The sequence below is a fragment of the Neobacillus sp. DZ-9 genome, from assembly GCF_059587065.1.
This window is the reverse complement of record NZ_JCAIOL010000002.1, coordinates 1-57,671: the sequence shown is the minus strand read 5'-3', so window position 1 is coordinate 57,671 and position 57,671 is coordinate 1. Positions and strand designations below refer to the sequence as shown.

The 57,671-nt window shown below is 39.1% G+C and carries 49 protein-coding genes, 16 tRNA genes, 1 rRNA gene, 1 pseudogene and 1 riboswitch (1 of these 68 running past the window's edge); of the genes and pseudogenes, 12 read left to right on the top strand and 55 right to left on the bottom strand.

Features of this window, described 5'->3' with window-relative positions; genetic code table 11:
• Both AC59HZ_RS04645 and AC59HZ_RS04640 read left to right on the top strand, forming a co-directional pair.
• Positions 1-1,114, top strand: the 3' portion of a protein-coding gene (locus AC59HZ_RS04645; RefSeq protein ID WP_496544710.1) for an ArsB/NhaD family transporter. The gene continues 167 nt to the left of window position 1, outside the view; the window shows 1,114 of its 1,281 coding nt (coding positions 168-1,281); the start codon falls outside the window, past its left edge; its stop codon occupies positions 1,112-1,114.
• An 11-nt stretch (positions 1,115-1,125) separates the two neighbouring features.
• A complete protein-coding gene (locus AC59HZ_RS04640; RefSeq protein WP_496544709.1) occupies positions 1,126-1,404 on the top strand; it encodes a hypothetical protein in 279 nt (92 codons plus the stop codon).
• Positions 1,405-1,452: 48 nt separating this feature from the next.
• Here AC59HZ_RS04640 and gntK read toward each other — a convergent pair whose 3' ends face one another.
• Positions 1,453-2,994, bottom strand: coding sequence for a gluconokinase (gntK, locus tag AC59HZ_RS04635; RefSeq protein ID WP_496544708.1), 1,542 nt, complete (start codon positions 2,992-2,994; stop codon positions 1,453-1,455).
• Between the two features lie 129 nt (positions 2,995-3,123).
• Between gntK and AC59HZ_RS04630 the strand changes: the two genes are divergently transcribed.
• Positions 3,124-3,969, top strand: coding sequence for a MurR/RpiR family transcriptional regulator (locus tag AC59HZ_RS04630; RefSeq protein WP_496544707.1), 846 nt, complete (start codon positions 3,124-3,126; stop codon positions 3,967-3,969).
• Positions 3,970-4,028: 59 nt separating this feature from the next.
• Here AC59HZ_RS04630 and AC59HZ_RS04625 read toward each other — a convergent pair whose 3' ends face one another.
• From AC59HZ_RS04625 to AC59HZ_RS04605, 5 genes are all read right to left on the bottom strand, one after another.
• Positions 4,029-5,378, bottom strand: a complete 1,350-nt coding sequence (locus tag AC59HZ_RS04625) for a GntP family permease (RefSeq protein ID WP_496544706.1) — start codon at positions 5,376-5,378, stop codon at positions 4,029-4,031.
• A gap of 329 nt (positions 5,379-5,707) precedes the next feature.
• Positions 5,708-7,180, bottom strand: a complete 1,473-nt coding sequence (locus tag AC59HZ_RS04620) for a gluconokinase (protein ID WP_496544705.1) — start codon at positions 7,178-7,180, stop codon at positions 5,708-5,710.
• A 191-nt stretch (positions 7,181-7,371) separates the two neighbouring features.
• Positions 7,372-8,172 carry an ATP-dependent sacrificial sulfur transferase LarE gene (gene larE / locus AC59HZ_RS04615; protein WP_496544704.1) on the bottom strand — a complete coding sequence of 267 codons (801 nt, stop codon included), beginning with the start codon at positions 8,170-8,172 and terminating at the stop codon, positions 7,372-7,374.
• Between the two features lie 53 nt (positions 8,173-8,225).
• The gene (locus AC59HZ_RS04610) at positions 8,226-8,996 is read right to left on the bottom strand and encodes an SDR family oxidoreductase (RefSeq protein ID WP_496544703.1); all 771 of its coding nucleotides are present in this window, start codon (positions 8,994-8,996) and stop codon (positions 8,226-8,228) included.
• A 22-nt stretch (positions 8,997-9,018) separates the two neighbouring features.
• Complete coding sequence (locus AC59HZ_RS04605) at positions 9,019-10,287, bottom strand: nickel pincer cofactor-dependent isomerase, group 22 (RefSeq protein WP_496544702.1); 1,269 nt, start codon at positions 10,285-10,287, stop codon at positions 9,019-9,021.
• Between the two features lie 189 nt (positions 10,288-10,476).
• On the opposite strand from AC59HZ_RS04605, the gene AC59HZ_RS04600 reads away from it, so the two are divergent.
• From AC59HZ_RS04600 to AC59HZ_RS04590, 3 genes are all read left to right on the top strand, one after another.
• Positions 10,477-10,812, top strand: a complete 336-nt coding sequence (locus AC59HZ_RS04600; RefSeq protein WP_496544701.1) for a hypothetical protein — start codon at positions 10,477-10,479, stop codon at positions 10,810-10,812.
• Between the two features lie 24 nt (positions 10,813-10,836).
• On the top strand, positions 10,837-11,646 hold the full coding sequence (locus AC59HZ_RS04595; protein WP_496544700.1) for an ROK family protein: 810 nt from the start codon (positions 10,837-10,839) through the stop codon (positions 11,644-11,646).
• Positions 11,647-11,755: 109 nt separating this feature from the next.
• Positions 11,756-12,670 carry a nuclease-related domain-containing protein gene (locus AC59HZ_RS04590; RefSeq protein ID WP_496544699.1) on the top strand — a complete coding sequence of 305 codons (915 nt, stop codon included), beginning with the start codon at positions 11,756-11,758 and terminating at the stop codon, positions 12,668-12,670.
• Between the two features lie 580 nt (positions 12,671-13,250).
• On the opposite strand, the gene AC59HZ_RS04585 is transcribed toward AC59HZ_RS04590, so the two are convergent.
• The 7 genes from AC59HZ_RS04585 to uxaC form a co-directional block, all read right to left on the bottom strand.
• Positions 13,251-14,108, bottom strand: coding sequence for a sugar phosphate isomerase/epimerase family protein (locus AC59HZ_RS04585; RefSeq protein WP_496544698.1), 858 nt, complete (start codon positions 14,106-14,108; stop codon positions 13,251-13,253).
• Between the two features lie 3 nt (positions 14,109-14,111).
• A complete protein-coding gene (locus tag AC59HZ_RS04580) occupies positions 14,112-15,116 on the bottom strand; it encodes a Gfo/Idh/MocA family protein (protein ID WP_496544697.1) in 1,005 nt (334 codons plus the stop codon).
• Positions 15,117-15,180: 64 nt separating this feature from the next.
• Entirely contained in the window at positions 15,181-16,341 is a 1,161-nt protein-coding gene (locus AC59HZ_RS04575; protein ID WP_496544696.1) for a Gfo/Idh/MocA family protein, read from the bottom strand.
• A gap of 2 nt (positions 16,342-16,343) precedes the next feature.
• Positions 16,344-17,231: a sugar phosphate isomerase/epimerase family protein gene (locus AC59HZ_RS04570; RefSeq protein WP_496544695.1), complete on the bottom strand. Its 888-nt coding sequence runs from the start codon at positions 17,229-17,231 to the stop codon at positions 16,344-16,346.
• On the bottom strand, positions 17,224-18,126 hold the full coding sequence (locus tag AC59HZ_RS04565; protein ID WP_496544694.1) for an AraC family transcriptional regulator: 903 nt from the start codon (positions 18,124-18,126) through the stop codon (positions 17,224-17,226). Before AC59HZ_RS04565 ends, AC59HZ_RS04570 begins: the two co-directional genes overlap by 8 nt.
• A gap of 204 nt (positions 18,127-18,330) precedes the next feature.
• Positions 18,331-19,743 carry an NADP-dependent phosphogluconate dehydrogenase gene (gene gnd / locus AC59HZ_RS04560; protein ID WP_496544693.1) on the bottom strand — a complete coding sequence of 471 codons (1,413 nt, stop codon included), beginning with the start codon at positions 19,741-19,743 and terminating at the stop codon, positions 18,331-18,333.
• Between the two features lie 53 nt (positions 19,744-19,796).
• Positions 19,797-21,200, bottom strand: coding sequence for a glucuronate isomerase (gene uxaC / locus AC59HZ_RS04555; RefSeq protein WP_496544692.1), 1,404 nt, complete (start codon positions 21,198-21,200; stop codon positions 19,797-19,799).
• Between the two features lie 201 nt (positions 21,201-21,401).
• Between uxaC and AC59HZ_RS04550 the strand changes: the two genes are divergently transcribed.
• On the top strand, positions 21,402-22,595 hold the full coding sequence (locus AC59HZ_RS04550; RefSeq protein WP_496544691.1) for an ROK family protein: 1,194 nt from the start codon (positions 21,402-21,404) through the stop codon (positions 22,593-22,595).
• A 156-nt stretch (positions 22,596-22,751) separates the two neighbouring features.
• Here AC59HZ_RS04550 and AC59HZ_RS04545 read toward each other — a convergent pair whose 3' ends face one another.
• A complete protein-coding gene (locus AC59HZ_RS04545; RefSeq protein WP_496544690.1) occupies positions 22,752-24,161 on the bottom strand; it encodes an MFS transporter in 1,410 nt (469 codons plus the stop codon).
• Between the two features lie 214 nt (positions 24,162-24,375).
• Between AC59HZ_RS04545 and AC59HZ_RS04540 the strand changes: the two genes are divergently transcribed.
• Both AC59HZ_RS04540 and AC59HZ_RS04535 read left to right on the top strand, forming a co-directional pair.
• On the top strand, positions 24,376-24,636 hold the full coding sequence (locus AC59HZ_RS04540) for a diguanylate cyclase domain-containing protein (protein WP_496544689.1): 261 nt from the start codon (positions 24,376-24,378) through the stop codon (positions 24,634-24,636).
• A 115-nt stretch (positions 24,637-24,751) separates the two neighbouring features.
• A complete protein-coding gene (locus AC59HZ_RS04535; protein ID WP_496544688.1) occupies positions 24,752-26,011 on the top strand; it encodes an ATP-binding protein in 1,260 nt (419 codons plus the stop codon).
• A 44-nt stretch (positions 26,012-26,055) separates the two neighbouring features.
• On the opposite strand, the gene AC59HZ_RS04530 is transcribed toward AC59HZ_RS04535, so the two are convergent.
• The 4 genes from AC59HZ_RS04530 to nagA form a co-directional block, all read right to left on the bottom strand.
• Positions 26,056-27,090 (bottom strand): CAP domain-containing protein, encoded by a 1,035-nt coding sequence (locus AC59HZ_RS04530; protein ID WP_496544687.1) that lies wholly within the window; start codon positions 27,088-27,090, stop codon positions 26,056-26,058.
• A gap of 148 nt (positions 27,091-27,238) precedes the next feature.
• Positions 27,239-27,961: a GntR family transcriptional regulator gene (locus AC59HZ_RS04525; protein ID WP_496544686.1), complete on the bottom strand. Its 723-nt coding sequence runs from the start codon at positions 27,959-27,961 to the stop codon at positions 27,239-27,241.
• A 65-nt stretch (positions 27,962-28,026) separates the two neighbouring features.
• Entirely contained in the window at positions 28,027-28,764 is a 738-nt protein-coding gene (gene nagB, locus AC59HZ_RS04520) for a glucosamine-6-phosphate deaminase (RefSeq protein WP_496544685.1), read from the bottom strand.
• Positions 28,751-29,959: an N-acetylglucosamine-6-phosphate deacetylase gene (gene nagA / locus AC59HZ_RS04515; RefSeq protein WP_496544684.1), complete on the bottom strand. Its 1,209-nt coding sequence runs from the start codon at positions 29,957-29,959 to the stop codon at positions 28,751-28,753. The genes nagB and nagA overlap by 14 nt, the downstream gene beginning before the upstream one ends.
• Before the next feature lie 292 nt (positions 29,960-30,251).
• Between nagA and nagE the strand changes: the two are divergent.
• Both nagE and AC59HZ_RS04505 read left to right on the top strand, forming a co-directional pair.
• A pseudogene (nagE, locus tag AC59HZ_RS04510) lies at positions 30,252-31,691 on the top strand (N-acetylglucosamine-specific PTS transporter subunit IIBC); the annotation flags it as partial.
• Positions 31,692-31,706: 15 nt separating this feature from the next.
• A complete protein-coding gene (locus AC59HZ_RS04505) occupies positions 31,707-32,216 on the top strand; it encodes a PTS sugar transporter subunit IIA (RefSeq protein WP_496545338.1) in 510 nt (169 codons plus the stop codon).
• Positions 32,217-32,257: 41 nt separating this feature from the next.
• Here AC59HZ_RS04505 and yhbH read toward each other — a convergent pair whose 3' ends face one another.
• The 7 genes from yhbH to queG form a co-directional block, all read right to left on the bottom strand.
• On the bottom strand, positions 32,258-33,424 hold the full coding sequence (gene yhbH / locus AC59HZ_RS04500; protein WP_496544683.1) for a sporulation protein YhbH: 1,167 nt from the start codon (positions 33,422-33,424) through the stop codon (positions 32,258-32,260).
• Between the two features lie 240 nt (positions 33,425-33,664).
• Positions 33,665-35,560 (bottom strand): PrkA family serine protein kinase, encoded by a 1,896-nt coding sequence (locus tag AC59HZ_RS04495; RefSeq protein WP_496544682.1) that lies wholly within the window; start codon positions 35,558-35,560, stop codon positions 33,665-33,667.
• 329 nt (positions 35,561-35,889) lie between these two features.
• The gene (locus tag AC59HZ_RS04490; RefSeq protein ID WP_496544681.1) at positions 35,890-36,078 is read right to left on the bottom strand and encodes a hypothetical protein; all 189 of its coding nucleotides are present in this window, start codon (positions 36,076-36,078) and stop codon (positions 35,890-35,892) included.
• Positions 36,075-36,824, bottom strand: a complete 750-nt coding sequence (gene nfsA / locus AC59HZ_RS04485) for an oxygen-insensitive NADPH nitroreductase (protein WP_496544680.1) — start codon at positions 36,822-36,824, stop codon at positions 36,075-36,077. Before nfsA ends, AC59HZ_RS04490 begins: the two co-directional genes overlap by 4 nt.
• Positions 36,825-36,881: 57 nt before the next feature.
• Positions 36,882-37,355, bottom strand: a complete 474-nt coding sequence (gene trmL / locus AC59HZ_RS04480; RefSeq protein ID WP_496544679.1) for a tRNA (uridine(34)/cytosine(34)/5-carboxymethylaminomethyluridine(34)-2'-O)-methyltransferase TrmL — start codon at positions 37,353-37,355, stop codon at positions 36,882-36,884.
• Between the two features lie 71 nt (positions 37,356-37,426).
• Complete coding sequence (locus AC59HZ_RS04475) at positions 37,427-38,299, bottom strand: amidase domain-containing protein (protein WP_496544678.1); 873 nt, start codon at positions 38,297-38,299, stop codon at positions 37,427-37,429.
• Between the two features lie 78 nt (positions 38,300-38,377).
• Complete coding sequence (queG, locus tag AC59HZ_RS04470) at positions 38,378-39,508, bottom strand: tRNA epoxyqueuosine(34) reductase QueG (RefSeq protein WP_496544677.1); 1,131 nt, start codon at positions 39,506-39,508, stop codon at positions 38,378-38,380.
• Between the two features lie 110 nt (positions 39,509-39,618).
• Between queG and AC59HZ_RS04465 the strand changes: the two genes are divergently transcribed.
• Positions 39,619-40,296: a B3/B4 domain-containing protein gene (locus tag AC59HZ_RS04465; protein ID WP_496544676.1), complete on the top strand. Its 678-nt coding sequence runs from the start codon at positions 39,619-39,621 to the stop codon at positions 40,294-40,296.
• Positions 40,297-40,637: 341 nt separating this feature from the next.
• Here the strand turns inward: AC59HZ_RS04465 and AC59HZ_RS04460 are convergent.
• The 30 genes from AC59HZ_RS04460 to rrf form a co-directional block, all read right to left on the bottom strand.
• Positions 40,638-40,711 (bottom strand) — tRNA-Gly (locus AC59HZ_RS04460).
• Positions 40,712-40,877: 166 nt separating this feature from the next.
• A complete protein-coding gene (locus AC59HZ_RS04455) occupies positions 40,878-42,362 on the bottom strand; it encodes an amino acid permease (RefSeq protein ID WP_496544675.1) in 1,485 nt (494 codons plus the stop codon).
• 128 nt (positions 42,363-42,490) lie between these two features.
• Positions 42,491-42,769 carry a YokU family protein gene (locus AC59HZ_RS04450; protein WP_223593153.1) on the bottom strand — a complete coding sequence of 93 codons (279 nt, stop codon included), beginning with the start codon at positions 42,767-42,769 and terminating at the stop codon, positions 42,491-42,493.
• Positions 42,770-42,771: 2 nt separating this feature from the next.
• On the bottom strand, positions 42,772-44,181 hold the full coding sequence (kamA, locus tag AC59HZ_RS04445) for a lysine 2,3-aminomutase (protein WP_496544674.1): 1,410 nt from the start codon (positions 44,179-44,181) through the stop codon (positions 42,772-42,774).
• 74 nt (positions 44,182-44,255) lie between these two features.
• Positions 44,256-44,735 carry a GNAT family N-acetyltransferase gene (locus AC59HZ_RS04440; protein WP_496544673.1) on the bottom strand — a complete coding sequence of 160 codons (480 nt, stop codon included), beginning with the start codon at positions 44,733-44,735 and terminating at the stop codon, positions 44,256-44,258.
• Positions 44,723-46,249 carry a M81 family metallopeptidase gene (locus AC59HZ_RS04435; protein ID WP_496544672.1) on the bottom strand — a complete coding sequence of 509 codons (1,527 nt, stop codon included), beginning with the start codon at positions 46,247-46,249 and terminating at the stop codon, positions 44,723-44,725. The genes AC59HZ_RS04440 and AC59HZ_RS04435 overlap by 13 nt, the downstream gene beginning before the upstream one ends.
• Before the next feature lie 31 nt (positions 46,250-46,280).
• Positions 46,281-47,741 carry an aldehyde dehydrogenase family protein gene (locus AC59HZ_RS04430; protein ID WP_496544671.1) on the bottom strand — a complete coding sequence of 487 codons (1,461 nt, stop codon included), beginning with the start codon at positions 47,739-47,741 and terminating at the stop codon, positions 46,281-46,283.
• Positions 47,742-47,785: 44 nt separating this feature from the next.
• Positions 47,786-49,081 carry an aspartate aminotransferase family protein gene (locus AC59HZ_RS04425; RefSeq protein WP_496544670.1) on the bottom strand — a complete coding sequence of 432 codons (1,296 nt, stop codon included), beginning with the start codon at positions 49,079-49,081 and terminating at the stop codon, positions 47,786-47,788.
• Entirely contained in the window at positions 49,065-50,450 is a 1,386-nt protein-coding gene (locus AC59HZ_RS04420; protein ID WP_496544669.1) for an aminotransferase family protein, read from the bottom strand. Before AC59HZ_RS04420 ends, AC59HZ_RS04425 begins: the two co-directional genes overlap by 17 nt.
• On the bottom strand, positions 50,438-51,628 hold the full coding sequence (locus tag AC59HZ_RS04415; RefSeq protein ID WP_496544668.1) for a thiolase family protein: 1,191 nt from the start codon (positions 51,626-51,628) through the stop codon (positions 50,438-50,440). The genes AC59HZ_RS04420 and AC59HZ_RS04415 overlap by 13 nt, the downstream gene beginning before the upstream one ends.
• On the bottom strand, positions 51,628-52,290 hold the full coding sequence (locus AC59HZ_RS04410; RefSeq protein WP_496544667.1) for a 3-oxoacid CoA-transferase subunit B: 663 nt from the start codon (positions 52,288-52,290) through the stop codon (positions 51,628-51,630). The genes AC59HZ_RS04415 and AC59HZ_RS04410 overlap by 1 nt, the downstream gene beginning before the upstream one ends.
• Position 52,291: 1 nt before the next feature.
• Positions 52,292-52,948: a CoA transferase subunit A gene (locus AC59HZ_RS04405; protein ID WP_496544666.1), complete on the bottom strand. Its 657-nt coding sequence runs from the start codon at positions 52,946-52,948 to the stop codon at positions 52,292-52,294.
• A 192-nt stretch (positions 52,949-53,140) separates the two neighbouring features.
• Complete coding sequence (locus AC59HZ_RS04400; protein ID WP_496544665.1) at positions 53,141-53,470, bottom strand: DUF3870 domain-containing protein; 330 nt, start codon at positions 53,468-53,470, stop codon at positions 53,141-53,143.
• A gap of 161 nt (positions 53,471-53,631) precedes the next feature.
• Positions 53,632-53,804: riboswitch (Lysine riboswitch) on the bottom strand.
• Between the two features lie 281 nt (positions 53,805-54,085).
• On the bottom strand, positions 54,086-55,018 hold the full coding sequence (locus AC59HZ_RS04395; RefSeq protein ID WP_496544664.1) for an alpha/beta hydrolase: 933 nt from the start codon (positions 55,016-55,018) through the stop codon (positions 54,086-54,088).
• A gap of 581 nt (positions 55,019-55,599) precedes the next feature.
• Positions 55,600-55,680 (bottom strand) — tRNA-Leu (locus AC59HZ_RS04390).
• Positions 55,681-55,704: 24 nt separating this feature from the next.
• Positions 55,705-55,790, bottom strand: a tRNA-Leu gene (locus AC59HZ_RS04385).
• 45 nt (positions 55,791-55,835) lie between these two features.
• A tRNA-Cys gene (locus AC59HZ_RS04380) sits at positions 55,836-55,909 on the bottom strand.
• An 8-nt stretch (positions 55,910-55,917) separates the two neighbouring features.
• Positions 55,918-55,992, bottom strand: a tRNA-Gly gene (locus tag AC59HZ_RS04375).
• A gap of 4 nt (positions 55,993-55,996) precedes the next feature.
• Positions 55,997-56,071 (bottom strand) — tRNA-Gln (locus AC59HZ_RS04370).
• 40 nt (positions 56,072-56,111) lie between these two features.
• A tRNA-His gene (locus AC59HZ_RS04365) sits at positions 56,112-56,187 on the bottom strand.
• Between the two features lie 10 nt (positions 56,188-56,197).
• Positions 56,198-56,271 (bottom strand) — tRNA-Trp (locus AC59HZ_RS04360).
• Between the two features lie 5 nt (positions 56,272-56,276).
• Positions 56,277-56,361: transfer RNA gene (locus AC59HZ_RS04355), tRNA-Tyr, on the bottom strand.
• 24 nt (positions 56,362-56,385) lie between these two features.
• A tRNA-Phe gene (locus AC59HZ_RS04350) sits at positions 56,386-56,461 on the bottom strand.
• Positions 56,462-56,609: 148 nt separating this feature from the next.
• Positions 56,610-56,686, bottom strand: a tRNA-Asp gene (locus tag AC59HZ_RS04345).
• A gap of 3 nt (positions 56,687-56,689) precedes the next feature.
• Positions 56,690-56,763, bottom strand: a tRNA-Met gene (locus AC59HZ_RS04340).
• A 49-nt stretch (positions 56,764-56,812) separates the two neighbouring features.
• A tRNA-Val gene (locus AC59HZ_RS04335) sits at positions 56,813-56,888 on the bottom strand.
• A 38-nt stretch (positions 56,889-56,926) separates the two neighbouring features.
• Positions 56,927-57,001 (bottom strand) — tRNA-Glu (locus AC59HZ_RS04330).
• Between the two features lie 20 nt (positions 57,002-57,021).
• Positions 57,022-57,094, bottom strand: a tRNA-Thr gene (locus AC59HZ_RS04325).
• 28 nt (positions 57,095-57,122) lie between these two features.
• A tRNA-Asn gene (locus tag AC59HZ_RS04320) sits at positions 57,123-57,197 on the bottom strand.
• A 156-nt stretch (positions 57,198-57,353) separates the two neighbouring features.
• Positions 57,354-57,470, bottom strand: a 5S ribosomal RNA gene (gene rrf, locus AC59HZ_RS04315).
• Between the last annotated feature and the right edge of the window lie 201 nt (positions 57,471-57,671).

The following is a 57,671-nucleotide window of genomic DNA, read 5'->3' as shown; positions in this document are numbered from 1 at the left end:
ACTCGGGTTACTAACTGGGATGATGATTATTGTCGCGATAACCTCTGAAACGGGACTTTTTAAATACATTGCGATTTGGTCTGCAAAAAAAGTGAAAGGTGACCCGTTAAAAATCCTGCTTGTCCTAGGAGTCATTACCGCTTTAGGTTCGGCTTTTCTAGATAACGTTACGACAGTTCTATTGATGGTACCTGTCACTTTCAGTATCACCAGACAATTGCGTGTAAACCCGATTCCCTTTTTAATCACAGAAGTAATCGCTTCTAATATAGGCGGGACTTCGACGCTCATTGGCGACCCGCCTAATATTATGATTGGCAGCGCCGTCAAGGAGCTTACATTTATGGAGTTTATCTATAATTTAACAGCTATTTCATTTTTCATTTTATTAGTGAATATCGGAATTTTAGCATTTGTTTATCGCAAACAACTAAAAACGTCTGCCGAATTAAAATCGAATCTAATGGATTTAGATGAAAAGGAAGAAATCACAGACAAAACTCTTTTAATAAAGTCGTTAACTGCCTTAACATTAACTATTTTGGGATTCTTCCTGCATCAGCTTTTTCATGTAGAATCAGCGACAGTAGCTTTAGCAGGAGCTTTTCTTTTACTTTTATTAACAGGAGAAAGTTACTTGGATAAAGCTTTTGGCAAGGTAGAATGGACAACCATCTTTTTCTTTATCGGGCTTTTCGTCCTTGTATCCGGATTGATTGAGACAGGAGTGATATCGTTATTAGCGGACTATTCCGTTCATTTAACCGGAGGAGATGTTACCTCTACTTCAATTTTAATTCTTTGGGTGAGTGCAATTGCCTCTGCTTTTATTGATAATATTCCATTTGTCGCTACGATGATTCCAATGATTAAAGATATGGGTGACCTTGGAATCCAAAATTTAGAGCCGCTGTGGTGGAGCTTGTCTCTTGGAGCCTGTTTGGGCGGAAACGGAACTTTAATAGGGGCCAGTGCTAATGTCATTGTGGCTGGTCTTGCTGCAAAAGAGGGCTATTCGATAACGTTTGGAAAATTTCTGATCATTGCGTTTCCATTAATGATTCTTTCTATCATAATCTGTACTGCTTATATTTACCTGCGATATTTAATATAGGGGGAATTGGAATGAAGACAGAGTATAAATATAACGAGCAATTACTCGAGATATCGGAAACGGTTAACGGGGATGATATTGAAATTTCTATTGCTCTTATTGACAGTGAGTTAAAGAAAAATCTAAAAAAAGTTCGAGATTTTTTTGATGAAAATAAAGTAATTTCAGATATCTACTTTTACATTCATCCTAATAATAAATATCAAATTATCGTAAGAAAAGACTTCTACAATGAATTTATTATTCAATTATTCAGGCAGCAGTTATTGAAGGAAATTAAATGGATATAACAGAAAGAGGATGTCCTTGTAAGATGGACATCCTCTTTTGTCTATTCATTACTTAATCCACTTTTTCTGGAAGGCAGAAATGCTTGCGTACTCTTCTTTTAACAGCCGTGAGAGTCGAATATAGATTGGGATTAATTCCTGATAAATCTCAACATTTTCTGGAACAGGTTCATGATGATTGGTTGCCCCGACCATTTCGGAAACCACATTTAATGAATCTACTTCACCCAAACTATATAAGCCTAAGATGGCAGCACCAAGACATGAGCTTTCAAAGCTTTCTGGGATATTTACTTCTTGATTAAATATATCCGCCATCATTTGACGCCATAGCTCTGAGCGGGCAAACCCGCCAGTAGCCTGAATTTTTTTCGGTTCCCCGATTAATTCCTCTAAGGCCAAGAGTACTGTATACAAATTGTAGATAACTCCTTCTAAAACAGCCCGAATTAAGTGCTCTTTTTTATGATGCAATCCTAATCCGAAAAAGGAGCCACGGGCATTCGCATCCCAAATCGGCGCCCTTTCTCCGGCAAAATATGGGTGAAATAAAAGTCCGTCCGAACCAGGTGTAACACGTGAAGCAATCTCTGTTAACAATTCATAGGGATCCTTCCCCAACCGTTTTGCGGTTTCCACTTCGGCGGAACCAAGTTGATCCCGAACCCATCTAAAAAGCATGCCCCCATTATTAACCGGTCCCCCAATGACCCAATGATTTTCCGTCAGCGCATAACAGAAAATCCTTCCCTTTGGATCGGTGACAGGTTTATTGGTCACAGTCCGAATGGCTCCACTCGTTCCAATGGTAACGGCTACAACCCCTGGCTCAATCGCGTTTACACCTAAATTGGACAACACCCCGTCACTTGCACCGACAACAAATGGAATGTCCAAAGGAAGCGTCATCTCTTCCGCAAAGCTTTCATTTAAACCAGTAAGACTGAAGGTAGTAGAGACAGGCTTTGATAGCTTATCAGGAGAAATCCCTGCGACTTTTAGTGCTTCTTCATCCCATTGCAAGGAAGCTAAATTGAACATCCCAGTTGCAGATGCAATCGAATAATCGATTACATATTCATTAAACAGTTTATAAAAAACATATTCTTTAATTGAAATAAACTTATATGTACGATTAAAAATGTCTCCCTGTTCATTCCTTAACCAAATTAATTTTGAAAGCGGGGACATTGGATGAATAGGGGTTCCGGTTCGAAGATAAATTTCATGTCCATTCATCTCTGATAATAATTTCTCCGCCCATTCAGCACTTCGGTTATCTGCCCATGTTATACAATTGGTAAGTGGTTTACCAGATTCATCCACTGCAATTACACTATGCATCGCTGAGCTAAACGATATACAAAGGATATCATTCGGTGCAGTCCCACTTTTTTTGATGACTTTCTTTATGGTATCAATCACCGCTTGAAAAATTTCTTCAGGGTCTTGTTCTGCCGTGGCAGGCGTGGGTGAAAATAAAGGATATTCAATTCCATGAGTTGCAATAACTGTCCCGTTTTTTGAAAACAGAACCGATTTTGTACTGGTTGTCCCGATATCAACGCCAATAACATATTTTTCATTCATAAATCCATACCTCCAAAAAGAAAACTAGTTAATTTTTTTTAATTTTGTAATCGTTTGCGGGAAATATTTTTTCACATCTATTATTGTGGTATACTGCTAGTATCTACTGATTAAGAAAGGAAATCCGAAATGACAGAAAGTTGCCTTGGAAAAATACGTTCTTATTACGCAAGATTTAGCGATAAAGAAAAGAAAATTGCCAATTATATTTTGGATAATCCAGATAAAATTATTCACTGCACGATTAATGAAGTCGCTGAAGATTTAAACGTTGCCGATGCCACTGTGTTCCGTTTTTGCAAACGAATTGGTTATAAAGGCTATCAAGCATTGAAAATTGCCCTTGCTTCAGAAATCATCACGCCGATTCAGCAAATCCACGAAAAAATTTCAGAACAGGACAGCGAAAAAACCATTTCGGAAAAGGTCTTTCAATCCAATATTCGCACCCTCGAAAATACGTTACAAATTATGGACAGTGATTCCATCCAAAAAGCAGTTAAACTGCTTCATACTGCTGACAAAGTGGAGTTTTATGGAACAGGAGGATCAGCGCTCATTGCTATGGATGCGTTTCACAAGTTTATTAGAACTGGTGTAAAAGCATTTGCCTTTTTAGATTCCCATTTTCAACTCATGTCTGCATCACAGTTAACAAAGAATGATGTCGCAGTAGTCATTTCCCATTCAGGAACAAATAAAGATACTGCTAATATTTTAAACACTGCAATTGAAAGCGGTGCCAAGACGATTGGAATTACCAGTTTTCCAAAGTCACCGATTAGCCAAAATGTCGATGTTGCCTTATACACTAGTTCAGACGAGACGGAATATCGCTCTGAAGCACTTGCTTCAAGAATTGCACAATTAAGCCTTATTGATGCCCTCTATGTGAATCTGATGATCCTAAATAAAGAAAGAGCTAAAACAGCCATGGAAAAAATCAGAGGTGCGATTTCTGATACTCGTATATAACGAAAACTTTAAAAGATGAACCCAATGCGGGTTCATCTTTTTTTTCCAAATCCGTGTTGCTATACAAATACATTAAGGATGAGAATAAACACTAATGCTGCTGTTGCTATAATAGTTTCAAGTGCTGTCCAGGTCATTAATGTTTCTTTAACTGACATTCCGAAGTATTCCTTGAACATCCAGAATCCTGCATCATTAACATGAGAAAGAATTAGTGAGCCTGCACCTGTTGCTAAAACCAGCAGTTCAGGGCTTGTACCAGGCATAGCTGCTGCGATTGGCGCCACAATACCTGCTGCTGTCATCATAGAGACAGTCGCAGAACCTGTTGCAACACGAATCATCGCTGCAATTCCCCAGCCTAAAAGGATTGGTGACATATGTGATTCTTTTGCTAAGTCAGCGATATATGTTCCGATACCAGAATCAAGTAAAACTTTATTAAATGCTCCGCCTGCACCAATAACTAATATGATTGAAGCAGTTGGCGCCAAACAGTCATTCGTAAATTTCAAGATTTTTTCACGATTCATTCCGCGAGAGAAACCAAGGCTAAAGAAAGAGTAAACTGTTGCAATTAATAACGCAACTACTGGATCTCCCAAGAATTTTAATGCTTTATAACCAAAGCTTGCTTTGTCTAATTGGATTTCCGCTATAGATGCAATGAGCATAAGAATAACAGGAAGAAGAACTGTAAAAATGGTATTGAAAAAGCTTGGTAATTCTTTCAAATCCTTTGGAGCTGCCATTTGTTCAGCCAATTCTTTTGGTACATCTTTGTGAATTCGTTTTCCAATCCAGCTTGCATATACTGGGCCTGCAAGTATTGCAGTTGGCAATCCAACGATAATGGAATAAAGTATGGTTTTACCAACGTCTGCTTTAAAAATCCCAACTGCTGCCATTGCTGCTGGATGCGGAGGAACCAAACCGTGTACTACTGAAAGACCAGCTACCAATGGTACACCGATTTTTACTAATGAAACACCAGTTTGACGAGCAATCGTAAAGGCTAATGGAATTAATAGCACAAAACCAACTTGGAAGAATACAGAAATACCTACGATAAAACCAACAAACATCATTGCCCAGTGTACATTCTTTTGACCAAAACGGCTTATTAGCGTTTGGGCAATTCTTTCGGCACCACCGGATTCTGCCATCATTTTACCAAGCATGGTACCAAGTCCAAGGACAATAGCAAGGAATCCTAAGGTATTACCCATACCTGCTTTAATGGAATCAATAATACCAGGATGTTCCGGATCTGGAGCAACCAAAGGCATACCTGTAGCCAACCCTACTCCAACTGCTGTGATAATTAATGCGACAAACGGGTTTAACTTTGCAACTGTAATCAACAATAGTAACACGACAATTGCGGCAAATACAATCAATAATAACATTGATGAACCCCCCAAATAATCTGACTTAATTTGTTTTTCTAAGCATATTTCTGAAAGCACTTTCATGTGTAAATTGATTATATGAAAAAAAATTTCTTAATGCAATATATTTTTTCAAAAAATATTTATTGAAATATTAGGAAATAAAAAGAGTTACTGTCATGATTAATCTGAACAGTAACTCTATTTTTATGCTTATTTAATAAATCGTATCCAGTTTATCTTAGCACTAACCTTTCTATCTAGCCGATGAAAAGTTAATGGATAATACCGTACACCAAGTGTGTTCGTTTCATGAAATAAAATTTCTTTCACTCTATTTAGCATTATTAAAAATACTTCATGATATCTACTGCCAGCTTCTCATATTTCTCATAAACCTTTTTATAGATCTTACTGTTTTCCTTATTTGGAACAATTGCTTCTCCCATAGGGATATTCTTTTTTATCTCTTCGAAGGAACTAGCTTTACCAATGGCCACTAATGACGTCCATGCTGCACCCCAAGCAGCACTATGATGACTTTCTGAAACATAGATTTCAGCTTCAAATACATCAGCCATCATTTGCAGCCAAATCGGAGACCTTGATAAACCGCCGTTTACATAAATTTTTTGCGGCTCGCCAGCTAATCTTTCTAAAGCATTCCCAATCTGGTATAGATTAAAAGTAATTCCTTCTAACACTGCACGAATAAAATGTTCTTTATTGTGGGTAATCGAAACCCCATAAAAATTCCCTTTGGCCTGCTGATTCCAAATCGGCGCTCTTTCTCCGTTTATATAGGGAAGAAAAATAATGCCATCGGCCCCAGGAGCAACCCGTTCTGCTTCTGCAAGGAATTCATCATAACTTCCTTCGTAGTTCAGAAGATCTTTTAACCATTGTAAGGCAATTCCGCCATTGTTGGTTGGCCCTCCAATGATGGAAGTATCCGCTGTAAAGGAATAACAAAAGGTTTCTTGATTTTCACTTATTTTTACGCCTTTGGTAAATTGTCTAATTGCCCCGCTTGTCCCCACTGAAACGGCTGCTTCTCCAGGGAGAATAGCACCGATTCCAAGGTTTGCCAATTGCCCGTCAGCTGCTCCTATTACGAAAGGTGTACTTGGCTCGATACCGATTTCCTCCGCTATAATCGGGTGGATTCCTGTTAAAATCGCAGTCGGAGGTACGATGTGTGAAAGCTGTCCTTCGTTTATACCAGTTAACCCTAATAGTTCCGAATCCCAGCTTTGTGTCGCTGGATTAAATAGACCTGTTGCAGAGGCCATCGAATAGTCAATCACACGTTGATCAAACCATGATTGAAGCACAAACTCCTTAATTGACATATAGTAAGCTGCCAGATTATAGGATTCATAGTTTGTTTCTTTCATCCATAAAAGCTTGATGAACGGTGTCATTGGGTGAATCGGTGTGCCTGTATTGGAATAATATTTGCTCCCCGTTGCTTCCAATACTTTCTCTGCCTGGTCAAAGCTTCTCCCATCAGCCCAAATAAGTGCTGGAGATATCGGCTTTTTATTTTCATCAACACATATGAGTGAATGCATAGCAGCTGAAAATCCAATGGAAAGTAGTTCATTTTTTTCAATGCCTGCTTTGTTAATCGCATTCCTTACCGCATTAATTGCTAATCTCTCGATTTCAATTGGATCCTGTTCTACCCATCCGGGCTTTGGATAATAAGAGGTAATCATTTCTTCTGAATCAGCGATGAGTTTTCCAGTCAAGTTGAATACACATGCTTTGACGCTAGTTGTTCCAAAATCAATACCCATTACATACTCTTTATACATGTTTCCTCTTCCTTTTCAAATAATACATAGTAGATCTAAATTTCTAATATCGTTAAAAGAAAAAGCCTTGTAGGATTCCAAAGCCTTTTCTTTTAGCTGCTCCCTTTTAGGGAGGCTGTGTTAAACCATCCTGTTGATTTCCGCTCCGCTCCACAGGGTTAAAAAATCAACACTGACCTTTAAAACAGCCTTTAAGATAAAACTTTGTTCATACTGCCACTTTGGTAGCCAATTAAATCTAATGTAATATATTTGTATCCATATGCTTGAAGTTCTTTGACTATAGAATCGTGGTTATCCAAAACAACCTTCATGTCGGTCGGTTCTACTTCAATTCTAGCAATCTCCTGATGAGTTCGAACACGTACCTGCCGGATTTGTATAGATTTTAAATAACTTTCCGCTTTTTCAACCTTCGTCAACTTTTCTTTAGTAATATATTCACCATAAGCAATCCTAGAAGATAGACAAGCGAACGATGGTTTATTCCATGTTGGTAAATCGAAATTCCGTGAAAGTTCCCTTATTTCTTCTTTAAAAAGATTCGCTTCTTGCAGCGGTCCGCGGATTCCTTTTTCTTTTGCAGCCTGCATGCCTGGCCTGAATTCATTCATATCATCTGCAATTACGCCATAAATCACATTCTGAAATCCCTTTTCTTCCATGACCGGGATTAAGTGATCAAATAGACTGCTTTTACAAAAATAGCATCGATTCTTATTGTTCTCCGCATAGCCAGGAATCCCTAACTCTGATGTTTCAATTACCTGATGTTTGACACCAATTTTTTCAGCGAGAACCTTTGCCTCTTCAAGTTCGCTTGAAGGGTAGGTTTCGGAGTCAGCTGTTACCGCTAATACATGGTCATATCCTAATGTATCCACAGCTACTTTTAAAAGAAACGTACTGTCCACTCCGCCTGAGAATGCGACAACCACTGATTTCATATCCCGGAGAATTGACTGTAGACTTTCATACTTCTCTGTATGCATGGTCCCCTCTCCCCTCTTTTAAAGCCATTCACTTTTAATATTTATGTGTCTTATTAAATTGTCATGCTTCCAAAGCCGCCATCTACTCTAATCAAGGCTCCCGTTACGAAGCTTGAAGCATTTTCAGATGCAAGCCAAACGGTTGCCCCTTGTAGTTCTTCCGCTTCGCCAAAGCGATTCATTGGAGTATGTCTCATGATCGATTCGATTCGTTCTTTATCTAAGATTTTTCGGTTTTGTTCCGCTGGGAAAAACCCTGGAATAATGGCATTCACACGAATTCCATTCGATGCAAATTCACGTGCCAAGAACTGCGTTACACTGTTTAGTCCCGCTTTGGAAACAGAATACGTAAATACTCTTGAAAGTGGGGTTGTAGAAGAAACAGAAGAAATATTAATGATACTTCCCTTTCTTTCCTGCTCAATCATTTTTTTAGCAAAAATCTGACAGGTTAATACAATACCTTTTAAGTTTATATCCATGATTTTGTCATATTCATCCATTCCAAGCTCAAAGAAAGGAGTTGCACTATTCGTACCCGGAGCATTTAAAAGAATGTCCCAGCCTCCGGACCATTGTTCAATTTCATTTGCTGCTTGAATTAGTGATTCCTGTGAGCTGACATCCGCAGCAAATGCTTTTGCTTCTCCGCCATTTTGTTCAATTTCTTTAACAACTTCTTCAGCTTTTTCAAGGTTTCGTCCGACAATCGCCACTTTAGCACCGTGTGCTGCCAGCCCTTTTGCCATTGCTGACCCTAATACACCATTTCCCCCAATGGCTACTGCGGTTTTCCCTGTCAAATCGAATAAATTTGTCATGCCTCTTCTCTCCCCTATTTTTCTAGAATAAATTTCCATTTTCATCAAAAGGGAACTCATAAACTTCTGATATTTGCTCCATATTTGGATGATTTTTTATATATTCAAGCAATGGTTCAGACACTTCAATTTCACTTAGCTTTAATGTATTTTTGATCCGAACGAGTTTGACTGTTCTAAAATCTAAGATATTACAAGTTTTTATGGCCGCTTGAATGGTCTGTTTATCATTAGGTAAGGTAGTGGCAATTTTCGTTGGTGCGACAACCGTTGAAGTCAACCCATTGGCATAGGTTCCTTCTAAATCCATTTTGTCTACTAGGCGCTGGCTGGTAAAATCAGCAGTTCCAACTCCATTGGCATTTCCCTCTGACTCTCGAGTGACATCAAGCACGACCATTTTGCTTACATCGGGACCACCTGACGCATAAGGTGTTGGATAGCGGCCTGTGATATTTGGATCCATTCCATCACCCGAAATGTTTTTACCAATTTCATCAATCACCAAGACATCTATTTGATCAAAAAACAACTTTGGCAATAAGGCTTTGGCTTGTTTCTGTATATCAGGTTCTTTTTCAATAATCTCATCCGGAGTTAACACATCAACAATGGCAACCTTGTCAAATGCATTTTCAACCGAAGCAACTCCAAAAAGGAATGGTGTTTTTTCCATGATGATTTTTGCCATGGCTGGTACATTTTCTGCCATATACTTAAAACCCATTTGATGACATGCCTCTGCCCCTTTTTGTTTCCCTAAACCAATACTAATCATCTTCATAATGCCGCTTTCAACTGGTCCCCTAAACGCGGTATGAGGTTTCACCCGATTGATTACCACAATGCCATCAGCTTCAGAAGCATATTTATCGACATACACTGGCAATCCATTTGATAGTTCGCTAATCTTTACAACTTCCATCGATGAGCGAATCTCACAGCCTGCACTTTCCTCAGTTACACCAAGATGGGCTAACACTTCTCTCTGTCCTTCTGCAGTCGCACCGCCATGGCTTCCCATACTAGGCACAATGAAAGGTTTTGCACCTAATTCTTTTAAAAATTGCACGGTTACTGCAGTAAGTTCAACGAGGCGATCAAGCCCTCTGCTGCCTACAGCAATCGCAATTTCCATCCCAGGTTTAATTTGTTTCTGGATTTTTTCTCGTTGTAATTTTTCTTTTAATTCCTTTTCAAGGTTTTCAATTTTCGTATCATCAAACTTTACTCTTACTTTGGCTATCTTCGGCATTGGAATATCTTTAACTAATTCTTGCAGAATTCCCATGGATATACTCACTCCTTCTCAATGTTTAAAGTGTTCCTCACGGGATTATATACCATGTACTTACTTTGTTAATTACTTGGCTATTTACAAATTAATTCATTTTAATTTGTTTACTAAACAAATTAATTACCTGTATAATATCATTATGCTTCCAAAACGTCAATAAATATGTAGTTAAAGGAGAAAATTATGCTTACTGGGGATGCAGCATACATTAAAAAAATCAATCGTTCCTTAATCCTTAGCAAAATTATTGAGCACGGGAGGGTTTCTCGTTCAGATTTAGCGAAAATAACTGGCTTAAATAAAGCAACAATCTCTGTGCAGGCAGCTGATTTATTAGCGGAAGAATTAATTATCGAAACGCCGCAGGAGAATAAAAATCTTGGCCGAAAGCCTATTTGGCTTTCCATTAATCAGGATGCTGGATTTTCCTTAGGGATTGACCTTGATAAAACCTCAATAACTTTTACGTTATCAGACTTAAGTGGTATGCCTATTTCCACTGAAACAATTGTGCTTTAAAATACTGAGTACAATGAGGTTCTCTTGTTATTATCAAAGCATATTACAAATTATAAAGAAAAATATGCTTTTGCCCCCTATGGACTAATTGGTGTGGTCATTGGAATTCACGGTATTGTGAATAACGATGAAATCATTTATTTCGTCCCCCACCACCAATGGCGTAACAAAAATTTAAAAGTTGATTTGTGTAATGAAACCGGTGTCGATGTGTCTATCGAAAATAACGCAAATTTGTGCTCATTCTCTGAAAGCGTCTATAAACACCATCAATGTGAAAATTTATTATCTGTTAGTCTGTATTCTGGAATTGGGCTGGGTTTGATAGTTAATAAAGAATTGTTGAAAGGATACCATGGTTATGCAGGGGAAATAGGACATATGATTGTCGTTCCAGAAGGTAAACTGTGCAGCTGCGGGAAAAAAGGCTGTTTTGAACAATATGCTTCTGAAGCCAGTTTTATTAGGCGATTAGCTGAGATAAAACAAATGGACGCCATTAGCTATGAAGAATTAAAAGATTGGATTAACAATGAGGATCCTACTACTTGTCATCAAATAAAACATTTTATTAAAATCTTATCCGTTGGCCTTAATAATATTATTAATCTATATAATCCTGAGATGTTAGTTATTAATAGCGAGCTGCTCCGAATGTATCCTGAAGCTGTATTTGAAATTAAAAATCAGTTGAATTCTTCAGTTGGTCACTATCGTGAACTTGTGATTTCAGATTTCGGAAAAAAGGCTTGTATCTTAGGAGCTAGTGCGATGGCGATTAAGAAGTTTTTAGGGGTTCCGGAACTAAATTTGTCTTTGGCTGATCACGAATAACAAGCGATTCTTTCGAAAAATTAACAAACTCTTCACTTTTTTGACAAGCAGAGTCGGTTTTATTTTATAAAATAGACTCGGAGTGATCAAAAACATAAGGAAGTGTCATATGGCAAAGAAGAATCGTACTGAATCCAAAGAATTAAGAATTTTGAGATCCTTGAACACTCGAATGACACTAGCTGAAAAAGACCGGCAGCATTATTACAGCCTTAAAAAGGGGTATGAGGGTGAGGTAATGTTTGATAAATTAACTGAGAAGTTACTGTGTGAATGCACAATCTTAAACGACTTGTTATTCAAAGTAAACAATTCCACTTTCCAAATCGATACACTGATTATAATTTCTGAAAATATATTTTTTTACGAGGTAAAAAATTTTGAAGGTGAGTATTTTTATGAGGGTAAGAGGTTATACAAGAAGCCCAAAACTGAATATAGTAACCCTCTAGTCCAATTGAACCGAAGCGAATCACTACTCCGCCAATTACTGCATCATGAAGGTTATCAATTCCCCATTGAGGGCAAGGTCGTATTTATCAATCCTGAGTTCACCCTATACCAAGCACCACTAGATAAGCCTATTATTCTTCCAACACTAGTTAATAGTTATTTAAAGAAATTAGATTTAACGCCATCGATACTAACTAGCCGGCAGGAAAAACTTGCTGACAAACTAATTTCACTTCATATTGATGAAAATCCTTATACGATGTTACCTCCCTATGATTATGATGAGATCCGAAAGGGGCTAACATGTGCTTTATGCAGCTCGTTTTCGATTTCTGTCCTAGGTAAGAAATGTATGTGTGGAGATTGTGAGCATGAAGAATTGGTTACAGCTGCTGTTATGCGATGCGTACGGGAATATATGCTTCTTTTTCCGGATCGAAAAATTACTACCAATGATATTCATGAGTGGTGTGGGGTCGTGGAGTCGAAAAAAAGAATTCGGAGGATTTTAGAGAAAAACTTTAAAATTGTCGGCGGTGGACAATGGGCTTACTTTATAAAGATTTATTGATGATGAGGACATTTCTATTGATTTCCCTACTAGTTTTGTCCCCAAGGGCCCTTATTGAGGACATTTCTATTGATGTCCCTACTAGTTTTGTCCCCAAGAGCCTTATTGAGGACATTTCTATTGATTTTCTTACTAGTTTTGTCCCTAAGGGACCTTATTGAGGACATTTCTATTGATTTCCCTACTAGTTTTGTCCCCAAGGGCCCTTATTGAGGACATTTCTATTGATTTTCTTACTAGTTTTGTCCCCAAGGGACCTTATTGAGGACATTTCTATTGATTTTCTTACTAGTTTTGTCCCCAAGGGACCTTATTGAGGACATTTCTATTGATTTTCTTACTAGTTTTGTCCCCAAGGGACCTTATTGAGGACATTTCTATTGATTTACCTACTAGTTTTGTCCCCAAGGGCCCTTATTGAGGACATTTCTATTGATTTTCTTTCTAGTTTTGTCCTCAAGGGTCCCTCTTTAGGACTTTCCTATTGATTTTCTTACTAGTTTTGTCCCCAAGAGCCTATTTAATAGCCGAGCATATTCTCAAATTTATAATCTAATATAGGCAGCTGCCTCAATACATTTTAAAACCAATCTCCATAGCCTATTTTTCTTAAGTAATCAGCTGAATCTTTAAGACAATCAAATGGATCGCGACCATATGTGTCGTCTTGTTCAATTAAATAATATTGAACGCCTGCCTCGACACCTGCCTCAATAATCCCTTTGATATCAAGGTTCCCTTGGCCAAGCTCTGCAAATTCAATTATATTCGTGAATTTCTGCATGAATTTGCCCATATCCTTAAAGTCCGATTCCGTTAAATCCATATGGCCAATCCGATAATCCTTTAAGTGAATTAAGGAGACACGTCCTGCAAATCTCTTAATAACATTTATCGGATTCTCGCCGCCTCTTTGTGCCCAGTGAACATCTAACTCAAATCCAAGTTTGGTTGTATTATTTTTCATAATATCTAACAGACATTCATTATCATATTTCTCAAATTCAATATGATGGTTATGATAATAGAGTTCAATACCATATTTCGCCAATCGTTCAGCCATTTCTTCTGCAGCGTGAATATATTCCATTGCTTTATCTTTTTGGCCCATTAAATGAATTGGCATCATCCCGATTCGGATGAAGTTGCAATCAAGGATTCTGCAATCATTGACGATTTTATCAAAATCCTTCGTCAAAGACTCCCCTGGCATTCCTGGCATTGTGTCTAATGGAGCTGAAATCGAAGCAATTTTAATATCATAATCTACACTTGCCCGTCTAAGCTCCGCGACGTTTTCCTCCGTCATCTGTATTTGTGTAACCTCAACAGCATCGAATCCGAGCTCTTTTATTTTTCTTAACGTTTCATATGCGCCTAACTCAATAATTTTATTTTTAAGATTAAACATTTGAACGCCAATTTTTCCTTTTTGCATTGCTTATCCCTCCAATTTGATAGTTTTTTTCATATCCGAAGATTTACGAATCGCATCGATCATTTGAATGGATGGAAATGCATCCTTTGCATGAACATAATTATCCGTACCTTGTTCAATACATTGATAGAATTGATGAATTAACTTAACATGGCTCGCACCATAATAAAATTTAGATCCAGAGAGTTTTGCATCCTCTATTAAATCTTCCTTTTTGCCATTTTCAGTAACTCGAGTTAAGATGCTGTCTTTAATTGTAAATTTTCCTTTTCCAAAAATTACCTCAAGCTCGACGCTTGAATTTTCTGCATTTGCATTTGTAGCAAAGAACAAACCAGTGGCACCTTTTTCAAATTGAATGCGTGCTGATGCAGTGTCTTCGACTTCAATTCCATAATCAAGCAGTTGATCAAGATTTCCGCGAATGGATTCGATTTTACCGCCAAGTAATTGCATCAAGTCCAGCGTATGAAGTGCCTGATTTATCATGACACCGCCGCCGGCAAATTCCATTTGTCCACGCCATGGCTTTACGTCATAATAAGATTTCGGTCTATCCCAAGCGACAAGCCCTTTAATTCCAACAATCTTTCCATATTCGCCGCTAAGAGCAATTTTTTGGAGCATTTCAAACGACTCATTATATCTGTTTTGGAAGCAGACACAGACTTTTACCTCCTGATGTGCTTCCTCTAGATAAACGAGCTCGAGTGCCTCCTCCGTATTTAATCCAAGCGGCTTTTCAAGAAACACATGGACGCCCTTTTCTACACATGCTTTTGTGACTGGATTGTGCAGATAATGCGGCAGGCAAATATGGACGGCATCAAGTGCTTCTGATTCCAGCATGTCTTGATAGTCAGTATAAAAACGAGCTTCTGGAACAAAATTTCTTAATTCTTCATCAACATCACAAACTGCAGTAAGTTCTACATTTGGGTTTGCTTTAATTGCTGGCAAATGAATTTTAGAAATATCACCAAGCCCAATTAATGCTGTTTTTAGCATAACTATTCCCCTCTTTAAAACGAACTCAAAGCCTTTCAGCGATGAGTTCGTTTATTGTGATAGATTAGCCTCTTACAGGATATTTACCTTCTTCAGCAATTCTTTTATTTAATTCTTCTAGGAATAAATCTTCTTCAAATGGTACTTCTACTTCTTTTCCTAACCAGCTTGAAAGATGAATTGCATTTGCAAGTCTAACACCATTTATGCCATCGCTGCCTGGAGCTAAAAGTGGAGTACCCTCTACAATTGCCGAAGCAAAGTCATCTAATACGGCAATATGCTGTTCGCCCCAAACGCTGCCAAACTCAAGTACTTCCTCGGTGAAAATATCATCTGCATTTCCGCCCATGAAAATTTTCATTACATCTTGCATGCTCATGGTAGCGCTCATTTCATTTTCCGGCTTAACAAGACGTTTAATTGTTATCTTTTTGCTGTCATCCACTACAATTTTCCCTTTATCTCCTAGGATTTCAAAACGGTCAGTTCCTACAATGTCATGTGTACAGGTAACAAATACACCTGTTGCACCATTGCCATAGTCAAGTACTGCTGTCACTTCATCTTCTACTACAATGTCTCTTTGGTAGCCATATTTTACATTGGAATAAACCTTTTTCGGCATTCCGCAAATCCATTGAAGCAAGTCGATTTGGTGAGGAGCTTGGTTAACAAGGACACCGCCGCCTTCGCCGCCCCATGTTGCTCTCCATTCACTTTGGTTATAATAACCTTGTGGTCTCCACCAAGTCGTAATGACCCAGTTTGTACGGCGGATGTTACCAATTTCACCATTATCAATAATTTCTTTTACTTTTTGATAAAGTGGATTTGTCCGTTGGTTAAACATGATTCCAAACTTAACCTCTGGCTTAGTTGCAGCAAAATCATTTAACTCTTGAACCTGTTTTGTATAAACACCAGCTGGTTTTTCAACTAATGAATGGATGTCTCTCTTTAACGATTCAATTCCCATTTCTGGGTGTAAATAGTGGGGTACACATGTAACAACCGCATCAACAGTGCCACTTTCTAGCATATCAATATAGTTATCATAGAAAGGGACATCAGGATACTTTTCCTGAGCTAATTGCTTTTTAGCAGGATCAGTATCGCAAATGGCACCGATAGCCATATTTTTCACTTTGCCTTCTGCAATGAAACCTGCATATGCACCACCTTGTGCGCCTAAACCAATAATCCCCAATCTAACATTAGCCATAATTACATTTCCCCGCTTTCAATTTTAGATAGAATTTCTAATAGTGCTTCATATTGAAGTTTATAACCGCCTGCACCATCAAGTCCCTTGTTATCCTTGATAATTTCAGAAGCATCTTCAAGCTCTAAATCTTTTAAAGAATCAAACAGAACCAAATGAGGCTCTAAAGTTAAGAAGCCCTTATAGCCTGATTTAATAAATTGGGAGAGCAGCTCTGGTATTTTCCCTTCTCCTGTTCCGCAGACTACATTTTCGTTATCAGATGATACAGCATCTTTAATGTGTATATAAATCACTTCATCTTTAAGTAAGTCGTAGCAAGCTTGAGTGTCCTCGCCACATTGAACAAAGTTAGCAAAATCGAAAATCGCCTTAAAATTTGGAGAGTCAACTGCTTTTAAAATCTCTTGGCAGCGTCTTGCAATATCACCGAAAATGTCTTTCTCATTTTCATGTAATAAAATGACATTATATTCGGCAGCAATTGATGCAAATTGCTTTAACTTACTGATAACATCCTCTCGATAGAGATCAGCGTCCTCAACTTTTGGTATATAGAAGCTGAATATTCGGATATACTTACAATCTAGTAAAATACTAATTTTGCAAAGCTCTTCAAGCATCACCTTTTGTTTGGCAAAACCCTCTTCATCATTGATAAAGATCTTTCCGATCGGCGATCCGATAGAAGAAACGCCGATTCCGGCTTTATGTAAACGAGGCTGCACATTTTTTTTGATTTCGTCAACAGAAAAGTCGCCAATATTTTTCCCATCAATTCCACGCAGTGATAGATAACGCATGCCAAGGTTTGCAACAACCTCTAGCTGAGTATCAAAATCAGATGAGATTTCATCAGAAAAGCCAGAAATCATTAAATCTTTAATCATGAATATAAACCTCCTTTTTTACCGTATTGCGTTTATTTTTTCGATAATTGGACGGCGTCATGCCCACCTTTTCTTTAAAAAAACGGCTGAAGTGGGCCATACTTTCAAAGCCTGTTGCTCGAGCAACCTCAGATAACGTTCGATCTGGTTCCATTTCTAGTAAATACTTTACTTGATTAAGACGGTAGCCCATCACATATTCCATAATCGTATATCCTGTTACTTCCTTAAAGACATGAGAAGTATAATATTTACTTAAATTCAGCTCAGCGGCAATTCGGTCCAATGTTATCTTTTCGAAATAATGATCATTAATCCAAGTTGCAATAGACTCGGCATGTTGTTCCTTCTCTGCCTTTTTGCTTGGGAGCTGCGCCAAATCCTTTTGACTCATTTTATAAATTCCTAACAATAATTGAACGAGCTCAAGCTTTACTTCTGCTTCTAATTGGTCATTTTTCTGGTGATTTCGCTGTTTTTCTTCATCCATTTCCGCAATTAGGCCGGCAATTTTCTTGATTCTCCCATCGACAAATTGCCCTGATTCATCATACCCGGTACGAAGCAAATAATTATTTAGCTTTTGAAATGGATCTAATAAATAAGGCATTCCTAGCACTGACAAAATCTCATCTAACCAGGTAGGAGAAAAATGAAGCATGCTCCTAGTGTACATGCTGCCCGTTCTTGGATTTGGTTTATGCAAGGTCAGGCCATCCAGAAGGATAATATCTCCCGGCTGCAATTCATAAATTCGATTGTTAATTAAATACTTACAATCTCCAGAATGAAAAAAGTAAATCTCATATTCCTGGTGTGAATGAAATTGAAAGGTATTAGATTCTACCCCACGAACTCGATAAAAAGCGTTTATCCACTCATTCATTAATTTCATTAATCTCACACCTTTTTGAGTAAGCGTTAACAAATTTGTTTGTTAACTTAACATACTTTAATTTTATTAAAAATAAAAACAAAAATCATTCTCTAAAACTGCTTTGTTATTATATATTTTTGACTGAGATTGCTTTTTATATATTTATTTCAGAAAAAAAGAGACAAAACCATTGGTAAGTTTTGTCCCTTTTTCCGGTTAAGATTATTCCATCCAGTTTGTATGAAAAACGCCATCTTTATCGACGCGTTGATACGTATGAGCACCAAAGTAGTCACGTTGTGCCTGAAGCAAGTTCGCTGGAAGAGTTTCAGTCCGATAGCTGTCATAATATGCAATGGCACTTGCAAATGACGGCACAGGAATACCGCTTTCAATCGCCATAGCCAGAACTTGACGTAATTCTTTCTGATAGCTTTCTACGATTTCTTTAAAATAAGAATCTAATAACAGATTTGCTAATTGTGGTTCACGGTCATAGGCATCCTTAATTTTTTGCAGGAATTGAGCACGAATGATACAACCGCCGCGGAAAATCATCGCGATATCGCCGTAACGAAGATTCCATTCGTATTCTTCCGATGCAGCCCGCATTTGGGCAAATCCTTGTGCATAAGAGCAAATTTTACTCATATATAAGGCTTTTCGAACCGCTTCAATCAGTTCTTCTTTATTACCTTCAAATGGTTTAACTGCTGGGCCATTCAGGATTTTACTTGCTTGAATACGCTCCTCTTTCATGGCTGAAATAAAGCGGGCAAAGACTGATTCAGTAATGATTGGCAGCGGTACTCCAAGATCTAAGGCATTTTGGCTTGTCCATTTTCCTGTGCCTTTTTGTCCGGCAGTATCTAAAATCATTTCTACAAGAGGTTTGCCTGTTTCTTCATCAACCTTTGTAAAAATATCTGCTGTAATTTCGATTAAATAACTGTCTAATTCGCCTTTATTCCAATCTGCAAATACTTCATGAAGTTCTTCTGCATTCAAACCAAGGACATTTTTCAAAATAAAATATGCTTCACAAATTAATTGCATATCCCCGTATTCAATGCCGTTATGAACCATTTTGACATAATGACCTGCTCCATTTGGTCCAATATAAGTACAGCAAGGATCTCCGTTAACTTTTGCAGAAATGGCTTCAAAAATAGGTTTGACTAGCTCATAAGCTTCTTCTTTACCGCCTGGCATGATGGCAGGACCTTTTAATGCTCCTTCTTCACCTCCGGAAACACCTGTACCAATAAAATGGAAGCCTGCTGTTTCAAGCTCCTTATTTCGTCTAATTGTATCCTGGAAGAAGGTATTTCCGCCGTCGATAAGGATATCGCCTTCTTCAAGGTAAGGTTTTAGCGAATCAATCGTAGCATCTGTTGCTGTGCCAGCTTTTACCATCAATAAGATTTTTCTTGGCGTTTCTAGTGAATTGACAAACTCTTCGACAGTGCGCGCTCCAACAAAGTTTTTACCTTCTGCTTCATTCTTTAAAAACTCTTCTGTTTTTTCGTATGAACGGTTATAGACTGCAACAGAATTGCCTCTGCTTTCAATATTTAGAGCCAGGTTTTTCCCCATTACAGCTAAACCAACAACACCAATTTGTTGTTTCGACATCTCATATCCCTCAACTTTCTTAGTTATGTTATCTTTTATAATTGTAAACCTTTTTAACGTTTAAAAAAATACTTTTCAGCATTGTAATAGCCGATATTCCTTACCATCTGCTCCAAGAAATCCATATTATTTGGAGCTAAGCCTTTTTCCACCCATTCTCCTAAAATGTTACAGAGAAGTCGGCGGAAATAGTCGTGACGGGCATATGAAAGGAAGCTGCGAGAGTCCGTCAACATGCCAATAAAATGGCTAAGTAGTCCAACGTTTGCAAAATCCTTCATTTGCTTTTCCATACCATCAATATGGTCGAGGAACCACCAGCCGGAACCTAATTGAACTTTACCAGGAATACCTTCTTCATAGAAGTTCCCCATCATTCCTGCAAGAACTACATTATCTTTAGCATTTAGATTAAACAAAATTGTCCTTGGTAAAGCATCCTCTTTGTCCAGAGCATCCAGGAATCGAGACAATCCTTCAGCAAAATTCGCTTCACCAACAGAGTCAAATCCTGTATCTGGACCTATAAGTTCTTTCATTTTAGAATTGTTATTTCTTAGTGCTCCCATATGAAGCTGCATAACCCATTGTTTTTCAGCATACATTTTTCCAAGCTCTTTTAATAAGAAGGCACGGTAGGTCACTAATTCATTATTAGATAGCTGCTCTCCGCTTATACGCTTATTAAAGATCTTTTCAACCTCTTCTTTTGCCGTTTCTACATATTCCATTTTTTGAATATCATGGTCAGATGCCCGTCCGCCATTTTCATGGAAGAAATCAACACGCTGCTTTAATGCCTGTAAAAACGCATCCAAGGAATTAACCTTAATCCCGGAAACTTCACTTAATTTTTCAATCCAAGGTTCAAATGTAGGACGCTCAATAAAAAGTGCCCCATCAGGTCGGAATGTCGGTGCAATAATTGCTTTAAAGGAGTCATCATTTTTTAATAATTCGTGGTATTCAAGTGTTGAAACTGGGTCATCTGTTGTGCCGATAAATTTCACTTTAGAGCGTTCGATAAAGGCTCTTGGTCTAAAATCCGGCTGCCTTAACTTTTCATTACATTCTTCGTAGATCTCACGGGCTGTTTCCGGGCTAAGTGTTTTTTCAATACCAAAAAACATTTTCAATTCCATATGTGTCCAATGATAAAGCGGATTTCCAATAATATATGGAACAGTTTTAGCCCAAGCAGCAAATTTCTCCCAATCACTTGCATCCCCAGTAATATAACGTTCACTAATACCATGCATTCGCATTAATCGCCATTTGTAATGGTCCCCGCCTAGCCATACCTGTGTAATATTTTCATAAGCCTTGTTCTCCCAAACCTCTTGTGGATTTAAATGGCAATGGAAATCAAAAATAGGCAATCCAGTAACAGCATTTTCATAAAGCTGAACGGCTGTGTCTGTGTTAAGTAAAAACTGTTTGTCTAAAAAGGCTTTCATAAGGTCCCCTCCATATCTGTAAACCCTTACAATGTTTATAAAAAAATATAGTTATTTTTTAATTTGTTTAGTGAACAAATTAATTATACGCCTAATTTAACACGATTATTTTGTTTAGTCAATTAACAGTTTATGAATAAATTGAAATAACCTGTTATAATAGTAATATATTTAATGATCTGCTTGAAATGGAGGATATTAATGATTACCGGTGATGCGGCTTTTATAAAAAAAATCAACCGCTCCTTGATCATTCGAGAAATTGTCAAGGAAGGAATGATTTCGAGGGCAGATTTATCCAAAGTTACCGCTTTAACGAGAGCAACCATCTCAGCTCAGGTGGCTGATCTATTAGAAGAGGGGCTTATTATCGAAACACAGCTGGAACACAATTCAGTCGGCAGGAAGCCGATTATGCTTTCTTTAGATGGCCAAGCAGGGTATGCCCTAGGTATTGACATTGATTATGGACAAATTTCTTTTACACTTTCGAATCTTGTTGGTCATCCTATTTCTTCAAATTTTATTGAAATAAACACAACTGAATATTCTGAGATTCTTCCCCTATTAGTTGAACAAATTAAACAATATGAGGCTGCGTACTCCGATAGTCGTTATGGTATAGTGGGGATTGTCATTGCGATCCATGGTCTTGTGGCAAAAGATGAGATAATTCATTATATACCACGCCTGCATTGGAACGATCTTGACCTTAAAGGTGATTTGGAACGACAGATTAATATTCCTATCTATATTGAAAACAATGCAAATCTCTCTTCATTTGCAGAGCGTGTATTTTTTCATCACGAAACAGAAAATCTTTTAAGTACATCCCTATACTCAGGGATTGGCCTCGGAATGATGATGAAAAATGAGTTTTTTCGGGGTCATGACGGTTTTGCAGGTGAAGCAGGTCATATGATCATTGTGCCAGATGGCAGACCTTGTAATTGTGGAAATAAAGGGTGCTGGGAAAAATACTCTTCAGAATCAAGAATTTTTGAAGTTCTTTCTGAAACAAGGAACATTAAGAATTTAACATATAACCAAATTCAGAAATGGCTTGATGAAGGCGATCAAGAAGTTCATGAAATGATGGAGCAATTCATTTATTATCTCTCTATCGGTTTAAATAATATGATAAATATGTATAACCCGGAAGTGCTTGTCCTTGATAGTGAATTACTGCGAATGTATCCAGACTCTTTAACAAAAATTAAGGAAAAACTAAATTCCTCCATCAGTCACTATCGGGAGTTAACATTATCCCATATCGGAAAAAAATCCTGTGTTCTCGGAGCATGTGCCCTTGCTATTAAACATTTTTTAGATGTGCCCATGCTGAACTTATCCTATGAACAGCAAGCCATACGAAATGAAAGCGCACTCATTTAGGCGTTTTTACAATAGTTAAACCCCTTTGAAAGGGGTTTTTTCTTATGCACTTTTTAATTTTTCATTTTTTAATAATTTTGAACGAAATAAGCTCCGATCACCCTTTAAATCGGTAATCGGAGCTTTCCATTCATTTATCATTGGATTGATATATTTTTAAGAATTTCTTTTTTCTGCTAAATCAATGGCAAGCTGTTTTGTTTTCACTTTATTTAATGGATATAAGAAGACAAGAATTAAGAAAATCACAAATAAGACAATGAATGGAACTAGTGTACCTAAGGTATGAATCCCATCTAGTGTGCTTTGAGCTTGGGCTTTTAGAGTTGGGTTATAACCAACTGCAGCAATCGCAAAACCGCCAAGACCACCGGCAATTGCCTGACCGACTTTACGTGCAAAAGAATAGATTGAGTAAACGGTTCCATCTTCTCGTAATCCAGTTAAATATTCATGATAGTCGATAACGTCTGTTACAAACGCCCAAACTACTAAGTTAAAAATTCCATAACCAAACATTGCAATTGATAAAATTCCAGTAAATTGATTTGCTGTTAAGTTAGGCAATAAATATAAAGCACCATAAACTACAGCGGCAAGTAGAATGCCTGCAGATGCAATTTCTTTTTTACCGAATTTAGCAACTAACGGTTTAATTAAAGGCATACCAACGAATACTGCTACAGATTGAATAAGTCCTACCATACTTAGTGCTTTTGCGTTGCCAAAATAATCTTTAAATAGGTAGACGTTTACCGTACCAATTAACATGAAACATACCATAAAGGTTAGAGAAGCGATTAAAATCCATAATAATGGCTTGTTTTTTACAAGACCTTTCATTGTTTGGCTTAATTTAACTTTTGGTTTTTCTGTTTCATCCATTACTATTCGTTCAACTGACAATTTATAACATGCCATATAACAGGCGATTGAAAGAACTCCAAAAATAATTGCTCCTAAAAAGAAGTGATTTGCATCTGCTTTATTGTTTACGAACAAAATCATTGGACCGACAACGTTAATGATTAAACCTGCCAAATTGCCCCCTAAAGTACGGAAGCTTGATAGGCTTGTACGCTCAACAGGATCACTTGTAATAACTGATGCCATTGAACCATAAGGAATGTTAACAGTACTATATAAGGTTCCCCACAAAATATAGGTTACAAATGCATAGGCTTCATAAAATCCTGCTGACATTCCTGGAATGTGAACAAACATTAAGACACCTGTAATAACAAGCGGAAAGGACATTCTAAAAATCCAAGGTCTAAACTTTCCATTTTTACCTGCTTTTCTTGTATCAATAAAACGTCCCCATGAAACGTCTGCTACAGCGTCCCATAATCGTGCAATTAAAAACAGTGTACCAACATATGCCGGATTAAGCCCATAAACGTCTGTATAGTAAACCATTAAGAACGCAGCCACTAAAATAAAGAAGAAATCATTCCCGAAATCACCAAATAAATAACCTAGTTTATCTTTCATTCCAAAAGGCTTTGTTGCAGCTATTGGCCCACTTGTTGTTGCATCCACTTTAAGCTTAGCATTTTGACCCATCTTTTACCCCTCCATTACTAGTTTGATTTTGTTTGGAAAATTTAAAATAAATTCTACTAACTCTTTTTTGAGGATTGACTGACTGTTTAAAAATTTGAAACCCTTTTCATTGTCATTTAAAAAAATTTAATCTCGAGATTTTTTAATTAGTTTAGTGAACTAATTAATTATATTTGTATCTTATCACCCACTGTTTAGTTCCGTCAATAATATTTTGAAAGCGCTATTAAAAAATTTTTTCCATTATAAATATTCTGTTTTTAAAGGAATTGCCCAGCATATTCAAGATACCGTTCAATCACTCAAGATTCCTCATACAAGTTCGGAGATTGCAAATATTGTCACATTAAGTATCGGTATTGCTACAATGATTCCAGATCCTTCATCACAGCCGCATCTACTAATTCAAAAGGCGGATACTGCTCTTTATTTATCCAAAACCAAAGGAAGAAACACCGTTTCATCTTTACGCTAGGGGGGTTGCTAAAACAATCCCCTGTATTTTTTCAAAATATTATGCAAATTTTGTTGTATCTTGTGGGAATTACCTGTAAAATTTTCCTAAAGGCATTTTATGGACGGTGAAGTAAATGGAAATTACGAAACACTTTTTCTTAAATCTCACCATTTTAATCATTCTTCTATTTTTTTGTGTCATTTTTTTTGAAAAAAGCAAAAGGACAAATATATCTAAACCTTTTATCATACTATTTTCTATTTTTATTCTTTGGGTTTTTATTCAGTTTTCTTATAATCCTGTTTCCTATGCCAGATATGATTTAAGAATCATACCTTTGGTAATTGGCGGACTTTACGTAGGAATAGGACCTATTCTAATAGCTGCCACAATCATTTTAAGAATTTTCTATGGGATTAATATAGGTTTTTATCAAACATTACTACTTTATGTCCCACTTAGTATTGTTTTATGGAGACTTTATCCGTGGTTTTCAAAGCAAGTTCCTGCTCGTCGCATTTTCATATCAGTCGTTATGGGTATCATTCTTGGAGCTCTTACAGTTATTGGAATGGAATTTGAAAACACTCATTCTAACTTTTTCGATGCTTTGTTTGCCTACTTAGTGATTCCTCCTCTTGGTATTGGAATTATCTCCTATTCTATTGAATTTGTAAGAAGAAATACTGAGATGCGGCAGCAGCTCATTAAAGCGGAAAAATTAAAGGCAGTTGAGCAAATGGGAGCAGCAATATCTCATGAGATTCGAAATCCGCTTACAGCAGCAAGCGGTTTTGTCCAATTGCTGCAGGATGATTATCTTTCCAGGCATAAAAGAAAGGAATACCTCTCGATTGTAAAGGAAGAATTAATATCTGCAGAGAGAGTTATTCAGGATTATTTAACGTTTGCTAAGCCCTCATTAGAAACATTTGAGGAACTCAATGTGAAAAGTGAACTAAGACAGATCATTAATATTCTACAACCATTAGCTAATCAAAATTCTGCAGAAATTTTGACTGATTTTTCCGTTATAGGTTTCATCAAGGGTGATCAACAGAAATTTCGCCAATGCTTTGTAAACGTGCTTAAAAATGGAATAGAGGCGATGCCAAATGGGGGGTATTTATCTATTACTACTGAGTATACCCAAAACAATGTAGCCATTCGAGTGAAAGACACCGGAATTGGAATGACTAGCGAACAACTTGAACGGTTAGGGGAACCCTTTTATTCGACAAAAGGTAAAAACGGAACGGGACTAGGAATGATGGTTGTCTATAGCATTGTTCGGGCAATGGACGGGAACATTTGGGTCGAAAGTGAACTCGGAGTGGGAACAACCTTTCATTTTGAGTTTCCGACTATATCTTCTCTAATGAAAGATGAATAATTGTAAAACGACGGGCTAATTATAAGCCCGTCGTTTTTTTATGATTACTTTCCGATAAACATTTGTGACCAATGTTTACCTGTTCCTTCATAGCCAACCCCAATGTTAGTAAATTTGGAGCTTAAAATGTTTGCACGATGTCCTGGGCTGTTCATCCAGGCAGTAACAACTTCCTGTGGTGTGCGCTGGCCTTGTGCAATATTTTCACCTGCTGCTCTATAGGTTACACCAAAATCTCTCATCATGTCGAATGGTGAACCATAAGTTGGGCTGGTATGCGAAAAATAATGGTTTTGCTGCATATCGACAGCTTTCTTTTGGGCAACTCCACTTAGCTGTGTATCAGCTTTTAAAGCTGGAAGACCATTTTTACTTCTTTGTGCATTCGTTAAATCAATAACCTGCTGCGCAAATTGGCTGACTGCCCCAGTGGTTGGAGCGGGAGCTTGCGTCTGAGCAGGCTGCTTTGGTGCTGGTGCAGCTGGCTGTGCTGGCTGCGTTTGATTTGGAGCCGGGGCAGCTGGCTGTGCCGGCTGCGTTTGATTTGGAGCCGGTGAAGTTACCTTCGGTGTAGGTGTTGTAACCCTCGGCGCTTGTTGTCCGGCTGGTGCCCCCGCATTTGGAGTTTGCTGCTGTAAATACGGCTGAAGTTGCTGCTGTAAATATGGCTGTATTTGCTGCATCATCCCCGACAAATTGGCTTGGCTTGGATCAAGACGAACAAATTGGTATTTAGCATCCCTGGTTAATACCGCTTGTGTATGCGGATATTGATCGCTATCTAAGTTTGTTTGATATGCCGAAATCATATCATCCTTATTTCGTCTAACTTTACGATTGTCATTAAACAGATTTAAGTCAAGATCCCGGTTATTTCTATTCGTGTAATCCTCTGTAAGCGGTCCGTTGTGGTCGATGCCATCATCCCTGCCATTACGGACATCCATAATACGGTTATTCCTATCTGTGATATTCATCCTAGTTCGATCATTTAAATCATTTTTATTATTGTTGTTACAAGCAGCAAGTCCCATTGTTAGGACAGCTGTTAAAACTAACCCCACTGGTTTTTTTATCAATTGAAATACCTCCTCCTTGCAAAAAGAATCACTTGCCTTCTTATTTTTAATTTTTTTGGAGAAAGTATTAATGGTAATAAACGTCTTAATCACCAAGGAATGATAAACACCAAATAAAATAAAAAAACAGATGCATGAATGCAGCTGTTTAGCGTTTCATTTGAATCTTAAATTTATATCGATCTGCTCTATAAACAGATTTAACAAATTCAACAGGAGTACCATTTTGCAGGTAAGTATTTCGTTGAATTAACATAACCGGCGCCCCTTTGGAAATTTTTAAATGATTTGCCTCGGTTTGACTTGCAATAGAGGACTCGATAGCTTGTGAAGCACTATCGATTCTTAGATTCAATTGTCCTTCAATGTAGGCGTATAAGGATTGATTCACAATATCTTCCGTAAGTCCTTTTATAAGGTTTGCTGAAATATAATTGGTTTCTAAAGCCATGGGAACCCCATCAGCTAAACGGATCCGCTTTATTTCATATACCGGCCCATATTCTTGTATCGCTAATTGACCGGCAATTTGACTTGTTGCAGGAATAATCTCGAAATGGATTAATTGACTCCCTGGGGAAAGTCCTCTTGAAATCATATCTTCCGTGAAGCTTGTCAGTCCCTGCAAAGGCTGTTCAATTTTCCGTTCGGCGACAAATGTTCCTTTCCCCTGCAAACGATTTAAATAACCCTCATTTACTAGCTGGGTAAAGGCCTGTCTGACAGTCATCCGGCTTATTTTGTACTTTTCAGCATATTCTCTTTCAGGAGGCAAAGCATCTCCAGGCATTAATTCACCATTTTCAATTAATTCTTTTATATGTTCTTCCAGTTGATAATAAAGTGGAATGGGGGAGTTTTTATTAATCATCTCCAACTTACACCTTTCTCATTTAAACTAGGGCGATTACTGATTCGCACTTTATTTTTAAAGATTTAACAATGAACCTTTAATCCCGCAACCGCCGCTTTATCTGCAATAATTGTAACACATGGATGATTTTTCAACACAGATGCAGGAAAACTTTCATTTATTTCTCCGTTTAAAAGCTTAAACAATGCATCTTTTTTGTTTTCTCCGGATACCAACAGGAGAATTTCTTTACTTTTTAAAATAGTGGATATCCCCATTGTAATCGCTTTTGTTGGTACTTCTTCAATTCGATTAAAAAACCTGGCATTGGCATTAATGGTAGACTGAGCTAATTCGACCATATGAGTCATTGAATGAAACGATGTCCCAGGTTCATTAAATCCTATATGGCCGTTACCGCCAATTCCAAGAATTTGCAAATCAATGCCGCCATGTTTCTCGATTAGACTCTCATAGCGCAAGCATTCTTCTTCAACATTTTTAATATCGCCTCGGGGGACATTTGTTTTATTTTTATTAATATCAATATGATTAAACAGCTGCGCATCCATGAAATAGCGGTAACTATTCTTGTTATCACCTGAAAGACCAACGTATTCATCTAAGTTGAAGGTTGTTACATTTTGATAGGAAGTCCCATTCTTTTGATGGTTTTCAATTAAATTTTTATAAGTTCCTATTGGTGTCCCGCCTGTGGCAAGGCCTAATTTTATCCTTGGATTTTGACAAACTTTTTCAATTATATATTCAGCCGCTTTGCGACTCATTTCTGTATAATCTTTTACTTCAATGACTTTCATTGGGTATACCCTCCTTTTTAAAAGCAAGAATGCCGCGGCAAAATGTCATAAACACTTCCATTTTGTCATCAAGGATGACGATGTCAGCATCTTTGCCAACGGCGATACTGCCTTTTCGCTCAAAAATATTTAATTGTTTAGCAGGATTTACAGAGGCCATTTCAATCGCTTCTTCAATTGAACAACCTGTGTAAGATAAAATATTTTTAACTGCCTGCCCTAATTTTAATATGCTTCCAGCCAGAGTTCCGTTAGCTAACATTGCTTTTCCATCTTTAACCGTTACTTCTTGGCCGCCAAGGTCATACATGCCATTTTTCAAGCATTTTGCTCTCATGGAATCTGTAATTAATAGTAAACCATCGCTCCGCTTTTGCTTATAAGCGAGATGAACCATTTCTGGCCGGACATGGACCCCATCAACAATAATTTCTGCTTTTAGTTCATCATGTAAAAATGCAGCACCCACTACACCTGGTTCACGGTGATGAAGTCCCCTCATTTGATTGAAGAGATGCGTAACATGATTTGCCCCTGCTTCGATTGCATCCTCAACCTGTTCATAAGTGGCATTAGTATGGCCAAGGGATGCAATAACACCGTTTTCCTTTAAATAGCGTATCATTTCAAGTCCGCCAGGCTGCTCAGGAGCTAACGTAACAAGTTTGATCGTTTCGTTGGACATCTTCTGCCACACTTTAAATAACTCAAGATTAGGGTCCACAATATGCTGAATCGGCTGAGCCCCTGCCATCTTTGCGTTGACAAAAGGACCTTCAAGATGAATGCCCAGTATTTCTGCAGTACCTTGAGGATGTTGATTTTTGATGTAGTTTCCAGCATTTATTAAAGCCTGTTCAATTTGTTTTCCTTCTTGTGTCATCGTAGTAGCCAAAAAACTTGTGGTTCCTTCCTGCGGCAGGGCCCGAACTATTGTATCCAGAGCTTCTCTTGTTGCATCCATCGTATCAGCACCGGCCACTCCATGAATATGGACATCGATGAAACCTGGAACTGCTTTAAAATGGCCAGGCAATTCTATAATCTGATAGTTGTCATCATTAGTTAACTCGCTTAATGAGCCTATTTCAATGATTGTTTCGTCTTCTATTTTTATAAAGCCATCTTCAATTATCTGGTCATCTGAATAAACACGTACACCCTTCAGTAAAATATGATTATCTTTTAGAATCATCTTCAATACTTCCTTTCAGGTTATACCTAAATTTTAGCATCACCATTATCTAGTTGTCTATACCAATTGTTACAAAAAATATATCTGAAAATTTTATTTTCCTTATAAATTAGCTATTTTCCATTATTAACATCTCTAATCGTAAAAAAAAATTTAAAATTGGTATAGACGTCTATAGATGTTTAATGGTATATTTACTTTGGAAAAGCGCTTACACCCTGCTATCAACTTTTTTATGAAATCATCATTTTTTCATTTGTTTTTTTCAAATTTTTTTATAGGAGGTACTACGATGAAGAAATATTTACAAAGAATTGGCCGTTCATTGATGTTACCTGTAGCTGTTTTGCCAGCAGCAGCTATTTTAATGGGTATAGGTTATTGGATCGATCCAACTGGCTGGGGTGCTGATAGTCCACTGGCTGCTTTCTTAATTAAAGCGGGCTCATCCATTATTGATAATATCCCTATCCTTTTTGCCGTTGGTGTAGCACTAGGAATGGCGAAAGAAAAAGACGGTTCGTCAGCATTAAGTGGTTTGGTTGCTTATCTGGTTGTGACAACCTTGCTTTCCACAGGATCAGTTGCCTTGCTGCAAGGGATTAAACCAGAAGAGGTAGATCCTGCTTTTGGAAAAATCGGAAATGCCTTTGTTGGTATTCTTTCCGGTATTGTTGCATCCGTGATGTACAATCGCTTTAGCCATGTTAAATTGCCAGATGCTTTAGCATTTTTCTCCGGTAAACGGCTTGTGCCAATTATGACTGCAGTTTCTATGCTTATTGTTTCAGCAATATTATTCTTCTTATGGCCTGTGATCTTTACAGGACTTGTATCATTCGGTAAAGGTATTTCTCATTTAGGTGCTTTTGGAGCAGGTTTATATGGATTCTTTAACCGTTTATTGATTCCTACAGGTTTGCACCATGCCTTAAACTCCGTATTCTGGTTTGACGTAGCAGGAATTAATGATATCGGTAATTTCTGGGCTGGAAAAGGTACAAAAGGCGTTACTGGTATGTACCAAGCAGGTTTCTTCCCTGTCATGATGTTTGGTTTGCCAGCAGCAGCATTAGCGATGTACCATACAGCAAAAGATAAGAAGAAAAAGACAGTGGCATCCTTAATGTTAGCCGCAGGTTTCGCAGCATTCTTTACTGGTGTTACAGAGCCAATCGAATTTGCCTTTATGTTTGTAGCTCCAATGCTTTATGTGGTACATGCTGTTTTAACAGGTATATCATTAGCCATCGCAGCAGCATTCCATTGGACAGCAGGATTTGGCTTCAGTGCCGGTTTAGTTGACTTTATCTTAAGTTCAAGATTACCATTGGCAAACCACCCTTACATGTTAATAGTTCAAGGTTTAGTGTTTGCGGTTATCTATTATTTCTTATTCCGATTTATTATTACGAAATTCAACTTAATGACTCCTGGACGTGAAGAAGATGATGAAGAGTCATCTGACGTAACTGTTCCAGCAGGTGACAGCAAATTTGCCGTCATAGCAGCTCAGATTTATGAAGGATTAGGCGGAGACGACAATGTTACTTCTGTAGACAATTGTGTAACGCGCTTAAGAATGGAAGTAAAAAACATGAATGCCGTCGACCAACAAAAAATTAAAGCGACTGGTGTCCCAGGAATTAATATTGTTGGAAAGCAAAGCATTCAAGTAATTGTCGGAACGAATGTACAATTCGTGGCAGATGAAATTCTAAAACTTCGAGGTAAAAAACCTACTGGAATGAGTCCAGCAACTTTATCAAAAGTGGCCGCTCCGGTTGAAACGAATCGACTCACACAACTTTCTGATAAAGATTTTGTTATGCCAATCCAAGGAGAAATTATCCCGATTACTGAAGTGCCAGACCAAGTATTCTCACAAAAAATGATGGGTGACGGTTTTGGAATTGTTCCATCAAAAGGTACGGTTGTTTCACCAGTTGACGGTGAAATTATGAATGTTTTCCCTACGAAGCATGCAATTGGAATTAAATCTAATCAAGGATATGAAATCCTTATTCATATTGGCCTGGATACAGTCAATTTAAAAGGTGAAGGCTTTACTATACTTGTTGAAGAAGGACAAAAAGTTACGAAAGGTCAGGAAATCCAGAAATTTGATTTAGATTTCCTTAAGAAATCAGTTCCATCAGTTGTAACTCCAGTTATCTTTACAAACTTAACAAAATTAAACGTAAAGAAACAAGGACACTCAGCTCAAGGCCAGGACGGAATCCTCTCAATTGAATAGCAGCAAAAATCGACAGGTACCTGGCACCTGTCGATTTTTTGTTACGCATATTGTTTTGATTCTTCTTTTTGAAAGAAGCTTTTCATCGCATGGAATACATCTGCTTTTTGTTTTAGGATATAGTAGCGAAAATGCTCATCTTTGATGTTTTTGTAAGCGGACATTAAGGTCGAATGGCGATTGTATTGATTTACTTCCCCATATCCAAACATATTGGATACCTTCATCAATTCTTCAACCAACTTCACACAACGGGCGTTATCCGATGTGAGATTATCACCGTCTGAAAAGTGGAATGGGTAAATGTTGAATTTTCGTGGATTATATTTAGCGTCAATGATCTCCAGGGCTTTGCGGTATGCGGATGAACATATCGTTCCACCGCTTTCTCCTTTCGAGAAGAAGTCTTCTTCAGAAACTACTTTTGCCTCGGTATGATGAGCTATAAACTCTATCTCTACCGTTTCATACTTTGTACGTAAAAATCTTGTCATCCAGAAGAAAAAGCTGCGCGCCATGTATTTCTCCCAAATCCCCATAGATCCACTCGTATCCATCATTGCGATAACAACAGCCTTAGAGTCTGGTTTAACTACTTCATTCCAGGTTTTAAATTTCAAATCATCCTTGTAAATCGGGTGGAATGCCGGGTTCCCACTCATGGCATTCCGCTTAAAAGCAGACATCATTGTCCGTTTCTTATCAATGTTCCCCATAAGTCCTGTTTTGCGGATATCATTGAATTCTATGTTTTCAATAAGATGTTCCTGCTCTTCTTTCTTTTTCAGATTTGGAAGCTCCAATTGTTTAAATAAAGCCTCCTCAAGCTCCATTAATGACACTTCGGCTTCAAAATAATCTTCGCCTGCCTGATCTCCTGCTCCCTGCCCTTTGCCTGGAGCTTTTTGCCCGCTGGAACCGTCACGTGCTACTACATCACCGACTTGACTGTCACCGTCACCTTGGCCCACGTGTTTGTTTTTGTCATAATTATAACGAATTTTATATTCGTCCAATGAACGAATTGGAATTTTTACCACATCTCGACCATTAGACATAATTATGCTTTCTTCTGTAATTAAGTCTGGAAGATTGTTGCGAATTGCCTCCTGGACTTTTTCCTGATGCCGTTGCTGGTCATCGTGGCCTTTACGGTGGAGGGACCAATCTTCTCTTGAAATGACAAATTGATGGTTATTATCTGACAATGTAAACCCCTCCTTATTAAATTATTCACTTTCAAAATGCACACTTTTTAATCACACTCATACAATAACCCAAATGAAAAAATCAGATAAAATATGGATTACTTTATCCTATGCAGAAACCGCGAATAATTTACAAATAATTTTGACAATTGGGTTATTGCCTACTAATTTGGACAAGATTTATTTTTTTACATAGGAAAAAAACAGACTGGCAGATTGCTTCTACCAGTCCCTTGGCTTTTATCGATTTAATAAACTTCCGACATAGCGCAGCAATTCATTCGCTGAAGTCGAATTATATCCATGTTCATCAATTAAACGTGCTACTACATCATTAATCTTCTTTAGCTGCTGCTCATCTGGTGTTTTTGAAGACGTAGTTATCTTAACAACATCCTTTAGATCCGCAAATAATTTCTTTTGAATGGCTTCACGAAGTCTATCATGCGAATTATAATCAAACCGCTTGCCTTTTCTTGCAAATGCTGAAATTCTTATCAATATTTCTTCTCTAAACGCCTTTTTCGCATTTTCAGAGATTCCAATTTGTTCTTCAATCGAACGCATTAATTTTTCATCAGGATTAATTTCTTCCCCTGTTAAAGGATCACGCAGTTTCGCTTTATTGCAGTAAGCTTCAACATTATCCAGATAATTATCCATTAATGTCTTGGCCGATTCTTCATAGGAGTAAACAAATGCCTTTTGAACTTCATTTTTGGCAATATTATCATACTCTTTTCGAGCAATCGAGATATAATTCATATAACGTTCACGCAGCTCAGCAGTAATAGATGGATGTTGATCAAGCCCATCTTTTAATGATCTTAATACATCTAAGGCATTAATAGAAGGCACTTCTTTTCTAATGATAGTCGATGAAATCCGGTTAATGACATAGCGGGGGTCAATACCGCTCATGCCTTCATCTGGATACTCTTTCTTAAGTTCTTCCACATCAGCAGTATTAAATCCTTCTACATTTTCCCCGTCATAGAGGCGCATTTTCTTCACTAAATCAATATCACCTTTTTTAGGATCCTTCAAACGAGTAAGAATGGTAAACATGGCTGCCACTCTTAAGGTATGAGGTGCAATATGAACATCAGAAACATCGCTTTCTCTAATCATCTTTTCATAAATTCTTTCTTCTTGTGAAACTTTTAGATTATAAGGAATCGGCATGACGATAATCCTGGAGTGTAATGCCTCATTCTTCTTATTAGAAATAAAGGAACGATATTCAGTTTCGTTTGTATGAGCAACGATTAGCTCATCCGCGCTAATGAGCGCAAACCTGCCTGCTTTGAAGTTTCCTTCCTGTGTTAACGAAAGTAAATGCCAAAGGAATTTCTCGTCACATTTTAGCATCTCTTGGAATTCCATCATCCCACGGTTTGCTTTATTAAGCTCACCATCAAAACGGTAAGCACGTGGATCTGATTCAGAACCAAATTCAGCAATCGTTGAAAAATCAATACTGCCTGTTAAATCTGCAATATCTTGTGATTTTGGATCCGATGGACTAAAGGTACCAATTCCTGTTCGTTTATCCTCTGAGAAAAAGATACGTTCGACTAACACGTCTTCAATTCTGCCGCCATAATCCTGTTCAAGCCGCATCATATTTAGCGGTGAAAGATTTCCTTCAATTCGAATTCCATACTCTTCATAAAAATCCGCACGTAAATGATGTGGGATTAAATGAAGCGGATCTTCATGCATTGGACAGCCCTTAATGGCGAACACAGACCCTCTAGCAGAGTGAGAATAGCTCTCTAAGCCTCTTTTAAGCATCGTTACTAGCGTAGATTTACCGCCGCTCACCGGCCCCATTAATAACAAAATACGTTTTCTTACGTCTAGCCTTTTCGCTGCTGGGTGGAAATATTCTTCAACTAGACGTTCCAGTGCTTCCTCTAAACCGAATAATTGATTGCTAAAAAAATTGTACTTCTTCGTCCCTTTTTCCTCTTCAATTCCTGCATCCTTAATCATATTATAAACTCGAGAATGTGCAGATTGTGCTACCCATGGCTTTTCCTTTAACAACAATAGATAATCAGCGAATGATCCTTCCCAACGCAGTTTTTCCTCTTCTTCTCGATACATCTCGATTTTTTTTAAAATATCCATAAGGCCCTCCCCCGAAAGCTTAATCAGAGACGATTAATATACTCTATGCACATTGTCTATTGAACATGCGTAACGAAGAAGAGATACTGTCTATCTTTTTTGTTTTAATAAAAGGAATATTGCACTTTTCATTTTTTTAGGATAGGCTATAATAATTATATGTGATAAATTGTATGACGAAGGGGGCAATACATAACATGAACACTTTCATTGTTATTTTAGTAATGGTTACATTTTTAGCAGCGATCTTCACCTCAGGATACAATGACAAACCAGGAACAAAATAATCCTTCCATACAAAAGGGCTGCTATTTTTTAGCAGCCCTTTTTCATATTGACTTTGTTAATTGGAATGTTGATTTCCGCTCCAGGCGCTTTTCTTTCCGCGGGCGGTCCGGGGAGCCTCCTCGGCGCTTTAGCGCCTCCGGGGTCTCCCCTGCCCCGTCCTCCCGCAGGAGTCTCGCGCCTTCCGCTCCAATCAACATAGTTTCAAGATAAAAAGTAACCACATCCTTCATCTTAAATCTAATTTATTTTTTTGGATAAATTCCTTCATGTACATTCTATTTTGCTTTTCAAGCATTTTTCCCATCTGCTCGGTCCAACGGTCGTTTCTCTTTCCTTCCGTTCTTTGAATATAATAGTTAGATATCAACTCATCATATTCTTCCAGTTGCCGGTTATACATTTCCGTATTTTGTTGATATTCATCTTCATGGTAAATATGATCAAACGGCAGTCTTGGTTTACGGTCATTTTGTTTTACTGGATGCCCGACCGCTAGTCCAAATAAAGGGATTACTCTTTCTGGTGTTTTTAAAACCTCTTGAACTTCCTCGAGGTGGTTGCGAATTCCTCCTATGTAACAAATACCAAGTCCCAAAGATTCCGCAGCAATAGCCGCATTTTGTGCTGCTAATGCTGCATCGATGAGAGCAACCATAAATTTTTCCGTGCTTTCAATCGATGAATTGACGTTTTTCTGCTCATTTTCACCAATAATCGTATGGCGGTAGAGATCTGCACAAAAAACAAAGAAATGGCCATTTTTTTCAACATATTCCTGTCTTCCTGCAATATCGGCTAGTCTCCTCTTTTTCTCACTATCCTTAACCCCAATAATTGAGTAGGCCTGGATAAAGCTTGAGGTTGATGCTGATTGAGCAGAGGTGACAATCGTTCTTATTTGTTCTTCGGTTAAAGGTTTATCCTCAAAGTGTCGAATAGAGCGATGATTAAGTATAGTTGCTATCGTTTCATTCATATCCTGTATCCTTTCTTGTTAGCAAAAAGAGGCCCAAACCCTAGGACCTCCTTGCAATTATTTCAAATGAACATAGTTTTGCTGGCGAAGTGCTTCATAAATAAGAATCGCCGCTGTATTGGAGAGATTCAAAGAACGAATATTATCATTCATTGGAATCCTTAACGAAACCTCTTTATTTGTTTCAATAACGTCTTTTGGCAGACCTGTTGTTTCCCGGCCAAAGATAAAATAATAGTCCTTGTCTGGATTACTATAATCAAAGCTGCTATGCGGTTTTTGCCCAAACTTTGTTAAGTAAAAGAATTCCCCGCCGGCATTTTTTTCGTAAAAATCCTCTAATGAATCGTAATAAGTGATATTTACATGTTCCCAATAATCTAATCCTGCTCTTTTTAACATCTTGTCATCAGTTGAAAAGCCAAGCGGGCGAATTAAATGTAAAGCGGTATCGGTACCTGCACAGGTTCTCGCTATATTCCCTGTATTTGAAGGAATTTGTGGTTGATATAGTACTACATGTATGGACACGAATTTCACCTCAGAAAAAAAACTCTATCTGAATTATACCACTATGACATTGGCTTTCAAGATTAGTGCCTTTAATCAAGAATGTGGTAAAACCTATATTTGATATTTGGTGTATAGGCGGAAGAATCTTCATACGCCCAGTATCTCATTCGGCTATTGTAGGTGTGTGCATTTACTAATGGCATTCCATTCGCGTCCTTTGCCGTGACAATGGTATTATGATTAAACCGTCCGTCCCCTTCAAAATCATAGCAAATTACATCACCTAATAATAATTGATCGGGATTGCTTACCTCTTTTGCCCTTAATCCAGCAGTAGATTTAGAAAAATATAAGCGAAGGGCGTTGGCAATTGCCCAGCTATAGCTCCAGTTATGATTTTGCATCCACCATCCTAAACCGCGATTCGGATATCCTCTCATTGGCCCCCCAGCAACATGAAGACATTGGGAGATAAAGTTCGTACAATCATTTTCAAACTTTTTATAGGCTGGATTATAGCTGTTCCACCAGCGTTCAGCATACTGAATCGCTTTTAACCGATTATATTGATAGCTTAATCGATCGAAGGTATCCGGCATGAAAGGCTCGGAATATTCCACAGGCTGGGAGCCATTCTCTAAGGGTTTGATTTCCCCATCCATTATTAATGTTTCTTTATAAAATTTGGCTACTCTTTCTTCGACTTCCTCTTCCAAATAAAGATTGCCTTTTTGTTTAATTAAATATTGATAATGAGCATTGTATTTTATCGTTTGAAAATCATCTTCACATTTATTTTCAAGGATCTTCCCAGCTGCTTTCACTTTGACGATTTCTGCAGATCTTTTTGCTAAGGATTCAAGTTTCCTATCTGCTTTTGAAAAATTATCCTTGGAATTTCTGTGATTCGCTACAAATTGTTGAATCCTTTTTTCAAATAGTTCTTGTAGAATTTCACGCATAATATTCTCTCCTTTCCCTTCATACTTATGAAAGAAATTAAAAAAAAAGAGCGGAACCGTTTTGGTTCGCTCCTAGAATTAGTTATAAAAGTTTAAGCCTTTTTTAATTTCAAGTTGGACTTCTTGATCTGTTTCTTGTTCTTCAGCCTTTTTTAATGCCGCTAATGCAGTTTCTCCACCAATTTTACCTAGTGCCCAAGCTGCCGTGCCCTTTGCTATAGGACTTACTTCATTTTCTAATATGTCTACTAAATCGGGAACCGCAGATTCATCTTTAAAATGAGCAAGTGCGATAATGGCATTTCGCTGAATAGGCTTCTTCCCACGCCAAGATCCTGCCAATGAACCAAATCGCTTTTTAAATTCTCGGTTGCTTAATTTTAGAATCGGTCTTAGTAATGGTTTGGCGACTTCGGGATCAGGTTCCATTTCGTCATGAAAATGAAAGTTCTTCCCTTTATTATGCGGGCAAGCAGTTTGGCAGGAATCACAGCCATATATACGATTTCCAATCTTTTCTCGAAACTCGTCCGGAATGAGTTCTTTTGTTTGAGTTAAAAATGAAATACAACGCTGAGCATTAATTTGACCGCCTTGAACTAATGCACCGGTTGGACAGGCCTCCAAACACTTTGTGCATGTTCCGCATTGGTCTTCTATTGGTGTATCGGGCTCAAAAGGAATATTCGTAATCATTTCACCTAAATATACATATGAGCCAAATTCGGGAGTAATGATGGCACAGTTTTTTCCGCTCCAGCCAATTCCAGCTCTTTCTGCAACCGCCCGATCTGAAAGCTCTCCTGTATCGACCATTGATTTTAAGCGGACATCTGGTACCTTTGTTAAAATAAACTCTTCCAGCTTTTTGAGCCTGTCTCTTAGAATATGATGATAGTCGAGCCCCCAGGAGGCTCGGCTGAAAATACCTCTTCTTTCTCCCTTTTTACTTTCAACCCGTTCGTTCATTTTGGAAGGATAGGCAAGAGCAATCGAAATGATTGATTTTGGTTCTTGCAAGAGTAGTGCCGAGTTCACTCGTTTCTCAATATCTCGCTCTTCAAAACCGGATTGGAATCCAAGTTCTTGTTGTGTTATTAGTCTGTTTTTTAGTTCGGTGAAAGGGTCGGCACTGCTGAATCCGATTTTATCGATTCCGATTTCTTTGCTGTAGGCAATAAGTTCTTCTTTTAATTTTTTGGCGTTCACTTTGGCTGCCTCCCTTCTTCGTGAATGATCTATTCCCCTAGGTTGTTTAATTGTTTATAGCACATCTATTTATGATAAACTATTTTCAATGAATTTTGGAGGTGTGATTGTTGGAAATTCAAGTTTCATCGGACCTTTTTAAGGAGATTCCTCATTTTAAATTAGGAGTCATTAAATACAATGGTATTACCGTTGGGGATTCACCGCAAATGCTTAAAGGAAGACTTCAGATGTTCCAGGAGTCTATTTATTTTGATTTAGAGGATAAAAATGTTACGGAGCTCTCTGGAATCCAGGAATGGCGTGCTATTTTTAAAAAGATTGGCAAGGACCCTAATCGGTACCGTCATTCTGCTGAGGCACTTTACAGGAGGGTTCAAAAGCAAAATTATCTTTCGTCTGTTCAAAGTGCGATTGATATTAATAATTTTTTCTCGTTGCAATATCAAGTCCCTATCGGTATTTATGACCTAGATAGTCTCAAAGGGCACGTAGAGGTTCGGCTAGGTGCAGAGGGAGAAGAGTACATTGGTTTAAATGGCCGTTCTAACTCTTTAGAGCGCCTTATTGTTGCCTCTGATTCAATTGGACCGTTTGGGAGTCCGTTCGTGGATTCTTCCAGAACACCAGTAACGTTAGATACCAAGAATGCACTGCAAATTATTTATTTGAGACCATCAACGGACTGGGAAAATGCTAATAAGCTGACTGAATCTTTAATGAATATGTTTATTCAGGTACATGGCGGGGAAGGTTCTTACAGGATTTTGGCTAATAGTGTTAATTAGTCTTAATGACTTTGGTTGACCCATTTTTAGGTTAACTGGCTTTATAAACCGCTCATATTGACCCTGAAGCATGTTTTTTAGGTTTACGGGCTTTATGAACCGCTCTTATTGACCGTGAAGCGTATTTTTTGGGGTCACGGGCTTTATGAACCGTTCTTATCGACCGTGAAGCGTATTTTTTGGGGTTCACGGGCTTTATGAACCGTTCTTATCGACCGTGAAGCGTATTTTTTGGGGTTCACGGGCTTTATGAATTATTTAATTTGAATTCTACCTTATAAATGAAAAAACGCAACGCATCGTTCTCTTTTGTAACGATACACTGCGTTAGTTAATATGTATGGAGCGGGTGATGAGAATCGAACTCACAACATCAGCTTGGAAGGCTGAGGTTTTACCACTAAACTACACCCGCATATAATTTAATAATGTCAAATTAGTGAACTAAAGTTGACTTTTTCATAATACACAGTTTTTTTATGGACGTCAAGTAATTATTGCACTTTTTGTCGAATTTTCCCCAAGAAATTAATAAGCCTACAATTAATTATAATATTATTAATTGTAGGCTTATTAAATGACTAATTTTGTTGATGGTCTTCAAAAGAACATTTATTTAGTGGGACAACCTTTGTTTTATGGATGACTTTATAACCGATCCAAATCACTAAAAAAATTGGCAATCCAATATATGATACAGCAGCTCCGTACCAATCAATGTTGCCTGTCATAAATGCTTGATAATTTTGTCCAAGAATGATAATAATGCACATTGCTAATGCAAGGATGGGACCAAGAGGGAACCATTTCGCCTTGTATTTAAGTTCATTCAGGTCTCTTCCCTGGGCAATGTAGGCTTTTCTAAAACGATAGTGGCTCAAAGCAATCCCTACCCAGGCAATAAATCCGGTTAAACCTGATGCATTTAATAGCCATGTATATACTTGATCGCCGAAAATGGACGTTAAAAAGGCAAGTCCTCCAATAATCGTTGTCATAACTAGCGCATTCATCGGAATTCCGCGCTGGTTTACTTGTTGTAAAAATTTCGGTGCCTGTCCGTCCTTTGCCATAGACCATAGCATTCGAGTTGAGGCATATAGCCCCGACGTTCCGCATGACAAAACAGAAGTTAAGATAACCGCGTTCATGACAGAGGCTGTAAAGGCAATACCAGCTTTTTCAAAAACGAGAGTAAATGGGCTTACAGCAATTTTGTCAACGTCCCCGCCCAACAGTTCAGGACTGGTATAAGGGATTACTAGCCCAATGACTGCAATAGCCCCAATATAAAATAGAAGAATTCGCCAAAATACTTGCCGGATTGCTTTCGGTATGTTTTTCTTGGGATTTTCACTTTCACCTGCTGCAATCCCTACCAGTTCAGTCCCTTGAAAGGAAAAACCAGCGATGAAAAATATACTTAACACAGACATAAAGCCTCCGCTTACCGGAGCATCTCCCAATGTAAAGTTTTTAAACCCGATATACTCACCTCCGAAAATCCCAAAGATGGTGAGAACACCGACGCCAATAAAAACAATGATAGTAATAACTTTTATTAAAGCGAACCAATACTCAGATTCTCCGTAACTTTTAACTGACAAAGCATTCAATAAAAAGATTAGTCCTAAAAACAGGGCACTCCAAACGATGCTTGGCACATCCGGAAGCCAGAATTTCATAATGATGGCTGAAGCAACGATTTCAACTGCCAGGGTAACAGCCCAGTTGAACCAATAATTCCAACCGAGCGCAAATCCTAATGCTGGGTCAACAAAACGGCTGGCATATGTGGCAAATGATCCGGAAACCGGTAAAAAGGTAGCCATTTCACCGAGGCTTGTCATCAAAAAATAGACCATGATTCCAATCGCGCTATATGCTATCATGGCACCACCCGGTCCAGCTGTTTGAATGGACGCACCTGTCGCTAAAAACAGCCCCGTACCAATTGATCCCCCAATCGCAATCATTGTCATGTGACGTGCCTTTAAATTGCGTTTAATTCCATCATTGGTTTCCTGATTATTCTGACTTTTTTCTTCGATTTTAATGGCTTCCATCCTTTTTCCACCTTCACAATTAGGATATTAACGAAATGGCAATGGATAATTTATCCCCCCCTTAGAAAGAGGGAGTTAAATTATCCGATATTATTGATTTTTTTACTATCAGCCATAAGATGGATTACTTATTTAGAAAAATCAAAGTAGTTTCGCTTTAATAAGCGTGGAGCAGCCATAAGTGTGTCAAATGCCAAACTTTTTTCAAGCTTTGAAGTATCGATTAAAAATAGCTGGTCTTCAATTTTCTGTACCGTTTCATCAGTTTGGTAGGTAATACCACATTCTGAGCAATGGAAGGCTGGTGTGTCCTGAATTTCAATTGTTTTCGTACCGTCCGGTAGTTCCCAATACACTGTGTTGCCCGTTTCAACTGCTGTGTCAGATCCGCACCATTGACAATTCAACATTATTCCTCCCTTGCTCCTACAGTCTCATACTTGCTCATTTGGGCATGGAATTTTTTCTCTTTCAATTCATCACGTTTCTCTCGTTTATCCTTTAAAGAGCTATGTTCCGGATTTTCCTTATACGTTTTGCGGCGGTCCAATCGTTTTAAACCTTCTGGAATTAGGTTAAATTTCGTATCATCAATAATGGACAGTACACCATTGCTTTCAAAATTTTTAAATACTTCAGGATAAATCTTTTTATAATAATCCTCTGCACTTCCTGGATGGTAATTTTCAGGTTCCGGATAAGATGTAATGACACCTTCAAAGTTACGCAAAACTACTTTATTGGAACTTTGAGAAATGATATAGTTCGGCTGCAATGGAATTTTCCCACCTCCTCCAGGAGCATCAACAATGAAGGTTGGAACGGCGTAACCCGAAGTGTGACCTCGAAGCCCTTCCATGATTTCCAATCCTTTGCTGATTGGTGCACGGAAATGGCCGATCCCTTCTGATAAGTCACACTGGTAAATGTAATATGGACGCACGCGAATTTTAACGAGGTCATGCATAAGCTGTTTCATGATTGGAACGCTGTCATTAATGCCTGCAAGAATAACGGCTTGGTTGCCTAGTGGTACGCCCGCATTTGAAAGCATTTCGCATGCTCGCTTTGAATCTTCCGTAATTTCCATCGATGTATTGAAATGCGTATTCAGCCATACTGGATGATACTTTTTCAAGATATTGCAAAGATTTTCAGTAATACGCTGTGGGAATACAACCGGTGCTCTTGTACCGATTCGAATAATTTCCACATGTGGAATTTCACGTAAATTCTTTAAAATATACTCTAAAATATTGTCATTGATAAGGAGTCCGTCTCCTCCAGAAATTAGCACATCACGGATTTGCGGAGTGGAAGCAATATAATTAATGGCATTGTCTAACTGTTTCTTAGGTACTCCCATTCCAATTTGACCTGAGAAACGTCTTCTTGTGCAGTAGCGGCAGTACATCGAGCACTGGTTCGTTACCAGGAACAATACACGGTCCGGATAACGATGCGTTAGACCAGGTACCGGTGAATCCTCATCTTCATGGAGCGGATCCTCCAAATCATATCTTGTTTTATACAATTCCTGAGAAATTGGAACAGACTGCATACGAATCGGACATCTTGGATCATCTTGGTCCATCAGCGATGCATAATATGGCGTAATGTTTAATGGAATGGTTTTGGTAGCAATTTTAACTCCTTCTTCTTCTAGTGGTGTTAAATTGATCACTTTCTTTAAGTCTTCAAGAGTTTTAATGGTGTTTGTCAATTGCCATACCCAGTCATTCCATTGCTCGTCAGTTACATCTTTCCAAAGCTCGATCTCTTTCCAATGTTTTTTTGGTTTAAATAAAGTGTTTCTCATTCTTTTCCCCTCCTGGAATTCGTTTTTTTTAATAACCAATTTTTTAGAAAAATTTCTCCCTTGGTTCTAACTATTTAAGAAAGAATGTACTCCATATAATAGCGGTTTTCCCCTTCGCCAAACTCATCGAATCTCGTTCCTTTAATGGCAAATCCCATTTTTTCATATAATTTAACAGCTGCCTTATTTTGGGTGTTGACTGTTAAGCACACTTTGTGAAAACCGTCCTGCTTTAAAATTGGATAAATTTCCTCCAAGAATAACTTTCCAATTCCTTTCCCCTGCTGGTCGGAACGAACATAAAAGCCGAATATGTAGGCTTTATGAATATCATTGTAATCTCTCATCATCTCGCAAACGGCGATCGGTCTAGCATCATCTGGTTGTCGATATTGAATTAATTTCCCGTATCTAACTAAAGGAATCAAGGTTTGTTCATCAACAGCTCCCATTCCCGGAAATGCATCTTTCTCGAGGTCCATCATTATGTGTAACTGTTCCGGGTTTAGTGAAGTCGGAACTTCGACATAATAAGATTTTTTTAATGTTTCCATGTTTCTTTCCTCCTTAGTTCCACCTCATATTTGATATCATCCAATGGCCAGATCGGCCTTGGGATGTGATGATACGTAAATGTTGTTAAACGGTTGGAAGCAACACCTGGTGCATCCACATAAATGATGTGTCCAACAATCGTCTCAAATGCAGCCCGGAAATGATTTTTCGCCTTAAGACAGAGAATTCTCTTTGCTGAGGGCTCAAGACCAATATGACGGAACATTTCCGGATCATTCGCTGACATCGGCCTTCCAATGAGGAGGATATCCATCTTACCAACACGAATGTGTGCCGCACCCTTTAAATCGACCTTAAGATTCTGATTAAACGGCCCTGAATTATAAAATACACCGTCTGATAAGGCAATGATTGTTGCTTCAACTTGGACAGGTTCTCCGAATTCAGGAGATACCTTGCCGCCAAGTAACAACGATACCTTATTTCCGACTCCCGACTTCCGACATGCCTCAATCGATTCCGGATCATAAAGTCCCCCAAACAGCGTTTCAGCGAGGTTCAGGTTCACCACTTCCCTAAGCAATTCGGTTGTATCCCCGCTTCCGCAGCTTAAAGGATTGTCCGAGATGTCAGCCAATACAATCGGTTTGTTATCTTCAATCGACAGCGCCATATCCAGCGCTTGTTTTACATTGGGAAGGTCCATGATGAACTCTTCTCTTACACTCCAAAACAAGGACGCTAGTTTTTGAGCTGTTTCTTTTCCTTTTTGTGGATTGAGCGCAACAACCAGTACACTAGCTCCTGCCATGGGAATATCCGAATAAGGGAACCCTCCAAAGATGGAAACATTGTATACTTCTTCTTCTTCTTCTTCTTCCACTTGTTTTGCCCATTCAATCATTTTGTACATTGGCCCCTCTGCTGTTCTCATATTGATAGAGGGGGGCATCATCGGCAATTTTTCAAACGCAGCGTAGTATGTAACGCCATTGTTTAATTGTTTTAATAAAGCTTTTGCTGCCTGAAGGCCTTGTTCATACATATCAACATGCGGATATGTTTTAAATCCAAAATGAAGCGGAGTATACTCAATCATCTTTTCGTTCAAATTGGCGTGCATATCAAGTGTTGTAGCGATTGGAACATCAGATCCAAGAATGCCGCGGATTTTTCCCAGTAAATGCTCTTCCGGATCAAACAGGTGCTCCACAACCATCGCTCCATGGAGTGCCAGCAATAATCCATCCAGCTTTCCTGCATTCATGAGCGACTCCAGCATTTGCTTTTCAATAACGGAGTACGCTTCTGTCGTTACAACACCTGATGGAACCGCGGCCGCACAAAGCAGCGGCACGATTTCAACATTCTCTACCTGCCTCAAAACATCCAGAAACCCGCCAACTTCAGTCTTCGTTCCACTATAGGCATCATAAATTTCATCCCCTATAAAATAACCTTCATTTCGAAACTGTTCCATTTCGGTTTTCATTGAACTGAAACTATGGGATTCATGGTAGAAGAAGGCAATGCCAATACGATGTATTCTCATAATCTCCCACCTTTTAAAAGAATTGAATCAATTAATAGTTTGTATAAATGGACTTCCACTCTGTCATGACATCGAATGCATGGTGGGAGACTTCACGGTGTCCGTTACCAGACATTTTCATGCCTCCAAATGCAACCCCCATTTCAGCATTAGAGGTTCCATTATTAATATAGACAAGTCCGCTTACCGCTTCCGATGCACCCCGGTTCGCATAATGAAGACTTTCGGTATAGATGGATGTAGACAACCCATAAATCGTGCCGTTATTTACCTCCATTGCTTCCTCATATGAATCTACTTCAATGATGGCCAGGACAGGACCAAATATTTCTTCCTGCGCGATAGAATCATTTGGCTTGACGTTTTCAATAATCGTCGGCTCATAGTAAAAGCCGCCCAATTCATTCACGCGCTTTCCTCCTGATACAATTTTTCCGCCTTCTTCAATCGCTTTTTGTACATACCTCTCAACTGTATGAAGCTGATCTTCATTTACAAGAGGCCCAACCTGGCTGCCTTCTTCAAGACCATTTCCTATTTTCATAGATTTTGTTAATTGCACAATTTTTTCTACCAGCTGCTCTTTAACCGGACGTTCAACAATAACCCGGCTTGCTGCTGTACAGCGCTGACCAGTTGTTGTAAATGCTGATTTGACAATTCCATCTGCCGCTTTGTCAAGGTCCGCATCCTTCAGGACGATAACTGCATTTTTCCCGCCCAATTCCAAGGAAATGCGTTTTAACGTTTTGCTGCTCATTTCTGCCAGCTGCTGCCCGACCTCTGTTGAGCCCGTAAAAGAAATAATTTTGACAGCCTGATGCTCAGCAAGTTTTCGTCCAACCTTACTACCGGAACCAGTAATCAAGTTCACTACTCCCTCAGGTAATCCGGTTTCAGCCAATATTTCGACAAAGATCTTTGCCGACAATGCCACCTCTGATGCCGGCTTCCAAACAACCGTATTACCGGCAATCAAAGCTGAAAATATTTTGTAGGAAGCGAGCGATACTGGGAAATTCCATGGGGTAATACATGCTGCCACTCCAAGCGGCTCACGCACCATTCTTACGTTCCGCCCCGAGAAACCTGCTGGAACCGTTTCTCCAAAGAGGCGGCGGCCTTCCCCTGCCATATATTGAGCGGTTGCACTGACCACTCCAACTTCTCCTAATGACTCGGTTAGAACCTTGCCCATTTCCATAGTCATAACACGAGCCAGTTCTTCCTTCCGTACTTCAAACAATTGGGCTGCTTTCGACAGATAAGATGCCCTCTCCGGAATTGGAGTGTTCTTCCAGCTTGAATAGGCTTTTTCTGCCGCTGCTACTGCCTTGTCTACCTGATCAGTTGAAGCCGCTGCACAAACACCGACAAGCTCCCCGGTAGCCGGATTTAAACTTTCAAAGTAAGATTGGTCTGGTTCATTTACCCATTTCCCATTTATATAAAGATCTCCCTTAAGGATCTCAGTTTTGATTTGATTTGACATAATCGTGACCTCCTTTTTTGAAGTACTGCTTAGAGAAATGACAATTAGCTTCCTAGGATGGTTTCTGACACAGCCTCCTCTAAAATGATCAATCCTTTGTCGAGCACATCTTCCTGGATGTTAAGCGGGAGCATTAACCTGATGGTTTGACCGCTTACACCACAGTTCATGATGAGCAATCCATTTTCTAATGCTTTCGCTTTAATTTGAGGTACAAATGTTGCTGCAAACTGCTGATCAAATTCAATGCCAATCATCATACCCAATCCGCGGACTTCAACAATACCAGGTAAATGACCGATTGATTTTTGGAGCCTGTCTACAATCTCTGCCCCTAAGTCTGCGCTTCTTTCCACTAACTTTTCTTCTTCAATGACCTCAATGTTTGCCAGGGCTGCCGCACAAGAAATCGGATTTCCGCCAAATGTTGAACCATGTCCAGCTGTTGGCCATTTTTCATGGAGCTCACGATTGGCTACTATCGCACCCAAAGGCATTCCACCTGAAAGGGCTTTTGCCAAGACTAAAATATCAGGGGTAACTTTCGCATGCTCTGCTGCGAACATTTTACCTGTACGGCCAAAGCCGGTCTGTACTTCATCAAAAATCAGCAGAATTCCATGCTCTTCCGTAATCCTTCTTAGCTCCTGCAAAAAGCTTGGCGGTGCTGGGTAATAGCCCCCCTCACCCATTACCGGTTCAATAATAATCGCCGCAACGCGGGAAGGATCTACGCGTAAATCGAATAATTTTTGCAGCTGGTTCAAGCAATACTCTTCTGTTTCTTCTTTATTAATGTTTTTCAGCTGGCTTGGGTAAGGATATGGGATATGGTATACTTCCCCTAAAATCGGTTCATAATAACGGCGGTATTTAGAGCTTGATGCTGTAATAGCTGTTGCACCTAATGTACGGCCATGAAACGATCCTTCAAAAGCAATAATTGCTGGTCTGCCTGTTGCAGCTTTTGCTAATTTAAGCGCCCCATCGATTGCTTCGGCACCAGAATTGGAGAAAAAAACTGTATCCAGGTTTCCAGGAGTGATTTGGGCAAGCTTTTCCGCCAAATTTGCGGCCGTTTCATAATATCCGTAGTTCAGGCCAAGATGGATTAAGTTGTCTGCTTGCTTTTTAATCGCATCAACCATTTTCTTGTTGGTATGCCCGACTGCATTAACAGCAACACCTGATACGAAATCGATATATTCTTCACCATCTGTTGTCCAAAATTTAGCGCCATGTGCCTTATCAATCACAAGCTCTGTCACTCGTGTCATAACCGGAGATAAATGTTTACGTGCTTTTTCTTGAATTTCATTCGTTTTACTTTGTAATTTCAACTGTCTCATCCTTTCGTAATTGGCTTTTGAATATCGATAATGATTCGTCTAGTATTCTCACAATTTCATCTATATCTGTTTTTTCCACATTTAGCGGGGGGCTAATAATGAGATGCTCCCCATTTATGCTATCAATTGAACCTGTCCCCGGATAAAAAACCGCACCAAGTTCCATCGCTATACTATTGATTGTTTCAGCTGCTTTCTCAGATGGTTTAAATAAAAGATCCTGCTCACGGTCCTTCACAAGCTCGATTCCAATTAAAAGTCCTCGGCCCCTGACGTCGGATATACAAATATGATTTTGCTTCAATTCCAAAAGGCGCCCGACAAGATAATTCCCTTGGTCGTTCACATTTTCCAATACATTATCACGTTCATAGACTTCTAAGGCTGCAAGGCCGGCTGCAACTGCAACAGGATGACCGCTATAGGTATAGCCGTGAATAAATTTCCCGTCACTATTTTGAATCAGCCCCTCAATTAACTGATCATGAACAATCATGCCAGCAAGTGGAGCATAACCGGCTGAAACCCCCTTTCCAAATGTGATAATATCAGGCTCGATTCCAAGCTGTTCTGACGCGAAATGGGTTCCGGTCCGACCAAAGCCTGTCATCACTTCATCGACGATTAAGACAATTTGATATCGGTCACAAAGCTCACGGATTTTCTTAAAATAACCAGGCGGTGGCGGCACAGCTCCTTGCTGGCTCCCTACTATAGCTTCGGCGATAAATGCCGACACGTTCTCAGGGCCAAGCTCTAAAATCGTTCTTTCAATATCCGCTACACATGTCCAGTTTTGTTTTGTGAGACAATGATCTTGTTCTCGTCCGTATGGACATCGATGGCAGTACGGAGAGTAAACATGTGCATAGTTTAAAAGATTTGGAGTGTATGCGTGCCTTCTTTTTACGTCACCGCCCGCTGATAATGAACCAATCGTGTTACCATGGTACGATTGCCAACGACCAATGACAATGTGCTTTTGCGGTCTGCCTGCATCCCTGTGATATTGCCTCGCCAGTTTCATGGCACTTTCATTTGCCTCAGATCCTCCGGTGGTAAAATAAACTTTATTTAAATAACCTGGTGCCATTTTTCCAATTTTTTCAGCCAGTTCATGTAAAGCTCTGGTTTCAAAACGCATCGTATGTACAAATGCTGCTTTTTTTGCTTGCTCTGCCATGGCGTCACCTATTGAAGCAATCCCATGTCCCAGGTTAGCAGCAACTGCTCCAGAACAAGCGTCCAAAAATTTTTTTCCAGTATCATCAAAGAGATAGACTCCTTCACCGTGGGTAATGATGGGGTATTCCTTTTTAAAATCCCGGTGAAATACATAATCTTGTTTTACTCTGTCCATCTTTCCACCACCATTGCCATTCCTAATCCCCCTGCTACACAAATTGTCGCAAGCCCATATTGACGTTTTTGTTTTTCAAGCTCATGACATAATGTCGTGACAATCCTTGCACCGGAGCATCCGAGCGGATGACCCAAGGCAATTGCACCTCCGTTTACATTCACGTTATCTCCCTTAATCCCCCATTCCTTTAAGCAGGCAAGACTTTGGGCCGCAAACGCTTCATTCAATTCAATTAAATCGATATCTTCTAAACGGAGACCTGCTTTTTTAAGGGCGATTTCAGAGGCAGGTACTGGACCGATGCCCATTTCCTTTGGTGATACACCTGTTGCGGCAAAGGAACGAATCCTTGCAATCGGAACGACCCCAAGCTGTTTCGCTTTTTCTTCTGACATCAAGAGCAGCATTGAAGCGCCATCATTTCTGCCAGATGAGTTTCCTGCCGTTACAGTTCCATCTTTGTCAAAGACAGGATTTAGGGTTGCTAACTTTTCAATGTTCGTCAATCTAGGATGCTCATCGATTGCAAAGTGCCTTGTCCCACTTTTCCCCTCTTTAACTGGAATAGGAATGATTTCTTCTTCAAATAGACCTAGTTCAATAGCACGCTTCGCTTTCTGCTGGCTCTTAAAAGCAAATTCATCTTGCTCTTCCCGACTAATATTATATTTTTTTGCAAGCCATTCGGCGGTTTGACCCATCGTGAAATGGCCATAAACTTCCTCAGGCTGCGATTTGGGCTGACTCTCTGTATTCGAGTCATAAAGCATTACATTACCCATCTTGAGACCAAATCGTGTTCCAACCGAATAATGTGGAGCTTGAGACATACTTTCGACTCCCCCCGCCAAAACGACATCCGCCTGGCCGGATAAAATGGCCATTGCCCCATTAATGACGGCTTGCATACCCGAACCACACTGGCGATGGACTGTGTAGCCGGGTATCGATTCTGGGAAACGTGCCTTTAATGACGCGACCCTTGCTATGTTTGGAGCATTGGCACTCTGCTTTGTTTGGCCTACGATTATTTCATCGACGATATTTGCTCCGTAACCTGAGGCAGAAAGATTATTTTTCATAATCGTAGATACGAGCTCTTCTGGGAGCGTGTCGGTCAATGAACCGCCGAACTTTCCTATGGCTGTTCTAAATGCGTTGACGATTACAACCATTACACCGTCACCTCGGTGCCATTAATAATTGAGTCAGCAATATGAAAAGGTGCGTCAGTTTTTTCTTGTACTTCCTTGAGAGAAATCCCAGGTGCCAGCTCAACCAAATGCAATCCATCTTCCTTTACTGAGAAAACCGCTAAATCGGTAATAATTAAATCCACTGTTCGTTCTGATGTGATTGGATAGGTTAATTCCTTAACGATTTTTGACTCTCCTTTATCCGTCGTGTGCATGGTTGTCACGATCACTTTTTTTGACCCTTCCAATAAATCCATCGCACCACCTACACCAAGAACACTTTTTCCCGGTACAGCCCAGTTGGCAATTCGTCCCCTTGCATCGATTTGGAGCACCCCAAGAATCGAGACCGTCACATGCCCTCCTCGAATCATAGCAAAGGAGAAAGCGCTATCAAAAAAGGACGAGCCTTGTAACACTGTAACAGGAAGTTTGCCTGCATTGACAAGGTTTTTATCAACATGTTCTTGTTCAGGAGTCGGGCCAACTCCAAGAATTCCATTTTCCGAATGTAGAAAAACTTGGATATTTTCTGGGATATGGTCAGCTACGAGCGTAGGAATCCCAATTCCTAAATTTACAATATCCCCATCCTTTAGTTCCTTTGCGGCTCTTTCAGCAATATAATGTTTCACATTCATACTAATTTCCTCCCGACAAAACGATAAAATCAACGTATAAATGAGGGGTCACGATTTCTTCAGGAGAAATTTGACCGCTCTCAACAATTTCATCTACTTCTGCAATGACGATATCTGCAGCTGTTGCCATCATTGGATTGAAGTTTCTGGCCGATTTGTTATAGATGAGGTTCCCTAATGTATCTGCTTTTTTTGCTTTTATTAAGGCAAAATCGGCTTTAATTGGTTCCTGGAGCACATATTTTTTTCCATTAAGGATGCGCTCTTCTTTGTTTTCTGAGATTTTCGTTCCGACACTTACCGGTGTATAAAAACCACCCAATCCTGCACCACCTGCCCTAATGGCTTCTGACATTGTCCCCTGTGGAATAAGCTCCACTTCCAATTCCTTGTCCTGAAAAGCTTTGACCACCTCAGGGTTGGAGGTAAAATAAGAACCTATTGCTTTTTTCACTCGCTTTTGCCGTACTAATACGCCAAGACCTCTACCTGGCTCTCCAAGGTTATTACTTATAATCTCTAAATCTTTTACCTCTGAGTCTTCCAAAGCATCTACTAAACTAAGCGGACATCCTACTAGGCCAAATCCACCTACCATAATTCTTGAGCCACTTTTAATCTTTTTTACAGCTTCCTCACATGAAATTAGCTTTCTCATCCCCTTTTTCCATCCCTTCTATTAATTTTTGTGCAGTTTAACAGTTCGGATATAGAAAAAACCGGACAAGACATAGATCCCCCATAAAGACTGTCATCAAAAAGAAAACATTCCTTATTAAGTGTCTATACCTGCCCGGTTTTAATAAGACCATGGAGAGAGGTCGTCTCCCCACTTTATTATAACCAAACGTTATGTATTCATTTGCTTCACGTTATCCCAGTAACGTTGAACTGCAGCCTGTAGGGCCACAATGATCGCTTGCTGGGATGGAGCAAAATAAAATTTTTGAATTCGTTCAATCAAGTACTCAATTCCTCTCTCGAGGCTATACCCTATCAGCAGTTTCTGAAAATGTTTTTTTGTCAATTCTGTTACGAAAGTGAATTCGGCTCCCACAATCTTATGCTCTTTTGGGTCCACTTCCAGTACGATTCCTGCGTGCTTAAACATTTCATACATGGAAGTTCCCTGAGGAGCTTTGGCATAGCCTGTCACGATCACTGTATCCAGTGTTTGCATGTTTTGTATCGCTCCCTTCAAAACATATATCTAATTGTTTTCTTGCATCTAAGATTTTAGGATGAAATTGAAGATCGGAAGACTACTTAAAAAGTTGATTTAAGAACCAACAACTCCACAAAAAAAGGAGGCTACATTTCTAATTTAGGCAAAACCTAAAAGAAATAAATAGCACTCCATACATTACATATGACAGTGAATGGGATCCTGCTCCCATTCCCCTAGTTTGAATCCAACTAGCGGCGAAAAAACCTTCACCTTGGAATCAATCTATCGGCGATAAAAACCTTCATCCTTTAAAGGACTACCCTTTTAACGCTCCTCTATTTGAATATTCAGTTTTTAAATTGTAAATAATTACTATTGTTATTATTGTATTGATGGTATAATTGAAAGTCAATGCTTTTTTTTGTTAAGCTTTATTTTTTGAAAATTTAAAAATAGGAATCTCTAATTTCTAAATATTATACTAACTATTTGAAATTCAAAAGTCAATATATTTTTAATCGCGAAAATTTATTTAATTAGCCTCTTGTTCTAACTTTCTTCATTGAGCGTTTCAAAAATTCGTTCATTGGGCATTCTCGTGCGATGATAACAATTAATAACCTATATTTAAATGTGCACGTTAATCCATCTAATAATATCTGCTTGAACGTCTCCCCTATTTGTTTCATTTAATAATTCATGGCGTGCATCTTCATATAGCTTATAGCTTACTTCTCTACTTCCGACTTGTTTATAGGCTTTATAGGTTTTTAAAACTCCTTTTGAGTCATTTCCAACTGGATCCTTGGCGCCCGAAATTAGAAATATAGGCAGATTAACGGGAATCAACCTTAGATTTTCAGGTTTATTAATGATTGCTATTCCGCCTAATAAATCATAATAAAATCCTGCAGAGAAAATCCCCCCACACATTGGATCTTCAATATATTTATCGACTTCCCTTTCTTCTCTGCTTAACCAATCAAATTCAGTACGAGCTGGTTTAAAACTTCTATTGTAACTTCCAAAGGTCAAGTTATTTAGCAGCGGGCTTGGCGTCTGGGCACCCTTACGTTTTATTTCTCTTGATGCTATCCACTTTCCGATTTTCCCCATGATTCCAGGGTCTCCGCCAGTACCGCATAAAATCACACCAGCTAGTTGATTTCCGTACAATTGAATATATCTTCTTGATAAAAATGATCCCATACTATGCCCAAATAATATGATAGGGATATCAGGAAACTCTTTTTCGATTATGGTTGTTAGCGCATGCATATCTTCCACTACTTTATTAAAACCCTGTTTGTCAGCAAAATAACCGCTGCTATTATTTAACTTCGCAGTTTCGCCATGCCCTCGATGATCATTACCATAGACAATGAAATCGTGGGAAATTAACTCTTTTGCAAAAGCATCATAACGCTCAATATGTTCTGCCATACCGTGAGCAATTTGAACAATGACTTTTGGCCTAATTTCATTTTCTGAAGCCCATTTTTTAGCAAATATTACAACGCCATCTTCTGTTTGAAAGGTGAAAGATGATTGTTGGCTCATTCAGACCACTCCTATATGCACGTTTTTTTAATAAAAAAAGACTCACCCAATTACTCCTAAAGTAGGACATTGTGTGAGTCACCGTATCTCCGTCACATTTTAACTTAACATGAATATAAATGAGTCCTTAAAAATTGTCAACCACTTTTGAGTATAGCATGCAACTCCGCTCTTATTGACCATCACGACTATTTTTTGGGGGTGACCGGCATTATAAAGCACTCTTATTTACTGTGACGACTATTTTTCGGGCCTGACGGTCATTATGAAGCCCTCTTATTTACCGTGTCGGCTTTCTTTCGGGCCTGACGGGCATTATGAAGCCCTCTTATTTACCGTGACGGCTTTTTTTCGGGCCTGACGGGCATTATGAAGCTCTCTTATTTACCGTGTCGGCTTTCTTTCGGGCCTGACGGGCATTATGAAGCCCTCTTATTTACCGTGACAGCTTTCTTTCGGGCCTGACGGGCATTATGATCTGCTCTTATAATTAATGAATTTAGGATAGTTAATATTAATTATTTACATAACAAAAGGATAAAATAAAAACGTCTCTCATGCAATATGAGAAACGTTTGTGATACCGGTGGTCGGGGTCGAACCGACACTCCAGAGGAACACGATTTTGAGTCGTGCGCGTCTGCCAATTCCGCCACACCGGCGTGACAATATTTTTTTGAAGCTAATGCCGAGGACCGGAATCGAACCGGTACGGTAGTCACCTACCGCAGGATTTTAAGTCCTGTGCGTCTGCCAGTTCCGCCACCCCGGCGAAATTAAAATAGCCTGTTCAAACCCATACTCAACGTAAGTTTTATGGAGGCGGCAACCGGATTCGAACCGGTGGTAAAGGTTTTGCAGACCTCTGCCTTACCACTTGGCTATGCCGCCATAAAAATTGGAGCGGAAGACGGGATTCGAACCCGCGACCCCCACCTTGGCAAGGTGGTGTTCTACCACTGAACTACTTCCGCAAAATGGCTGGGCTAGCTGGATTTGAACCAACGCATGTCGCAGTCAAAGTGCGATGCCTTACCGCTTGGCTATAGCCCAATGTCATTAAGAAATAAACAAGAATTTATTTAAAATATTATGGGGCGACTGATGGGAATCGAACCCACGAATGTCGGAACCACAATCCGATGCGTTAACCACTTCGCCACAATCGCCACAATATAATGGCAGGGGTAGTAGGAATTGAACCCACACCAAAGGTTTTGGAGACCTTCGTTCTACCTTTAAACTATACCCCTGTATATGGTGGAGGGGGACGGATTCGAACCGCCGAACCCGGAGGGAGCGGATTTACAGTCCGCCGCGTTTAGCCACTTCGCTACCCCTCCACATATAATTAACTAAAACATAAATGGTGGCTCAGGACGGAATCGAACCGCCGACACAAGGATTTTCAGTCCTTTGCTCTACCGACTGAGCTACTGAGCCACATATAAATGATTTCCTACAACTACTTTATGGTAAGTCCTTTGCTCAAAAGAACTTTCGTTCTTTCTCACAGATTGCCGCAGAAGCAAGTTCGATGATGTGAGCAATCTGCTCTACCGACTGAGCTACTGAGCCATTTCCATTTAAATGGCGGTCTGGACGGGACTCGAACCCGCGACCTCCTGCGTGACAGGCAGGCATTCTAACCAACTGAACTACCAGACCGTATTGCGGGGACAGGATTTGAACCTGCGACCTTCGGGTTATGAGCCCGACGAGCTACCGGACTGCTCCACCCCGCGACGATAAAAACAATATATTCTATTCATGTACAATAGTGCAAGTACATTATGGTGGAGGATGACGGGATCGAACCGCCGACCCTCTGCTTGTAAGGCAGATGCTCTCCCAGCTGAGCTAATCCTCCATATACTGAATGTTATTTCCTCTATCAAGAAAAAACTTTGGTGACCCCTACGGGATTCGAACCCGTGTTACCGCCGTGAAAGGGCGGTGTCTTAACCGCTTGACCAAGGGGCCATATCAATAAAATATAGGAAAGCTTCCAAGCGGGCTCGAACCGCTGACCTCTTCCTTACCATGGAAGTGCTCTACCTACTGAGCTATGGAAGCATAGCTTATATTCTTATCTAAATAAAAATGGCTCCGCAGGTAGGACTCGAACCTACGACCGATCGGTTAACAGCCGATAGCTCTACCACTGAGCTACTGCGGAATAATATAAATTTGTTCTCTAATCTTTGTCATATTACAACCATGTCCCCGCCTCAGAAAGCAAATCAAGAAGCGGCTCGGCGTGTACAACTCGCAGTGATTTCATGATGCTTTGCTCGTCTCTACCACTGAGCTACTGCGGAATAATAATATAACAGCCTGGCAACGTCCTACTCTCACAGGGGCGCGTGCCCCAACTACCATCGGCGCTGAGAAGCTTAACTTCCGTGTTCGGTATGGGAACGGGTGTGACCTTCTCGCCATTATTACCAGACTATTTAATCGACACTATTTTATTATAATGTCTTTTTTATATTTTGCAAGAGGAAAATTTATTTTTTTTCATTCCCTCAAAACTAGATAATGCAGAAGAAGTTTGTAAAAACGAGTTCACCTTAATGACTTGGTTAAGTCCTCGAACGATTAGTATCAGTCAGCTCCACACGTCACCGCGCTTCCACCTCTGACCTATCAA

Excerpts from the sequence above, each read along its gene's own strand:
- AC59HZ_RS04640 (WP_496544709.1), top strand. The coding sequence starts at position 1,126 with ATGAAGACAGAGTATAAATATAACGAGCAATTACTCGAGATATCGGAA.
- gntK (WP_496544708.1), bottom strand. The coding sequence starts at position 2,994 with ATGAATGAAAAATATGTTATTGGCGTTGATATCGGGACAACCAGTACA.
- AC59HZ_RS04630 (WP_496544707.1), top strand. The coding sequence starts at position 3,124 with ATGACAGAAAGTTGCCTTGGAAAAATACGTTCTTATTACGCAAGATTT.
- AC59HZ_RS04625 (WP_496544706.1), bottom strand. The coding sequence starts at position 5,378 with ATGTTATTATTGATTGTATTTGCCGCAATTGTCGTGTTACTATTGTTG.
- AC59HZ_RS04620 (WP_496544705.1), bottom strand. The coding sequence starts at position 7,180 with ATGTATAAAGAGTATGTAATGGGTATTGATTTTGGAACAACTAGCGTC.
- larE (WP_496544704.1), bottom strand. The coding sequence starts at position 8,172 with ATGCATACAGAGAAGTATGAAAGTCTACAGTCAATTCTCCGGGATATG.
- AC59HZ_RS04610 (WP_496544703.1), bottom strand. The coding sequence starts at position 8,996 with ATGACAAATTTATTCGATTTGACAGGGAAAACCGCAGTAGCCATTGGG.
- AC59HZ_RS04605 (WP_496544702.1), bottom strand. The coding sequence starts at position 10,287 with ATGGGAATTCTGCAAGAATTAGTTAAAGATATTCCAATGCCGAAGATA.
- AC59HZ_RS04600 (WP_496544701.1), top strand. The coding sequence starts at position 10,477 with ATGCTTACTGGGGATGCAGCATACATTAAAAAAATCAATCGTTCCTTA.
- AC59HZ_RS04590 (WP_496544699.1), top strand. The coding sequence starts at position 11,756 with ATGGCAAAGAAGAATCGTACTGAATCCAAAGAATTAAGAATTTTGAGA.
- AC59HZ_RS04585 (WP_496544698.1), bottom strand. The coding sequence starts at position 14,108 with ATGCAAAAAGGAAAAATTGGCGTTCAAATGTTTAATCTTAAAAATAAA.
- AC59HZ_RS04580 (WP_496544697.1), bottom strand. The coding sequence starts at position 15,116 with ATGCTAAAAACAGCATTAATTGGGCTTGGTGATATTTCTAAAATTCAT.
- AC59HZ_RS04575 (WP_496544696.1), bottom strand. The coding sequence starts at position 16,341 with ATGGCTAATGTTAGATTGGGGATTATTGGTTTAGGCGCACAAGGTGGT.
- AC59HZ_RS04570 (WP_496544695.1), bottom strand. The coding sequence starts at position 17,231 with ATGATTAAAGATTTAATGATTTCTGGCTTTTCTGATGAAATCTCATCT.
- AC59HZ_RS04565 (WP_496544694.1), bottom strand. The coding sequence starts at position 18,126 with ATGAAATTAATGAATGAGTGGATAAACGCTTTTTATCGAGTTCGTGGG.
- gnd (WP_496544693.1), bottom strand. The coding sequence starts at position 19,743 with ATGTCGAAACAACAAATTGGTGTTGTTGGTTTAGCTGTAATGGGGAAA.
- uxaC (WP_496544692.1), bottom strand. The coding sequence starts at position 21,200 with ATGAAAGCCTTTTTAGACAAACAGTTTTTACTTAACACAGACACAGCC.
- AC59HZ_RS04550 (WP_496544691.1), top strand. The coding sequence starts at position 21,402 with ATGATTACCGGTGATGCGGCTTTTATAAAAAAAATCAACCGCTCCTTG.
- AC59HZ_RS04545 (WP_496544690.1), bottom strand. The coding sequence starts at position 24,161 with ATGGGTCAAAATGCTAAGCTTAAAGTGGATGCAACAACAAGTGGGCCA.
- AC59HZ_RS04535 (WP_496544688.1), top strand. The coding sequence starts at position 24,752 with ATGGAAATTACGAAACACTTTTTCTTAAATCTCACCATTTTAATCATT.
- AC59HZ_RS04525 (WP_496544686.1), bottom strand. The coding sequence starts at position 27,961 with ATGATTAATAAAAACTCCCCCATTCCACTTTATTATCAACTGGAAGAA.
- nagB (WP_496544685.1), bottom strand. The coding sequence starts at position 28,764 with ATGAAAGTCATTGAAGTAAAAGATTATACAGAAATGAGTCGCAAAGCG.
- nagA (WP_496544684.1), bottom strand. The coding sequence starts at position 29,959 with ATGATTCTAAAAGATAATCATATTTTACTGAAGGGTGTACGTGTTTAT.
- AC59HZ_RS04505 (WP_496545338.1), top strand. The coding sequence starts at position 31,707 with ATGAGTCCAGCAACTTTATCAAAAGTGGCCGCTCCGGTTGAAACGAAT.
- AC59HZ_RS04495 (WP_496544682.1), bottom strand. The coding sequence starts at position 35,560 with ATGGATATTTTAAAAAAAATCGAGATGTATCGAGAAGAAGAGGAAAAA.
- AC59HZ_RS04490 (WP_496544681.1), bottom strand. The coding sequence starts at position 36,078 with ATGAAGGATGTGGTTACTTTTTATCTTGAAACTATGTTGATTGGAGCG.
- nfsA (WP_496544680.1), bottom strand. The coding sequence starts at position 36,824 with ATGAATGAAACGATAGCAACTATACTTAATCATCGCTCTATTCGACAC.
- AC59HZ_RS04475 (WP_496544678.1), bottom strand. The coding sequence starts at position 38,299 with ATGCGTGAAATTCTACAAGAACTATTTGAAAAAAGGATTCAACAATTT.
- AC59HZ_RS04455 (WP_496544675.1), bottom strand. The coding sequence starts at position 42,362 with ATGGAAGCCATTAAAATCGAAGAAAAAAGTCAGAATAATCAGGAAACC.
- kamA (WP_496544674.1), bottom strand. The coding sequence starts at position 44,181 with ATGAGAAACACTTTATTTAAACCAAAAAAACATTGGAAAGAGATCGAG.
- AC59HZ_RS04440 (WP_496544673.1), bottom strand. The coding sequence starts at position 44,735 with ATGGAAACATTAAAAAAATCTTATTATGTCGAAGTTCCGACTTCACTA.
- AC59HZ_RS04435 (WP_496544672.1), bottom strand. The coding sequence starts at position 46,249 with ATGAGAATACATCGTATTGGCATTGCCTTCTTCTACCATGAATCCCAT.
- AC59HZ_RS04430 (WP_496544671.1), bottom strand. The coding sequence starts at position 47,741 with ATGTCAAATCAAATCAAAACTGAGATCCTTAAGGGAGATCTTTATATA.
- AC59HZ_RS04420 (WP_496544669.1), bottom strand. The coding sequence starts at position 50,450 with ATGGACAGAGTAAAACAAGATTATGTATTTCACCGGGATTTTAAAAAG.
- AC59HZ_RS04415 (WP_496544668.1), bottom strand. The coding sequence starts at position 51,628 with ATGGTTGTAATCGTCAACGCATTTAGAACAGCCATAGGAAAGTTCGGC.
- AC59HZ_RS04410 (WP_496544667.1), bottom strand. The coding sequence starts at position 52,290 with ATGAATGTGAAACATTATATTGCTGAAAGAGCCGCAAAGGAACTAAAG.
- AC59HZ_RS04405 (WP_496544666.1), bottom strand. The coding sequence starts at position 52,948 with ATGAGAAAGCTAATTTCATGTGAGGAAGCTGTAAAAAAGATTAAAAGT.
- AC59HZ_RS04400 (WP_496544665.1), bottom strand. The coding sequence starts at position 53,470 with ATGCAAACACTGGATACAGTGATCGTGACAGGCTATGCCAAAGCTCCT.
- AC59HZ_RS04395 (WP_496544664.1), bottom strand. The coding sequence starts at position 55,018 with ATGAGCCAACAATCATCTTTCACCTTTCAAACAGAAGATGGCGTTGTA.